This is a genomic window from Micromonospora mangrovicola (genome assembly GCF_047200535.1).
Lineage (GTDB): Bacteria > Actinomycetota > Actinomycetes > Mycobacteriales > Micromonosporaceae > Micromonospora.
The window spans coordinates 1-57,167 of sequence record NZ_JBJZOG010000016.1 but is presented as its reverse complement, the minus strand read 5'-3'; the positions used below and the strand labels follow the sequence as shown (position 1 = coordinate 57,167).

At 73.6% G+C, this 57,167-nt stretch carries 49 protein-coding genes, 1 tRNA gene and 2 pseudogenes (1 of these 52 running past the window's edge); 31 read left to right on the top strand and 21 right to left on the bottom strand.

Annotated elements, in window-relative coordinates; all coding sequences use genetic code 11:
- Nucleotides 1-1,210 carry the start of a S8 family serine peptidase gene (locus ACL02O_RS09565; RefSeq protein ID WP_412817635.1) on the bottom strand. The gene continues 2,021 nt to the left of window position 1, outside the view, so only the first 1,210 of its 3,231 coding nucleotides appear in the window; it begins with the start codon at nt 1,208-1,210; the stop codon falls past the left edge of the window.
- A gap of 280 nt (nt 1,211-1,490) precedes the next feature.
- Nucleotides 1,491-2,690 (bottom strand): DNA recombination protein RmuC, encoded by a 1,200-nt coding sequence (locus tag ACL02O_RS09560; RefSeq protein ID WP_412817634.1) that lies wholly within the window; start codon nt 2,688-2,690, stop codon nt 1,491-1,493.
- A gap of 54 nt (nt 2,691-2,744) precedes the next feature.
- Here ACL02O_RS09560 and ACL02O_RS09555 point away from each other — a divergent pair, with 54 nt between their 5' ends.
- A complete protein-coding gene (locus ACL02O_RS09555) occupies nt 2,745-3,593 on the top strand; it encodes a hypothetical protein (RefSeq protein WP_412817633.1) in 849 nt (282 codons plus the stop codon).
- Between the two features lie 273 nt (nt 3,594-3,866).
- On the opposite strand, the gene ppc is transcribed toward ACL02O_RS09555, so the two are convergent.
- Entirely contained in the window at nt 3,867-6,653 is a 2,787-nt protein-coding gene (gene ppc, locus ACL02O_RS09550; RefSeq protein ID WP_412817632.1) for a phosphoenolpyruvate carboxylase, read from the bottom strand.
- Between the two features lie 124 nt (nt 6,654-6,777).
- Complete coding sequence (locus ACL02O_RS09545) at nt 6,778-7,830, bottom strand: hypothetical protein (RefSeq protein WP_412817631.1); 1,053 nt, start codon at nt 7,828-7,830, stop codon at nt 6,778-6,780.
- A gap of 84 nt (nt 7,831-7,914) precedes the next feature.
- Between ACL02O_RS09545 and ACL02O_RS09540 the strand changes: the two genes are divergently transcribed.
- Nucleotides 7,915-8,955 (top strand): S66 family peptidase, encoded by a 1,041-nt coding sequence (locus ACL02O_RS09540; protein WP_412817630.1) that lies wholly within the window; start codon nt 7,915-7,917, stop codon nt 8,953-8,955.
- Here the strand turns inward: ACL02O_RS09540 and ACL02O_RS09535 are convergent.
- Both ACL02O_RS09535 and ACL02O_RS09530 read right to left on the bottom strand, forming a co-directional pair.
- On the bottom strand, nt 8,939-9,445 hold the full coding sequence (locus tag ACL02O_RS09535) for a cyclase family protein (RefSeq protein ID WP_412817629.1): 507 nt from the start codon (nt 9,443-9,445) through the stop codon (nt 8,939-8,941). The genes ACL02O_RS09540 and ACL02O_RS09535 overlap by 17 nt on opposite strands.
- Nucleotides 9,446-9,716: 271 nt before the next feature.
- Nucleotides 9,717-10,631, bottom strand: a complete 915-nt coding sequence (locus ACL02O_RS09530) for a helix-turn-helix domain-containing protein (protein WP_412817628.1) — start codon at nt 10,629-10,631, stop codon at nt 9,717-9,719.
- A 135-nt stretch (nt 10,632-10,766) separates the two neighbouring features.
- Between ACL02O_RS09530 and mfd the strand changes: the two genes are divergently transcribed.
- From mfd to ACL02O_RS09505, 5 genes are all read left to right on the top strand, one after another.
- Complete coding sequence (gene mfd, locus ACL02O_RS09525) at nt 10,767-14,411, top strand: transcription-repair coupling factor (protein ID WP_412817627.1); 3,645 nt, start codon at nt 10,767-10,769, stop codon at nt 14,409-14,411.
- A gap of 56 nt (nt 14,412-14,467) precedes the next feature.
- Nucleotides 14,468-15,241 carry a SurA N-terminal domain-containing protein gene (locus tag ACL02O_RS09520; RefSeq protein WP_412817626.1) on the top strand — a complete coding sequence of 258 codons (774 nt, stop codon included), beginning with the start codon at nt 14,468-14,470 and terminating at the stop codon, nt 15,239-15,241.
- 5 nt (nt 15,242-15,246) lie between these two features.
- Nucleotides 15,247-16,260 carry a nucleoside triphosphate pyrophosphohydrolase gene (locus ACL02O_RS09515; RefSeq protein ID WP_412817625.1) on the top strand — a complete coding sequence of 338 codons (1,014 nt, stop codon included), beginning with the start codon at nt 15,247-15,249 and terminating at the stop codon, nt 16,258-16,260.
- Nucleotides 16,261-16,350: 90 nt separating this feature from the next.
- Nucleotides 16,351-17,115 carry a GNAT family N-acetyltransferase gene (locus tag ACL02O_RS09510; protein ID WP_412817624.1) on the top strand — a complete coding sequence of 255 codons (765 nt, stop codon included), beginning with the start codon at nt 16,351-16,353 and terminating at the stop codon, nt 17,113-17,115.
- Between the two features lie 41 nt (nt 17,116-17,156).
- Nucleotides 17,157-18,776, top strand: coding sequence for a DUF885 domain-containing protein (locus ACL02O_RS09505; RefSeq protein WP_412817623.1), 1,620 nt, complete (start codon nt 17,157-17,159; stop codon nt 18,774-18,776).
- Nucleotides 18,777-18,791: 15 nt separating this feature from the next.
- On the opposite strand, the gene ACL02O_RS09500 is transcribed toward ACL02O_RS09505, so the two are convergent.
- Both ACL02O_RS09500 and ACL02O_RS09495 read right to left on the bottom strand, forming a co-directional pair.
- Nucleotides 18,792-19,661: an NAD(+) diphosphatase gene (locus tag ACL02O_RS09500; RefSeq protein ID WP_412817622.1), complete on the bottom strand. Its 870-nt coding sequence runs from the start codon at nt 19,659-19,661 to the stop codon at nt 18,792-18,794.
- The gene (locus tag ACL02O_RS09495; protein ID WP_412817621.1) at nt 19,658-20,350 is read right to left on the bottom strand and encodes a hypothetical protein; all 693 of its coding nucleotides are present in this window, start codon (nt 20,348-20,350) and stop codon (nt 19,658-19,660) included. Before ACL02O_RS09495 ends, ACL02O_RS09500 begins: the two co-directional genes overlap by 4 nt.
- A gap of 211 nt (nt 20,351-20,561) precedes the next feature.
- On the opposite strand from ACL02O_RS09495, the gene eno reads away from it, so the two are divergent.
- From eno to ACL02O_RS09465, 6 genes are read left to right on the top strand one after another with little or no spacing between them, the layout of a single operon-like run.
- A complete protein-coding gene (gene eno / locus ACL02O_RS09490) occupies nt 20,562-21,845 on the top strand; it encodes a phosphopyruvate hydratase (protein WP_412817620.1) in 1,284 nt (427 codons plus the stop codon).
- A 29-nt stretch (nt 21,846-21,874) separates the two neighbouring features.
- The gene (locus ACL02O_RS09485; RefSeq protein ID WP_412817619.1) at nt 21,875-22,510 is read left to right on the top strand and encodes an FtsB family cell division protein; all 636 of its coding nucleotides are present in this window, start codon (nt 21,875-21,877) and stop codon (nt 22,508-22,510) included.
- 29 nt (nt 22,511-22,539) lie between these two features.
- Complete coding sequence (locus ACL02O_RS09480) at nt 22,540-23,097, top strand: DUF501 domain-containing protein (RefSeq protein WP_412817618.1); 558 nt, start codon at nt 22,540-22,542, stop codon at nt 23,095-23,097.
- 1 nt (nt 23,098) lies between these two features.
- Complete coding sequence (locus ACL02O_RS09475; protein ID WP_412817617.1) at nt 23,099-23,611, top strand: amino-acid N-acetyltransferase; 513 nt, start codon at nt 23,099-23,101, stop codon at nt 23,609-23,611.
- 32 nt (nt 23,612-23,643) lie between these two features.
- Nucleotides 23,644-24,945 carry a hypothetical protein gene (locus ACL02O_RS09470; RefSeq protein ID WP_459560883.1) on the top strand — a complete coding sequence of 434 codons (1,302 nt, stop codon included), beginning with the start codon at nt 23,644-23,646 and terminating at the stop codon, nt 24,943-24,945.
- 22 nt (nt 24,946-24,967) lie between these two features.
- Complete coding sequence (locus ACL02O_RS09465) at nt 24,968-25,897, top strand: Ppx/GppA phosphatase family protein (protein ID WP_412817671.1); 930 nt, start codon at nt 24,968-24,970, stop codon at nt 25,895-25,897.
- A 42-nt stretch (nt 25,898-25,939) separates the two neighbouring features.
- Here the strand turns inward: ACL02O_RS09465 and ACL02O_RS09460 are convergent, their stop codons facing one another.
- Together ACL02O_RS09460 and ACL02O_RS09455 are read right to left on the bottom strand one after the other, a co-directional pair.
- Nucleotides 25,940-26,572 carry a hypothetical protein gene (locus ACL02O_RS09460; protein ID WP_412817616.1) on the bottom strand — a complete coding sequence of 211 codons (633 nt, stop codon included), beginning with the start codon at nt 26,570-26,572 and terminating at the stop codon, nt 25,940-25,942.
- A gap of 75 nt (nt 26,573-26,647) precedes the next feature.
- On the bottom strand, nt 26,648-27,277 hold the full coding sequence (locus tag ACL02O_RS09455) for a LysE family translocator (RefSeq protein ID WP_412817615.1): 630 nt from the start codon (nt 27,275-27,277) through the stop codon (nt 26,648-26,650).
- Between the two features lie 83 nt (nt 27,278-27,360).
- Between ACL02O_RS09455 and ACL02O_RS09450 the strand changes: the two genes are divergently transcribed.
- The 11 genes from ACL02O_RS09450 (at nt 27,361) to ACL02O_RS09400 (ending at nt 36,659) form a co-directional block, all read left to right on the top strand.
- Complete coding sequence (locus tag ACL02O_RS09450; protein ID WP_412817614.1) at nt 27,361-27,693, top strand: PadR family transcriptional regulator; 333 nt, start codon at nt 27,361-27,363, stop codon at nt 27,691-27,693.
- Nucleotides 27,690-28,679, top strand: coding sequence for an HAAS signaling domain-containing protein (locus ACL02O_RS09445; RefSeq protein ID WP_412817613.1), 990 nt, complete (start codon nt 27,690-27,692; stop codon nt 28,677-28,679). The genes ACL02O_RS09450 and ACL02O_RS09445 overlap by 4 nt, the downstream gene beginning before the upstream one ends.
- A 128-nt stretch (nt 28,680-28,807) precedes the next feature.
- On the top strand, nt 28,808-29,275 hold the full coding sequence (locus ACL02O_RS09440; protein WP_412817612.1) for an LppU/SCO3897 family protein: 468 nt from the start codon (nt 28,808-28,810) through the stop codon (nt 29,273-29,275).
- 189 nt (nt 29,276-29,464) lie between these two features.
- Nucleotides 29,465-30,151 carry a dienelactone hydrolase family protein gene (locus tag ACL02O_RS09435; protein ID WP_412817611.1) on the top strand — a complete coding sequence of 229 codons (687 nt, stop codon included), beginning with the start codon at nt 29,465-29,467 and terminating at the stop codon, nt 30,149-30,151.
- A 19-nt stretch (nt 30,152-30,170) separates the two neighbouring features.
- A complete protein-coding gene (locus tag ACL02O_RS09430; RefSeq protein WP_412817670.1) occupies nt 30,171-30,884 on the top strand; it encodes a uracil-DNA glycosylase in 714 nt (237 codons plus the stop codon).
- A 20-nt stretch (nt 30,885-30,904) separates the two neighbouring features.
- Nucleotides 30,905-31,651: a DUF4129 domain-containing protein gene (locus ACL02O_RS09425; protein WP_412817610.1), complete on the top strand. Its 747-nt coding sequence runs from the start codon at nt 30,905-30,907 to the stop codon at nt 31,649-31,651.
- A complete protein-coding gene (locus ACL02O_RS09420; RefSeq protein WP_412817609.1) occupies nt 31,648-32,229 on the top strand; it encodes a hypothetical protein in 582 nt (193 codons plus the stop codon). The genes ACL02O_RS09425 and ACL02O_RS09420 overlap by 4 nt, the downstream gene beginning before the upstream one ends.
- Entirely contained in the window at nt 32,229-33,236 is a 1,008-nt protein-coding gene (locus ACL02O_RS09415) for an AAA family ATPase (RefSeq protein ID WP_412817608.1), read from the top strand. The genes ACL02O_RS09420 and ACL02O_RS09415 overlap by 1 nt, the downstream gene beginning before the upstream one ends.
- A complete protein-coding gene (locus ACL02O_RS09410) occupies nt 33,236-34,600 on the top strand; it encodes a DUF58 domain-containing protein (RefSeq protein WP_412817607.1) in 1,365 nt (454 codons plus the stop codon). The genes ACL02O_RS09415 and ACL02O_RS09410 overlap by 1 nt, the downstream gene beginning before the upstream one ends.
- Before the next feature lie 55 nt (nt 34,601-34,655).
- Nucleotides 34,656-35,228, top strand: coding sequence for a VIT1/CCC1 transporter family protein (locus tag ACL02O_RS09405; protein ID WP_412817606.1), 573 nt, complete (start codon nt 34,656-34,658; stop codon nt 35,226-35,228).
- 102 nt (nt 35,229-35,330) lie between these two features.
- Complete coding sequence (locus ACL02O_RS09400; RefSeq protein ID WP_412817605.1) at nt 35,331-36,659, top strand: NAD(P)/FAD-dependent oxidoreductase; 1,329 nt, start codon at nt 35,331-35,333, stop codon at nt 36,657-36,659.
- A 235-nt stretch (nt 36,660-36,894) separates the two neighbouring features.
- Here ACL02O_RS09400 and ACL02O_RS09395 read toward each other — a convergent pair whose 3' ends face one another.
- A complete protein-coding gene (locus ACL02O_RS09395; RefSeq protein ID WP_412817604.1) occupies nt 36,895-38,727 on the bottom strand; it encodes a hypothetical protein in 1,833 nt (610 codons plus the stop codon).
- A gap of 103 nt (nt 38,728-38,830) precedes the next feature.
- Between ACL02O_RS09395 and ACL02O_RS09390 the strand changes: the two genes are divergently transcribed.
- The 4 genes from ACL02O_RS09390 (at nt 38,831) to ACL02O_RS09375 (ending at nt 41,077) form a co-directional block, all read left to right on the top strand.
- Nucleotides 38,831-38,914: transfer RNA gene (locus ACL02O_RS09390), tRNA-Leu, on the top strand.
- 107 nt (nt 38,915-39,021) lie between these two features.
- Nucleotides 39,022-39,858 (top strand): Bax inhibitor-1/YccA family protein, encoded by an 837-nt coding sequence (locus ACL02O_RS09385; RefSeq protein WP_412817603.1) that lies wholly within the window; start codon nt 39,022-39,024, stop codon nt 39,856-39,858.
- Nucleotides 39,859-39,980: 122 nt separating this feature from the next.
- Nucleotides 39,981-40,739 (top strand): Bax inhibitor-1/YccA family protein, encoded by a 759-nt coding sequence (locus ACL02O_RS09380; protein WP_412817602.1) that lies wholly within the window; start codon nt 39,981-39,983, stop codon nt 40,737-40,739.
- A gap of 17 nt (nt 40,740-40,756) precedes the next feature.
- The gene (locus ACL02O_RS09375; protein ID WP_412817601.1) at nt 40,757-41,077 is read left to right on the top strand and encodes a hypothetical protein; all 321 of its coding nucleotides are present in this window, start codon (nt 40,757-40,759) and stop codon (nt 41,075-41,077) included.
- Nucleotides 41,078-41,081: 4 nt separating this feature from the next.
- On the opposite strand, the gene ACL02O_RS09370 is transcribed toward ACL02O_RS09375, so the two are convergent.
- From ACL02O_RS09370 to ACL02O_RS09355, 4 genes and pseudogenes are all read right to left on the bottom strand, one after another.
- Nucleotides 41,082-42,563 (bottom strand): CYTH and CHAD domain-containing protein, encoded by a 1,482-nt coding sequence (locus tag ACL02O_RS09370; RefSeq protein WP_412817600.1) that lies wholly within the window; start codon nt 42,561-42,563, stop codon nt 41,082-41,084.
- Between the two features lie 40 nt (nt 42,564-42,603).
- Nucleotides 42,604-43,866, bottom strand: coding sequence for an acetyl-CoA C-acetyltransferase (locus ACL02O_RS09365; protein WP_412817599.1), 1,263 nt, complete (start codon nt 43,864-43,866; stop codon nt 42,604-42,606).
- A gap of 74 nt (nt 43,867-43,940) precedes the next feature.
- The gene (locus ACL02O_RS09360; RefSeq protein WP_412817598.1) at nt 43,941-44,738 is read right to left on the bottom strand and encodes an SGNH/GDSL hydrolase family protein; all 798 of its coding nucleotides are present in this window, start codon (nt 44,736-44,738) and stop codon (nt 43,941-43,943) included.
- Nucleotides 44,735-45,816, bottom strand: a pseudogene (locus ACL02O_RS09355) (SGNH/GDSL hydrolase family protein). The gene ACL02O_RS09360 and the pseudogene ACL02O_RS09355 overlap by 4 nt, the downstream one beginning before the upstream one ends.
- 144 nt (nt 45,817-45,960) lie before the next feature.
- Between ACL02O_RS09355 and ACL02O_RS09350 the strand changes: the two are divergent.
- Both ACL02O_RS09350 and ACL02O_RS09345 read left to right on the top strand, forming a co-directional pair.
- Nucleotides 45,961-46,317 (top strand): YkvA family protein, encoded by a 357-nt coding sequence (locus tag ACL02O_RS09350; RefSeq protein WP_412817597.1) that lies wholly within the window; start codon nt 45,961-45,963, stop codon nt 46,315-46,317.
- A 72-nt stretch (nt 46,318-46,389) separates the two neighbouring features.
- Nucleotides 46,390-47,760, top strand: a complete 1,371-nt coding sequence (locus ACL02O_RS09345) for a cystathionine beta-synthase (protein WP_412817596.1) — start codon at nt 46,390-46,392, stop codon at nt 47,758-47,760.
- 51 nt (nt 47,761-47,811) lie between these two features.
- Here ACL02O_RS09345 and ACL02O_RS09340 read toward each other — a convergent pair whose 3' ends face one another.
- From ACL02O_RS09340 to ACL02O_RS09315, 6 genes are all read right to left on the bottom strand, one after another.
- Entirely contained in the window at nt 47,812-48,762 is a 951-nt protein-coding gene (locus tag ACL02O_RS09340) for a S1C family serine protease (RefSeq protein WP_412817595.1), read from the bottom strand.
- Nucleotides 48,763-48,832: 70 nt separating this feature from the next.
- Complete coding sequence (locus ACL02O_RS09335) at nt 48,833-49,342, bottom strand: GNAT family N-acetyltransferase (protein ID WP_412817594.1); 510 nt, start codon at nt 49,340-49,342, stop codon at nt 48,833-48,835.
- Nucleotides 49,339-50,268 carry a ribonuclease Z gene (locus tag ACL02O_RS09330; RefSeq protein ID WP_412817593.1) on the bottom strand — a complete coding sequence of 310 codons (930 nt, stop codon included), beginning with the start codon at nt 50,266-50,268 and terminating at the stop codon, nt 49,339-49,341. The genes ACL02O_RS09335 and ACL02O_RS09330 overlap by 4 nt, the downstream gene beginning before the upstream one ends.
- 522 nt (nt 50,269-50,790) lie before the next feature.
- A complete protein-coding gene (locus ACL02O_RS09325; protein WP_412817592.1) occupies nt 50,791-51,975 on the bottom strand; it encodes an osmoprotectant NAGGN system M42 family peptidase in 1,185 nt (394 codons plus the stop codon).
- Nucleotides 51,972-53,813, bottom strand: a complete 1,842-nt coding sequence (gene ngg, locus ACL02O_RS09320; protein ID WP_412817591.1) for an N-acetylglutaminylglutamine synthetase — start codon at nt 53,811-53,813, stop codon at nt 51,972-51,974. Before ngg ends, ACL02O_RS09325 begins: the two co-directional genes overlap by 4 nt.
- A gap of 2 nt (nt 53,814-53,815) precedes the next feature.
- Complete coding sequence (locus tag ACL02O_RS09315) at nt 53,816-55,606, bottom strand: N-acetylglutaminylglutamine amidotransferase (protein ID WP_412817590.1); 1,791 nt, start codon at nt 55,604-55,606, stop codon at nt 53,816-53,818.
- A 681-nt stretch (nt 55,607-56,287) separates the two neighbouring features.
- On the opposite strand from ACL02O_RS09315, the pseudogene ACL02O_RS09310 reads away from it, so the two are divergent.
- Nucleotides 56,288-57,167, top strand: a pseudogene (locus tag ACL02O_RS09310) (RHS repeat-associated core domain-containing protein); the annotation flags it as partial.

The window sequence follows — 57,167 nt, the reverse complement described above, 5'->3', positions numbered from 1 at the left end:
GCGCGCTGGAGGTGCAGCCGCCGACGAAGAGGCAGACCCGGACGGAGACGATCTTCGCGCCGGGGGCGACGCCGGTCATCGCGCCGCCGAACAGCTTGTTGCCGGCGGTGATGCCGGCGACGTGCGAGCCGTGGGCGCCGGAGACGATGCCGATGTTGACGAACTTGTTCTTGCCGTCGACCTGCACCACGAAGGGCATCGACTCGTTGATCGCGGTCGCCGGGTTGTCCGTACCGAAGGCGCCGACATCGTTGCGGGCCTTGTAGTCGGTCATCGCGGTCTGGTCGGCGAAGGAGCCGTCCTGGTCGGTGTCCACCCAGACGTTGCTGCCGCCGTCCCAGAGCACGCCGAACAGGCCGCTGCTACCGGCCGGGTTGCCGTCCCGGTTGACGTCGTTGCCGACCTCGCCACCGAGGTTCGGGTCGCGCTCGTCGAAGACGCCGAAGCGGTAGGAGGATGCCGCCGGGGCGGTCCACGTCCGGCCGTCCACGGTGAACGTCGGGCCGGAGACGTTCCGGCTCATGCTGACCCAGGTGGGGTCTCCGTCGCTGGTCGGGTGGGTGAAGGTCACCCAGTCGACGACCTTGCGCTCGCCGGTGGTGGTCTGCTGAAGCGCCGGGTGCGACAGGTCGACGCCGGTGTCCAGGATGCCGATGGTCACGCCGCGGCCGTCCAGCGTGGGGTGGTCGGCCATGAACCGGGTCGCGCCCAGGTCCCGGATCGGCAGGTACGGGTTGTCCTGCGGTGTCCCGGCGCCCGGGGCGGGCTGCGGGGTCACCGCCTGGGTGCCCTCCGGCGTCGGGTCCGGCACCGGCACCGCCGCGTCGATCTCGGCGGTCTGCACGCCGGCCAGGGCGTTGACCCGCTCGGCGCGGTCGGTGGGCACGTCCGCGCGCAGGTAGCCCAGGTCGTCGTCCCGGTAGAGGATGGTGGCGCCGAGGGCGGTGAGGCCGGCGGCGGCCGTGGCGGACTGGCCGGGCACGGCGCCCACCAGCAGCGTGACGCTCTTCTGGCCCTTCTCCCGGGCGTCGGCCAGCCGCTCCTGGTCGGTGGGGGTCCAGCCGACGCTGCTGCTCTTCAGCACGTCGGTGGGCTTCGGCTCGGCGTTTGCGGGGTTGCCGGCGAACGCCAGGGTCAGCGCGCCGGCGGTGACCGCCGACGCCACGAGCGCGACCGGTTTCCGGGCGCGCTCGATGCGGGGTCTGCTCACGTCTCTTCCTTCCGAGGGAGCAAGTGCCCTGAGGGCAGGGCGGGGGAGATGACGGCCACGCATGTCACGTCACATTGACCATCGTCGCCAAATCAGCGACAGAAGTGTGGCCCACGTTACGTGGGATGGCTGCCAGGAAACCGTGCCGCGAATCCTTGCCCCGTGACAACTGATAACGGTCAGCACTGCCCGTCGAACGTCCAATCCCGACCGGCCGGGTGGCCGAGGTCCGGATCCCGGGGACGGCGGAAGCTGGCTCTCAGCAGCCCGGATACCGCCGCTACGACCCGGTCACACCGGCGGTCGGGTCGGACGGTCGGTCGTCCCTGGCTGCCGGTGTGGCGGATCCGAGCAGCTCCGGGGCCTGCGGCTGCCGCGGCGCCACCTCGACCTGTGCCGGGGCGACCAGGTCCTGGTCGGAGACGCCCAGCTCGGCCAGCTTGCGCGCGCTCACCAGCACCCGCGCCTCCAGCGAACCGACCGCCCGGTTGTACGCCGTCACCGCCCCGCCCAGCGACGCGCCCAGCTTGCCGACGTGGTCGCCCAGGGTGGACAGCCGGCCGTACAGCTCACGGGCGAGCGAGTGCACGGTGGCGGCGTTGCGGGCCAGCGCCTCCTGCCGCCACGAGTAGGCCACCGTGCGCAGCAGCGCCACCAGGGTGGCCGGGGTCGCCAGCACCACGTCGCGGGCGAAGGCGTGCTCCAGCAGCGTCGGGTCGCGCTGCAACGCCACGTCGAGGAACGGGTCCGCCGGCACGAAGAGCACCACGAACTCCGGGGTCTGGTCGAACGCCGCCCAGTAGGACTTGGCGGCGAGCGAGTCCACATGGGCGCGCAGGTGCCGCGCGTGCGCGTCGAGCTGGGTGTCCCGCCCCCGCTCGTCGCGGGCCTCCATGGCGGTCAGGTAGGCGTCGAAGGGCGCCTTGGCGTCGACCACCACCGTCCGGCCGCCGTGCAGCCGGACCACCAGGTCGGGGCGTACCCCCTGGTGGTCGGTGGCGGCGGTGACCTGCTCGTTGAAGTCGCAGTGTTCCAGCATCCCGGCGGCCTCGACGATCCGGCGAAGCTGGTGCTCGCCCCACCGGCCGCGCACCTGCGGGGCGCGCAGCGCCGCGACCAGTTGCTTGGTCTCGGTGCGCAGTTCCCCGGAGACCGTGCTCATCGTCCGGACCTGCTCGCGCAGTTCGGCGTACGCGTCGACCCGGTCCCGCTCCAGTTCGGCCACCCGTTGCTCGTACCGCCGGAGGGTGTCGTGCAGCGGGGCGACCGCCCGGGCGACCGCCTCCTGGGACTGGGCGGTCGCCTCGTAACTGAGCGCCCGCATGGACTGCTCCAGCCGCCCCTCGCCCTCCCGGGTGGCGGCCAGGGTGGCCGCCAGCCGGGCGACCTCGGCGGCCGACCGGGACCGGGCGGCCAACCAGCCGATCGCGCCGCCCGCGGCGAGGCAGAGCACCACCACGGCCAGCGTCGAGAAGCTCATGGCAGAGAGCTTGCCAAACGGGTACGACGTGCGCCCGCTGGGTACGTTCGAGTCATGGAACTCGCCCTGTGGCTGGTCCTGATCCTGATGCTCGGAGGTGCGTTCGTGTTCTGGCGGTGGGGGAGCAGGTCCCGGCGGGCCACCGAGCTGGCCGACGCCCGCGCCGAGGCGCAGCGGTGGTACGAGCGGCTCGGTGGCCAGTTGATGAACCTGCACGGTGACGCCCCGGCGGTTCGCCAGGCCCTCGCGGACGCGGGCGAGCGGTACAACGCGGCCGGCTCCCAGCTGGAGCAGGCCCGTACCCCGCACCAGTTCGCGCTGGCCAGGGAGACCGCACTGGAAGGGCTGGCGTACATCCGGGCCGCGCGGACCGCGATGGGCATCGACCCGGGACCCGAGCTGCCACCGCTGGCCGCCGCCCGGGGCGCCGGGGCGCTGACCAAGGAGCGCGAGGTCAACGTGCAGGGGCAGACCTACCGGGCCGGGCCGCAGCCGGGCAACCGGACGCCCTACTACTACCCGGGCGGCACCTGGCAGGGGCGGCGGGTGCCCGCGGGCTGGTACTCCACGCCCTGGTGGAAGACGGCGCTCGGCGCCGGCGCCGGGGTGCTCGGCGGCATGCTGATCGCCGACGCGCTCTTCTCGCCGGCCTTCGCCGATCCCGGCTACGGCTACGAGGCCGGCTACCAGGAGGGCTTCCAGGACGGGTTCGGTGACGGCCAGGACTACGGCGACCAGGGCAACGACTTCGGCGGCGACCAGTTCGCCGGCGACCAGGGCGACTACGGCGGCGGCGACTTCGGCGGCGGCGACTTCGGCGGCGGCGACTTCGGCGGGGACTTCGGTGCCGATTTCGGCGGCGGGGACTTCGGTGGCGGGGACTTCGGTGGCGGCGACTGGTGAGCCGTCGCCGGGGGTGGCCCGCGGGTCGGTGCCGGTGGTCCCGACCGGCGGTCCGGTCGTTTTCCTGAACCCGTGAGGTGACCCGGCTGACCCGGCCGGCATGTTCCCCGAAAGCGATATGCCTCAGCGGCGTGTTTATGCCGCTGAGGCATATCGCTCGCGAGCAGTGCCCGGATCCCTGAACGCGGCGACGCCCACGCGAGCGGGAGCCCCCGGCCGGTGCCGCCCCGGGCGGACGGGCCCTTGCCCCGGAAAGCGGGCGGGGGGTCGGGTTCAGCCGGTGTTGCGCATGCCGGCGGCGATGCCGTTGACCGTGGTCAGCAGCGCCCGCTCCAGCGCCGTACCGTCGTTGGGCGCACGCCGGCCCCCCGGCGCGGTCGCCACCGCGCGGCCGGCGGCGCCGGAGTCCCGGTACTGGCGCAGCAGCGCCACCTGAAGGTGGTGCAGCGGCTCCAGGTAGGTGTCCCGCACCGCCAGGGTGCGCTGGAGCACCGGCGAGTTCTCCAGCAGCGCCGGCGACGAGGTGACCGCCAGCACCTCCTGCTTGGTCAGCTCGTACTCCTGCTCGATCTTCTCGAAGATCGGGTGCAGCTTCTTCGGGACCAGCGTCTCCACGTACCGGCGGGCGATGGTGAGATCGGTCTTCGTCAGCATCATCTCGACGTTCGACAGGAACGTGCGGAAGAAGTGCCAGTTCCGGTGCATCTCGGCCAGCACGTCCTCCAGCCCGGCCGCCCGCGCGGCGGCCAGCCCCGACCCGACGCCGAACCAGCCGGGCACGATCTGTCGGGTCTGCGTCCAGCCGAACACCCACGGGATGGCGCGCAGGCCGGCCAGGCCGGCGCCGGTGTTCGGCCGCTTCGCGGGCCGGGAGCCGATGTTCAGCGCGCCGAGCAGCTCGGTCGGGGTGGACGCCCAGAAGTACGCCGGCAGGTCCGGTTCCTCCACCAGCGACCGGTACGACCGGAACGCCGCCTCCGAGACCACGTCCATCGTGGCGTCCCAGCGTTCCAGCATCTCGGCCGGCTGCCGGGGCGCGGTGTGCAGCAGGGTGGCCTGGAGCGCCGCGGCGACGGTGAGTTCCAGGTTCTCCCGGGCCAGCGCGGGCAGGGTGTACTTGTCGGAGATGACCTCGCCCTGCTCGGTCACCTTGATCGCGCCGTCCAGCGTGCCGTACGGCTGGGCCAGGATGGCGTCGTGGGTGGGGCCGCCGCCCCGGCCGACGGTGCCGCCGCGGCCGTGGAAGAGCCGCAGGTGCACGCCGTGCCGGGCGGCCACGTCCCGCAGCGCGCGCTGGGCCCGGTGGATCGACCACTGGCTGGTGGTGATGCCGGCCTCCTTGTTCGAGTCGGAGTAACCCAGCATCACCTCCTGCACGTCGCCCCGGGCCGCGACCAGCGCCCGGTACGCCGGCAGCGACAGCAGCTCGTCCAGCAGCTCACCGCCCGCGTTCAGCTCGGCCGGGGTCTCCAGCAGCGGCACGATGCCGATCCGGGCCCGGCCGCTGTGCACGTCGATCAGGCCGGCCTCGCGGGCCAGCACCACCGCGGCGAGCACGTCGTCCACGCCGAGAGTCATCGAGATGATGTACGACTCGATCACCTCGGTTCCGAACCGGTCCTGCGCCTCCCGGATCGCCCCGAACACGTCGAAGGTCTTCTGCGCCGATTCGGTGAGCGGGGTGTCCAGGGTGGAGAGCGGCCGGCGGCCGGTCAGCTCGTCGGCGAGCAGCTTGGTGCGCTCCAGCCGGGTCAGCGACGGGTAGTCGGACACCTCGCCGACCGCCGCGTAGAGCTGGGTGAGCACCTCGTGGTGCTTCTCGGCATGCTCGCGGACGTCCATGGTCGCCAGGTGCAGCCCGAACGCGGATACCGTACGGATCGTCGAGGCGAGCCGGCCCACGGCGGTGAGCTGCCCGGAGTTGCGGGCCAGCGAGGCGCGCAGCAGCTCCAGGTCGGCGATCAGCTCCGCGGAGCCCCGGTAGTCCCGCCCCGGTTCGTGCGCAGTGCCGTTGCGCAGCCGGTCCCGGGTGTTGGCCAGCTTCGCCTTCACGCAGCGCGCCTTGAGCCGGTACGGCTCCTCGGCGTTGACCCGGCGGAACCGGGGCGCCACCTCGGGCAGCACGTCCAGATCCTTGGCCAGGCTGGCGGAGAGGTCCAGCGAGACGGCGCGCAGCCGACGGGAGACCGAGACCTCGTTGATCAGGGCGTCCATCGCCTTCTCGGTGGCCTCGATGCCGTGCTCGTGCTGGATCCGCAGCACCTCACGGGTGACCATGGGCGTGACGAAGGGGTTGCCGTCCCGGTCGCCGCCGATCCAGGTGCCGAAGGTCAGCGGGCGGGCCGTCGGCGAGGTCTCCACGCCCAGTGTGCGCAGCGTGTCGGCGAGGTCGTCGAGAACCTGCGGGGCGGCCTCGGCGTACAGGTCGCGCAGGTAGTAGATGGCGTTGCGCGCCTCGTCGGTCGGGTCGGGCCGGTCCAGCCGCAGCTCGTCGGTCTGCCACATCAGGTCCAGCAGTTCGGCCAGGCGCCGGTTGGCCGGCGCCTCGTCGCTGGCCCCGTAGAGGATGGCGTTGGCCGTCTCGGCGTCCAGTTCGTCGGCGACCGCGCGCAGCTTGGACAGGATGGAGCGGCGGGCCGCCTCGGTGGGGTGGGCGGTGAAGACCGGGCGGATCGCCAGCCGGCGGGCCACGGCCGCGATCTCCTCGGCCGGCACCCCCCGTTCGGCGATCATCTTGGCCGCCTGGTCCAGCCAGCCGCCGTGCGTGGCCCGGCGTCGGCGCAGGTCGCGGGCCCGGTGCACCTGCTCGGTGATGTTGGCCAGGTGGAAGTAGGTGGAGAAGGCCCGGGCCAGCTTGGTGCCGGTGGTGACGTCGAGGCCGGCGAGGCGCTGGGCGGCGGCCGGGGCGTCGGAGCGGACCTGGGCGCGGATCTCCTCGACCAGGTCGAGCAGGGGGCGGCCCTCCTGACGGGCGAGGGTCTGCCCCAGCAGGGTGCCCAGGCGGCGGATGTCGGCCCGCAGCGCGGCGTCCGGGCCGTCGTGGTCGTGCTGGTCGGTCACGGGTGCGCTCCTTACGCGAGTACGAAGGACAGCGCTGTCCGACTCCCTGGATGGTATCCGCGTCGGGCCCGGTGGCAGGAGGGGGACCGAGTGATGATCTGCACTCTGGGACGGGCCGGGCCGCTCAGCCATCGGCGGTCGCCCCACCGACGGGGGCGGAGTGGGCCCGGGCGCGGGCGGCCCGGCGATGCGCCCGGAAGATCGTCGCGGTGATCAGCCCGAGGATCCCGGCGAGGACCCACACGGCGAGCCCGGTCAGCGCCCAGCCCGTCGACCGGCGGTCGAAGTAGGCCGCCGACTTGATCAGGTCGGTGGTCAGTCCCGGCACGTTCCACCGGTGCATTCCGCGCAGCCAGCCGGGCAGGAACTCCGGGGCGTAGATGCCGCCGGAGCCGGGGTTGCCGAGCACCACCAGCAGCAGGATCACGAGACCGGTGCCGAGCAGGCCGAGCCAGGCCTGGACGGCGGCGGCCGCCATCGCGGCGGCGAAGACCGCCAGCGCGCCGACCGCGGCGACCGCCGGCAGGTCGTGGTGCCAGATGTCGAGCACCGGCCCGACGACGGTCGCCCCGGCGATGCCCAGGAGCACCGCGTACCCGGCGAGCGCGGCGACCCGGATCCCGGCCCGGCGCAGGTTCGTCGGAGCGGTGCCGGTCTTCAGCCCGAGCGCGGTGGAGGCCAGGTAGCCGCCCAGCACGTACCCCACGGCCAGGTAGAACGGCACGAGCCCACGCGGGTCGGTCGGTTCCACGGGGACCTCGTCGCTGACCTGGATGGGCAGGTTGGCCTGCCGGGCGGCCTGGGTGAACACCTGGATGACCACGTCGGCGGCGGCAGGGGCGGAGGCGCTGGCGGTGGTGAGGCGCAACCCGTTGTCCGGTCCGGAGCTGAGCACCCCGTACACCTCGCGGGCGGTGAGCCCGTCGGCGGCGGCGGCGGGATCGTCGTACTCGACGGGCTTGATCTTGTTGGTGCGGCCCCGTACGGCGGCCATCGCCGCCTGCGCGCGCTGATCCCCGAGGACCACCCCGACGGGTACGTCGCGCGGGGTGGGCTGGTGCAGCGCCCCCACGTATGCGGCGATGAACGCGGTGGCCAGGGCGAGCGTGCCGACGAGCAGTGCCGCCGTGCGCGGCAGCCAGCCGCGTACCGGAAGGTCCCGCTCCGCCTCGCCCACCGGCTCAGCCTATTGCCCGCATACGCCCGACTCAGGGGCTTTTCCCGGGCGAAATTCGCTGACCCGAACGGATAGCGTCGAATCATGACGCTGCCGAGCTATCCCGCCAAGCCGAAGCCGGGCGACCGGGTCGCGGTCGTCTCGCCCTCCGCCGGCCTGCCGGGCCTCTTCCCGCACGTGCACGAGCTGGGCCTGCGGCGGCTGCGGGAGGAGTTCGGGCTGGAGCCGGTCGAGTACCCGACCACCCGGCGGATGGGGGCCGACCCGCGGGACCGGGCGCGGGACCTGACCGCGGCCTTCGCCGACCCGACGATCACCGCGGTGCTCGCCACGGTCGGCGGCGACGACCTGATCACGGTCACGCCGTACCTGGACGACGCGGTGCTGCGGGCCAATCCGAAGCCCTACTACGGGTACTCGGACAACACCAACATCCTCAACCACCTCTACCGCCTGGGGATGGTGGCCTACCACGGCGGCTCGGTGCTGGTCCATCTCGGCCGGTCCGGCAAGCCGAACCCGGTCACCTTCGACTCCCTGCGCGCCGCCCTGTTCACCTCCGGCTGGTACGAGCTGACCCCGGCGACCGAGTGGGGCGACGAGCCCCGTGACTGGCGGGACCCGGCGACGCTGGTCGAGGAGCCGGTGATGTTCCCCGGCGAAGGCTGGCGCTGGCAGGGGCCCGCGCGGGTGGTCCAGGGGCCGACCTGGGGCGGCTGCCTGGAGATCATCCACTGGCTGATGGCGACCGACCGGGTTCCGTCGGTCGAGCAGTTGGCCGGCTCGGTGCTGTTCTTCGAAACCTCCAACGAGCTGCCGACGGCGCAGGAGGTCTTCCGGATCGTGCGGAACATGGGCGAGCGCGGGCTGCTCGCCGCCTTCCCGGCGATCGTGGTCGGCCGCCCCAAGGCGTGGGACTTCGACAAGCCGCACACCCTGGCGGAACGGCGGGCGTGGGGCGAGGCGCAGCGGGAGGCGATCACGCGGGCGCTGGCGCCGTACCACCCCGACGCGGTGGTGGTCCTCGACGTGGACCTGGGTCACACCGACCCGCAGCTGATCATCCCGTACGGCGGGGAGATCCGGGTCGACGCGGTCGAGCGCCGGATCAGCGTGCGTTATTGATGAGCAACTCGTGGGCGCCGACCAGGGTCGCCCCCGCCGCCACCAGCCAGTCCGCGCCCTCCCCGGTGAGGTGAGGCGCGTCCGGGGCGGCGTACCGGGCGGTGCCGAAGTGGGCGTCCCAGCCCGTGTGCAGCAGGACCGCGCGCCCGGCCACCTCGTACGGCTCCAGCATCGCCCGGTCCACGGCACGGGTGCCGGCGGGCACCCGGACCAGCAGCCCGGGCAGGTCGGCGAGACGGTCCAGCGGCACGCCGGTGAGGTCGACCCCGTCGGCCCACCGGTGCGACGGGGCGTCCAGGTAGGTGCCGGTGTTGGCGATCATGTCGATCCGGCCGACGTGGAACTCGACCCCCGGCGCGTACCTCGCCCGGGAGTCCTCCCGCGTGAGGTAGTCGGTGATCCGCGGGGGCTGCCAGTCGGGGAGGGTGACCATCCCGTCGGTGATCACATGGCTCAGCTCGACGAACCGCGTACGGCGCTGCCCCGTCATGGCTTCACCGCACCACGCCGGCCGACGGCTGGTCAAGATCCGTCCCCGGGAGGTGCCGCACCGGGGGAGTACGGCACCTCGTGGGCGGTCCGCGCCGCGGCCGCCGGCCGACCCCGGCGACGGGATGTCGGGCCTCCCCGAACAGGCCCGCGTACCCGCTGCTCGGGTCGCCGCCCCCCGGCGACCCGAGCCGGTCCGACGGGTTCCATCCTCGGGGCTGGCCGGGGTCCGCTCTTGAAGAATCTTGCGCGGTTGGGGTGACCTGCGTCGCTCAGCGGCCGGCGGAGTCGGCGTCCCGGGCGGAGAACAGCCGGCGCAGCCGGGCCGGTGGGTGCCCGACCTGCTCCCGAACCACCCGGGTCAGATGCGCCTGGTCGGCGAAGCCGTACGCGGCGGCGACCTCGCCCAGCGGCGGCCCGTCACCGTCGGCCAGCACGTCCAGCACCGACCGCACCCGCAGCCGGTTCCGGTACGCGGTGAGGCTCTGCCCGGTCACCCGCTGGAACACCCGGCTGAGGTGGTGCGGCGAGCAGCCGACCTGCTCGGCCACCTCGGTCAGCCCCAGCCGGAAGTCGGAGCCGGCCAGCACCTCGCGGGCCCGGTCGGCCAGCCGCCGGTGCGCGGCCAGCGTGGCCGGCCGCCGGCCGACGGCCCGTTCGATCTCCGCACCCGGCTCGCCCGCGCCCAGCGGCGTCCGGCTCAGCAACCGGCCCAGGAACCGGTGCAGCCGCTCGGCCACCTCGAACTGGTCGATACCGCGCCGGCAGTACGCGGCCAGTAACCGGTGTTCAAGGTCCAGCTGCCCGTCCGCGCTGCCCCACCAGCCGCGCCGGTACAGCCACTGCTCGGTGTCCGGACGGTCGGCCAGCACCTCGGCGTCGAGCTCCAGGCAGGTGTAGACGTCCCCGTCGCCGTGCGGGTGGCTGGTGGACATCTCGTCGTCCGGCCGGGTGAGCCACATCGCGGTGGCGTCGACCAGGCGGAGCCGGTCGTTGAGCCGCATCTGCGCGGTGCCGGCGCGGCCGAGGAACAGCCGGTGGTTCGTCTCCAGCGACGGTCCGTGCCAGCCGGGATCCTCGACAACGCATTGGACCTGGTAGAACAGCATTCCAGGGGGAGCACCCAGCACCCGCCAGCGGGCGGTGCTGGTCTGCCGCCTCGGGTCGCTGCCGACCTGCTCCGGCATTGGTCCTCCCCCTGCGCCGCGTACGCGGCGCCACCCGGATTGTCCCCGGCGCGGGATAGTCTCGAAAGGTGCAACCCCCGTCCAGTCGGACGCGGGGTCGTCGCCGTGCGTCGATCTCACTGGAAGTGATCACTGATGCTCACCGGACTCTTCTCCGCCGCCCTGGCCGACCCCGGGCTGGCCCGGGCGCGTGACCTGGCGCGTTCCGGTGCCGCGCAGGTCGACGGCCTCGACCTCACCGCCCCCGCCGCGCTGCGCCCGTTCGCCGTCGCGGCGGTGGCCGCCGACGAGCCGGCCGGGGGCGCCGGGCGACCCGTCCTGGCCGTGACCGCCACCACCCGCGAGGCCGACGACCTCGCCTCCGCGCTGGGCAGCCTGCTGCCGCCGGAGCAGGTGGCCGTCTTCCCGTCCTGGGAGACGCTGCCGCACGAGCGGCTCTCGCCCCGCTCCGACACGGTCGGGCGGCGGCTGGCCGTGCTCCGCCGGCTGGCCCACCCGGAGTCGGCTGACGCGCACGGGCGGACCGGGCCGCTGCGGGTGGTCGTCGCCCCCGTCCGGTCGCTGCTCCAACCTCAGCTCAAGGGCCTCGGCGACCTGGAGCCGGTGCAGCTCGCCGCTGGCGACGAGGCGGACCTGGAGGAGGTCGCGCGGCGGCTCACCGACATGGCGTACGCCCGGGTCGACCTGGTCACCAAGCGGGGCGAGTACGCGGTGCGCGGCGGCATTCTCGACGTCTTCCCGCCCACCGACGAGCACCCGTCCCGGGTCGAGTTCTGGGGCGACGAGGTGGAGGAGATCCGCACCTTCGCCGTCGCCGACCAGCGCACCATCGAGGGGGTCCCGCAGCTCTGGGCGCCGCCCTGCCGGGAGCTGCTGCTCACCCCGTCGGTGCGGCAGCGGGCAGCGGCGCTCGCCGAGGAGCACCCGGAGCTGGCCGAGATTCTCGACAAGCTCGCCGAGGGCATCCCGGTCGAGGGCATGGAGTCGCTGGCCCCGGCGCTGATCGGCGCCGACTCGATGGAGCTGCTGGTGAACTGCATGCCGGCCGGCACCCACGTACTGCTCTGCGACCCGGAGCGGATCCGTACCCGGGCACACGACCTGGTCCGTACCTCGGAGGAGTTCCTCCAGGCCAGCTGGGCGGCGGCCGCCGTCGGCGGTCAGGCCCCGGTCGACCTCGGCGCCGCCGCCTTCCGCACCCTGGCCGACGTGCGCACGGCGGCCCGCCGCCTGGGCCAGCCCTGGTGGACCCTGGCCCCGTTCGGCCTGGTCGAGGCGGAGGTGGCCGCGGCCCGCGACCCCTGGGAGGACGAGCCGGTCGAGGTCGACGTGACCCCGGACGACGCGATCGCGGTGACCCTGGCCGCCCAGCCCGCCCCGCTCTACCACGGTGAGACCGCCCGGGTGGTCGACGACCTCAAGCGCTGGGCCGGCGAGGGCTGGTCGATCGCGCTGGTCTTCGAGGGGCACGGCCCCGCCCAGCGGGCCGTCGAGGTGCTCCGCGACGCGGGTCTCGGGGCCCGGCTCACCGAGGAGGTACCGGCCGCCCCCGCCCCGGGCGAGCTGCTGGTCGCCTGCGGTTGCCTGACCGCCGGCTTCGTCGACGAGGCGTCCCGGTTCGTGCTGCTCACCGGCAACGACGTCACCGGCGGCCGGGGCACCTCCACCCGGGACATGCGGAAGATGCCGAGCCGGCGGCGCAACACCATCGACCCGCTGGAGCTGCGGGCCGGCGACCACGTCGTGCACGAGCAGCACGGCATCGGCCGGTACGTCGAGCTGGTGCAGCGCACCGTCAACGGCGCCTCCCGGGAGTACCTGGTCATCGAGTACGCGCCGAGCAAGCGCGGCCAGCCCGGCGACCGGCTCTTCGTCCCCACCGACCAGCTCGACCAGCTCTCCCGCTACGTCGGCGGCGAGCAGCCCACACTGCACAAGATGGGCGGCTCGGACTGGCAGAAGTCCAAGGCCCGGGCCCGCAAGGCGGTCCGGGAGATCGCCGCGCAGCTCATCCAGCTCTACGCCGCGCGCAAGGCGTCCAAGGGACACAACTTCGGCCCGGACACCCCCTGGCAGCGGGAGCTGGAGGACGCCTTCCCCTGGCAGGAGACCCCCGACCAGCTGGCCGCCATCGAGGAGGTCAAGCGGGACATGGAACAGACCGTGCCGATGGACCGGCTGATCTGCGGCGACGTCGGCTACGGCAAGACCGAGATCGCGGTCCGGGCCGCGTTCAAGGCGGTGCAGGACGGCAAGCAGGTGGCCGTGCTGGTGCCCACCACCCTGCTGGTGCAGCAGCACTACAACACCTTCGCCGAGCGGATGAGCCAGTTCCCGGTGGCGATCCGGCAGCTCTCCCGGTTCCAGACGCCGAAGGAGACCGAGCAGACCCTGGCGATGGTCGCCGACGGCACCGTGGACGTCGTCATCGGCACCCACCGGCTGCTCCAGGCGTCGACCCGGTTCAAGCAGCTCGGGCTGGTCGTCATCGACGAGGAGCAGCGCTTCGGCGTCGAGCACAAGGAGCACCTGAAGACGCTTCGCGCCTCGGTCGACGTGCTGGCCATGTCGGCCACCCCGATCCCGCGCACCCTGGAGATGGCGATCACCGGCATCCGGGAGATGTCCACCATCGCCACCCCGCCGGAGGAGCGGCACCCGGTGCTCACCTTCGTCGGGGCGTTCGACGACCGGCAGGTGGCCGCCTCCATCCACCGCGAGCTGCTCCGCGACGGGCAGGTCTTCTACCTGCACAACCGGGTCGAGTCGATCGAGAAGGCGGCCCGGCGGATCCGCGAGCTGGTGCCCGAGGCCCGGGTCGCGGTGGCGCACGGCCAGATGGGCGAGGAGGCGCTCGAGAAGGTGATGGTCGGCTTCTGGGAGAAGGAGTTCGACGTCCTGGTCTGCACCACGATCGTGGAGTCCGGCATCGACATCCCGAACGCCAACACCCTGATCGTGGAGCGGGCCGACCTGCTCGGCCTGGCCCAGCTGCACCAGATCCGCGGCCGGGTCGGCCGGGGCCGGGAGCGGGCGTACGCGTACTTCCTCTATCCGCCGGACAAGCCGCTCACCGAGAACGCGCACGAGCGGCTGGCCACCATCGCCCAGCACACCGAGCTGGGTGCCGGCATGTACGTGGCGATGAAGGACCTGGAGATCCGGGGCGCCGGCAACCTGCTCGGCGGCGAGCAGTCCGGCCACATCGAGGGTGTCGGCTTCGACCTGTACGTGCGGATGGTCGGCGAGGCGGTCTCCGCGTTCAAGGGCGAGCACCCGGAGGAGGAGACCGAGGTCAAGGTCGACCTGCCGGTCGACGCGCACCTGCCGCACGACTACGTCGGCGTGGAGCGGCTGCGCCTGGAGATGTACCGCAAGCTGGCCGAGGCCCGCGACGAGGAGCGGCTGCGCGAGGTGGTCGCCGAGATGACCGACCGCTACGGCGAGCCGCCCGCCCCGGTGCAGAACCTGGTCGCGGTGGCCCGGTTCCGGCTGCTCGCCCGCCGGTACGGCCTCAGCGACGTGTCGATGCAGGGCAAGCACATCCGGTTCGGCCCGCTGCCGCTGCCCGACTCGAAGCAGCTGCGGCTCAAGCGCTACCACCCGGACTCGGTCTACAAGCAGGCGCTCGACCAGGTCAGCGTGCCCCGGCCGAGCACCCGGCGGGTCGGCGGTGAGCCGCTGCGCGACCAGGCGCTGCTGGAGTGGTGCGCCCAGCTCCTCTCCGACGTGCTGGGCCAGCCCACTGAGGTCCAGCCGGCCGGGGTGGGGGCCCGGTGAGGGCGGCGGGGTGGGCGGCGTCACAGCCACCCGGCGGCCGTGAGAGAGTGACCGCCATGCGTGCTCGCCGTATCTTCGCCGCCGCCAGCGTCGCGGCCCTCGCTGTGCTCTCGCTCGCCGCCTGCGGCCGGTCCGCGCCGGACGTCGCCGCGTACGTCGGGGACACCCGGTACTCGGTCGACCGGGTGGACGCGATCTTCGATGACGCGCAGGCGCGGTACGCCGACGCGATCCGCAGTCAGCGGGCGCAGACCGGCGCCACGCCGGCGCCGGAGGAGCTGCGTTCCTCGGTGACCCGGCAGGACGTGCTGAACCTGCTGATCGCCGTCGACCTGGGCAAGCGGGTGGCGGACGAGAAGGGGATCCAGGTCTCCGACGAGGTCTCCCCGGAGCAGCTCCAGTCGCAGCTGCAGATGCCAGCGACGGCCGAGTACGCCAAGCTCTGGGGCGAGTGGGTGGACATCTCCGCCGCGCTGCAGCAGGAGCTGCCCCCGGCCGACCTGAGCGACGACGCCGTGATGGCCGTCTACCAGGCCATCGCGAAGACCGGCGCGATCCGGTCCGGGCTGTCGGTCGCCCAGGTCCGGGAGGCGTTCGGCGAGGGCGGGTTCGTGCGCAACGCCACCGCGCTCAGCCTGGCGCTGCGGGAGGAGGCGGAGAAGGTCGACGCGTCGGTCAACCCGAAGTACGGCCCGATCGGTGTGCCGTCGGTCGTCAGCACCGGTCAGTCGCTGGTCTTCTACGCGCTGCCCTACATCAACCACGACGGTCCGGTCACCGATATCTCGACGCCTGAGGCACCGGGGACCGCCGGCCAGGTCGCGCCCTGAGCCGCATGACCGCACGGATCGTCCTGCTGGTCACCTCGCCCCGGCTGCCGGCCGGTCTGCTGACCGCGGCCGCCTGGGACGTGGTACGCGCCGCGCCGGTGCTGGCCGGCGCGGAGAGCGAGCTGACCCGGGTGGTCCGCACGGCGGGCGCCGAGGTGACCGTGCTGGCCGACGGCGCGACGCAGGCGTTGCTCGACGCGGCGGCGGCGCGGGGCACGGCGGTCTGGCTGGCCGGACCGGCCGGCGACGAGGCGCTCGCCCGGGAGCTGGGGTTGCGGCTGGCCCGCGAGCCGGGCCTGGCCGAGCTGGAGCTGATGTACGGCTCCTGGGACCCGCCGGGCGCCCGGCTGCTGGACGCGGTCGAGGTGATGGACCGGCTCGCCTCGCCCGGTGGTGACCCGTGGAAGCGGGCGCAGACCCACCGCAGCCTCGCCGGCTTCCTGCTCGAGGAGTGTTACGAGGCGTACGACGCGATCAGCGCCGACGACACCGACGCGCTCCGCGAGGAGCTGGGTGACGTGCTGCTCCAGGTGCTGCTGCACGCCCGGCTCGCCGAGGAGCTGCCGGAGGGCAAGCGCTGGACCGTCGACGACGTGGCCGGCGGTCTGGTCGACAAGATGGTCCGCCGCAACCCGCACGTCTTCTCCGGTGAGCGGGCCGGTTCGCTGGAGGAGATCGAGGCGAACTGGGAGCGGATCAAGCGGGCGGAGAAGACCCGCGAGTCGGTGCTCGACGGCATCGCGCTGAGCCAGCCGGCGCTGTCCCTGGCGGCGAAGATCCTGGACCGGGCCGGCCGGATCGGCCTCGCCGTGCCGCCGCCGCTCGCCGCCTCCCAGGTGGACCCGGAGGCCAGGCTCGGTGCCGGCCTCCTCGCCACGGTCGCCGCCGCCCGGGAGGCTGGCATCGACCCCGAGGCCGCCCTCCGCCGGGCGACCCTGGCCTACGCCGAGGCCGTCCGCACCGCCGAACGCGCCGCGGCCTCGCCGGCCGGCGAAGCTGGCGCGGCGGACTCCGGCTGAGCGGTCGACGAGGGCCGCGCGGGTCAGCGAGACGACTGCGGCGGGTCGCGTCTCGGACCATGCTCCGAGTACCGCGACAAGGAGGCTGACATGCTGCGGTACGACGACGCACCCGCGTTGGCCGACGAGGCGACGCGGGCCCTGTGCACCTCGATGGTGCAGCTCTGTGCGGCCCAGGGGGAGCGAGGCCGCAGCCGGCAACTCGACGGCGCGGCGATCTTCGTCTCCGGGGGTCGGATCCCGACACTCAACACGCTGGTGGTGAGCGCCCCGAACGTCGTGGCGGTGGCTGAGCTGTTGGACGAGCTCGCCGCAACCGGTCTGCCGCACTCGGTGCTGGTCCGGCCGGCTGCCCTCGCCCCTGTCGAGGACCTGCTGGTCGCGCGCGGTCGATCCGTGCGGGAACAGCTGCCGTTGATGGTGCGGATCGGGGCGGCGCCTCCGGTGGCGGCAACCGACGGACTGACGGTGGAGCGGCTGGCGCCGGGACGGGCCGGCGACCACGTTGCCGTCATGGCGGCCGGTTTCGAGATGCCTGCCGACGTCGTCGCCGAGGTCATGCCCGAGGAGGTGTTGGCGATACCGGATCTCGGGTGCTATCTGGGCAGCGCCGGGGGTGAGGCGGTGACCACGGGCATCGGCATGCTGGCTTGCGGCTGGGTCGGTGTGTTTAACATCGCCACCCCGGCGGCGCACCGTCGGCGCGGCCACGCCACGGCGATCACCGCGCGCATCGTCGCCGACGGGCTGGCTGCCGGTGCCGAGGCTGCCTATCTGCAGTCGTCCAGCATGGGGCAGGCCGTGTACGAGCGGCTCGGCTTCCGCACCGTTGAACGCTGGTCGATCTGGCTCTGACAGGGCTTTGCCTTTCGGCGCTCCCGGTTAGGGTCGTCGGCATGGAACCCTTCTCCCCTCTCGCAGAGCGGATCGTGGAGGCGTTGCTGGAGAGCCGGCCGGGGCTGGCCACGTCCGCCGGGGACCACCGGTACGACGACCGCCTGCCCGACCTCTCCGCCGACGCTCTCGACGCCGACCGGTCGATGCTCAAGGACGCGGCCGACGCGCTCTCCGAGATCGACCCCGATTCGCTCGAAGTCGACGAGCGGGTCGACCACGCGCTGCTGAGCAGCCTGGTCGACCGGGGCCTGTTCGAGGCGACCGAGATCCGGGCACACGAGTGGGACCCGCTGCGGCACAACCCCGGCCCGCTGCTGCACGCCCTGCTGGCCCGCCCGTTCGCCCCCGCCGAGGTGCGGCTGGAGAGCCTCGCCGGACGGCTCTCCGCCGTACCGGACGCCCTGGCCACCGCCCGCGCCACTTTGCGCGACATGCCCCGGATCCACGCCGAGACGGCGGTCGGCCAGTTCACCGGCACGGCCGCGCTGATCCGGGACGAGATGCCGGCGCTGCTGGCCCAGGCGCCCGGGCTGTACGGCCGGGTCGAGCCGGCGGCCACCGCGGCGATCGCCGCGCTGGAGGAGTTCGTGGCGTGGCTGCGGATCGGGCTGTCCGCCGAGGCCGGCCCGGGGCGCGACCCCCGGCTGGGCCGGCGGCGCTGGGAGGCGCGGCTGTGGCACACCCTCGACACCGAGCTGGGCGCCGCCGAGGTGCAGCGCCGGGCCTGGGAGAACCTGGAGCGGGTCACCGCCGAGATCCGCGAGGCGGCCGTCGAGCTGGTCGGCGGCCCGGTCGACGACGAGACGGTATGCCGGGCGCTGGACCTGCTCGCCGCCGAGCACCCGGACGACGCGACCATCGTGGACCTCGCCTCGGTCACCCTCGACGAGGCGACCGACTTCGTCCGGGCGCACGACCTGATCAGCCTGGTCGACGACCCGTGCGTGATCCAGGAGATGCCGGAGTTCGCCCGGGGCGTGGCGGTCGCCTACTGCGACTCGCCCGGCCCGCTGGAGACCGCGGCCGTGCCGACCTTCTACTGCATCGCGCCCACCCCGGCGGACTGGCCGGCGCACCGGGTCGAGTCGTTCTACCGCGAGTACAACGACCACATGATCCGGAACCTGACCGTGCACGAGGCGATGCCCGGCCACTTCCTCCAGCTCGCCCACGCCCGCCGGTACGCCGGCCCGACCCGGGTCCGGCCGCTCACCGAGTCGGGCGTGTTCATCGAGGGCTGGGCCGTCTACACCGAGGAGCTGATGGTCCGGCACGGGTTCGGCGGGTTGCCGGTCCGGCTCCAGCAGCTCAAGATGCAGCTCCGGATGACCATCAACGCGCTGCTCGACCAGCTCGTGCACTGCGAGGACCTGCCCGAGGCGGAGGCGATGGCGCTGATGACCGGGCGCGGCTTCCAGGAGGAGGGCGAGGCGGCCGGCAAGTGGCGGCGGGCGCTGCTCACCTCCACCCAGCTCTCCACCTACTTCGTGGGGTACAGCGAGATGGCCGACATCGCCCGCGCCCGCCCCGACGGGGTGTCGGTGCGCGACTGGCACGACGCGATGCTGGCGCACGACTGCCCGCCGCCGCGGCACCTGCGGACCCTGTTGGGGATCTGACCGCCGCCCGCGGATTCAGCGCGGCGCGCGGGCGGCGGCCGCGTCGATCAGCCAGCGCGAGAGGGAGTACGCCGGGGGCAGCTCCGCGGGCAGCGCGTCCACCGGGAACCAGCGGGCCTCGGTCAGCTCCTTCGGGTCGACCACCGGCTCGGCGTCCGGGTCGGTGACGGTGGCGGTGAAACCGGCCAGCAGGGTCCCCGGGCCGGACATCGCCCAGGGCTGGCTGTCGACGTACCCGGGCCGCCCGATGGCCAGCCCCACCTCCTCGCCCACCTCCCGGTGGGCGGCCGCCTCCAGCGACTCGCCGGCCTCGACGAACCCGGCCACCAGCGCCCACAGCTCGGTCGGCCCGTACGCGTGCCGGACCAGCAGCAGCTCGTCGGGGCCGCCGGACCGGCCGCGGCGGGTGATCGCCACCAGCACCGCGACGGAGAGTGGCACGAACACGGTCAGCCCGCAGCCGGGGCAGCGTCGCGCGGTCTCGCCCGGCACGTCCGCCAGCTCCGTCCGGCAGGCCCCGCACCACCGGTGGGTACGCCGCCAGGTGACCACGGCGAGCGCCCGTCCGGCCAGGTCGGCCAGCGGCCCGGGCAGTTCGGTGGCGAGGCTGCGCCAGCCGCGCCAGCGGCCGGTCACGGACTCGGGGTCGGCCACCTCGGCCGCCCAGGCCGGGGTCCCGTCCAGCGTGCCGAGCGGCACCCAGTCGAGCCCGGCCGGCAGCCCACCGATCCGAGGCAGGCCGCCGTCTGGGCCGGTCAGCAGCTTGCGCCCGGCCACCGGCAGGGCCAGGTCGTCGGGGGCGGGCGGGCGGCTCCGGTCTGCGCCCGGCAGGAACCCGCCCCGGCCCGACGGGGTGTCGCCCGACCCGGCGGGGCCGGTCGTCACGAGGTGGCCGGGCGGCGGTCTATCACGCCCGCGCCGGGCGGCACGTCGAACGCCGTCGCCTCGACCGTGTCGGTGTACCGGCTCAGCGTGAGCTCCGCCGGCTTGCCGTCCAGCGTGCCGGTGAAGCTGCCCAGCACGCCCTCGGTGGTGACGCAGGCGTTGAAACGGTCCCCGGAGCGGGTGACGTCGACGCAGGTGGCGTGGTGCCCGGCCAGGGTGGTGTCGCTCTGGTCGATCACCGCCGCGGGGTCCAGGGCGGCGGCGGTGAGCAGTCGGATCACCGCCGGCGGGGTGACCAGCCCCTGCTTGCGGGCCTCGGTGTAGACGATCACGGACGGCTTGCCGGCGGTCAGCACCGGCGGTGACACCGTGCACGTGGTGCGCCCGGCGGCGTTCGCGCACCGGGTCACCGCCTGCTGGGTGACCGTGATCTTGCCGTCGGGCCAGGTGTACGACGACTGCAGCGGCTTCGTGGTCTGCGCGATGGAGACGCTGCGCCCGCCGGCGAGCTGGTAGTCGGCGGACCAGGTCTGCTCCAGCGACCGGTCGATCCGGGCGGCGAGGTCGTTGACCAGGTCGGCCCGCCCGAGCGCGGACCCGGCGTCGTCGATGGCCTGACAGCCGGTGACCGAGAGCGACGCGATGACCGAGGCGGTGAGCACGCGGAGAGTCGTCGAGGCGGCTGGCATGCTGCCCAGCCTTGTCGATTCACGCAACCTCTTGCAAACCCGTTGCCGGTTGAGGCCCGAGAATCCGGGAATGTCCGTGTCACCGGGCGGGCCCGGTGCGCCCCGAACGAGGTGCGCTCCAGCGCCGACCGATACGCTGCGTTCAACACCTGCCTCAGCCGCACCGTCGCGGCCCATACCGGACCGGAACACACAAACGAGGAGCGACTCAGTGGCAACCATCGAGGGAATCGTCGCCCGGGAGATCCTGGACTCGCGGGGCAACCCGACGGTCGAGGTCGAGGTCGGGCTCGACGACGGCACGATCGCCCGCGCCGCGGTGCCGTCCGGCGCCTCCACCGGCGCCTTCGAGGCGATCGAGCTGCGCGACGGTGACAAGGACCGCTACCTGGGCAAGGGCGTCGAGAAGGCGGTCGCCAACATCGAGGACAAGATCGTCGACCAGCTGATCGGGTACGAGGCCAGCGAGCAGCGGCTGATCGACCAGAAGATGATCGACATCGACGGCACGGACAACAAGGCGGAGCTCGGCGCCAACGCCATCCTCGGGGTCTCGCTGGCCGTGGCGAAGGCCGCCGCGGGCAGCGCCGAGCTGAGCCTCTTCCGCTACCTCGGTGGCCCGAACGCGCACCTGCTGCCGGTCCCGATGATGAACATCCTCAACGGTGGCGCGCACGCCGACTCGAACGTCGACATCCAGGAGTTCATGATCGCGCCGATCGGCGCGCCCACCTTCCGGGACGCGCTGCGCTCCGGCGCCGAGGTCTACCACGCGCTGAAGTCGGTGCTGAAGAAGAAGGACCTGTCGACCGGTCTCGGCGACGAGGGCGGCTTCGCGCCGAACCTGCCCACCAACGCCGCCGCCCTGGACCTGATCGCCGAGGCGGTGGAGAAGGCCGGGTACCGGCTCGGCACCGACATCGTCTTCGCCCTCGACGTCGCGGCCACCGAGTTCTTCGACAACGGCAGCTACACCTTCGAGGGCAGCGCGAAAACCGCCGAGGAGATGAGCAACTACTACACCAAGCTCGTCGGCGACTACCCCATCGTCTCCATCGAGGACCCCCTGTCCGAGGACGACTGGAGCGGCTGGGCCACCCTGACCGCGGCGCTCGGCGACCGGATCCAGATCGTCGGTGACGACCTGTTCGTCACCAACCCGCAGCGCATCGCCCGGGGCATCACCGAGAAGGCCGCCAACGCGGTGCTGGTTAAGGTCAACCAGATCGGCTCGCTCACCGAGACCCTGGACGCCGTGGACCTGGCCCACCGGGCCGGTTTCAAGTGCATGATGAGCCACCGCTCCGGCGAGACCGAGGACACCACCATCGCCGACCTGGCGGTCGCCACCGGCTGCGGCCAGATCAAGACCGGCGCCCCGGCCCGGTCCGACCGGGTCGCCAAGTACAACCAGCTCCTGCGGATCGAGGAGGAGCTGGCCGACGCGGCGCGGTACGCCGGCGCGGGCGCTTTCCCGCGCTACCGTTCGGCCTGAGCCGTGAGCTCCGGGGGAGGGGTGTGACGATGCAGCAGCGCCGCACACCGGGTGGTCAGCGGCCCGCCCGTCGGCCCGGTCAGGCCGGCCGGCCGGCCGGGGCCCGGTCCCGGTCGTCGGGCCGGGACGGCGGCGTCCGCGCCGAGCCGCGGGCCGCCGGCCGATCGCCGGGCGCGGCGCGGGCCGCCGACGGCGTACGCTCCGCGAGCCGTCCGGCCGCGGCCCGGCGTACGGCGGCCGGCGGCACGGTCAAGCGGCTCACCGCACCCCAACCCCGGCGCTTCACCGGGCGCGCCACCGTGCTCTTCGCGGTGCTGATCGCGCTCGCCCTGGCGTACACCTATCCGGTACGGGTCTACCTGGACCAGCAGACGGACATCGCGCGGATGGAGGCCGCCCAGGCCGACCAGCGCGCGGAGATCGAGCGGCTGACCGCCGAGGCGGCCAAGTGGCAGGATCCGGCGTACATCAGGACGCAGGCCCGGGAACGCTTCTTCATGGGCAAGCCCGGCGAGACGCTGCTGGTCGTCCTCTCCGACCCGGACGGCGCCGCGAAGGACGCCGGCAAGGGCGCGAAGGCGGGGCCGCCGAAGCCGCCCGATCCCTGGTACGACACCCTGTGGTCGAGCGTGCAGGCGGCCAACGCCGAGCGCCCCGACAAGTGAGCACAGAACGAGAGACAGGCACCGACACCGTGAGCGTCGTACCACCGCAGGACCCGGCGGCGGAGTCCGTACCCCGGCCCGAACGGCAACCGGCCACCGAGGCCGACCTGGCCGCGGTGGCCGCACAGCTCGGACGCCCGCCGCGCGGCACCCGGGCGGTGGCCCACCGTTGCCCGTGCGGCCTGCCGGACGTGGTCGAGACGACGCCCCGGCTGGCCGACGGCACGCCCTTCCCGACGCTGTTCTACCTGACCTGCCCCCGGGCCACGGCGGCGTGCAGCCGGCTGGAGTCGGCCGGGCTGATGAAGGAGATGGCCGAGCGGCTCGCCGAGGACCCGGAACTGGCCGCCCGCTACCGGGCCGCGCACGAGGACTACCTGGCCCGCCGGGAGGCGATCGGCCAGGTGCCGGAGATCGCCGGCATCTCGGCCGGCGGCATGCCCGGGCGGGTGAAGTGCCTGCACGTCCACCTCGGGCACGCGCTCGCCGCCGGGCCGGGGGTCAACCCGTTCGGCGACGAGACCCTCGCGCTGGTGGAGAAGTGGTGGGCCGCCGGCCCGTGCGTGGACATCCCGGCGGCGGAGTGAGATGACCGCCGCCGACGAGATCAGCGTGCGCCGGGCCCGCACCGGGGACGTACGTGGCATCCGGCGGCTGGTCGACACCTACACCGACGACCGGCGGCTGCTCAGCAAGGCCACCGTCACCCTCTACGAGGACGTGCAGGAGTTCCGGGTGGCGAGCACCCCGGACGGCACCGTGGTCGGCTGCGGCGCGCTGCACGTGATGTGGGAGGACCTGGCCGAGATCCGCACGGTGGCGGTCGACCCGGCCTGCCGGGGGCGCAAGATCGGGCACCGGATCGTCGGGGAGCTGATCGACGCGGCCCGGGAGGTGGGGGTGGCCCGGATCTTCGTGCTGACCTTCGAGACCCGCTTCTTCGGCTCGTTCGGCTTCCGGGAGATCGACGGCGCGCCGGTGCCGCAGCCGGTCTACGAGCAGTTGCTGCGCTCGTACGACGAGGGTGTGGCCGAGTTCCTCGACCTGGAACGGGTCAAGCCGAACACCCTCGGCAACACCCGGATGCTGCTGCGCCTCTGAACACCCTTGACCGGGCACGGCACCCTGTCCGCGTGCGGATCATGCGGTTGGCCGGCCGGGGCGTCGCCGTGCTCGTCGGTCTCGTCGCCCTGCTCGGGGTGGTACGTCTCGTCGTGCCGGCCACCGCGTCCGGCCCGACCGGCCGGCCGGCCGGGGTGGACCGGCAGCTCACCTTCCTGCGCGCCGCGCTGGACGGCGGCGCGGGGGAGGATGCCCAGGCCCTGTTCCCCGAAGGGTGGTTCTTCGCCCACGCGCTCTACGGGCTGGCCCGGGTGGAGAGCGGCATGCGGGTGCCGGTGACCGAGCGGGGCGAGTCGCTGCGGGAGGCCCGCTGGGCGCTGGCGCGGTTGGAGTCGCCGGCCGGCCGGGCCCCGTTCAGCCCCGACCTGACCCCCGCGTACGGGGTCTTCCACCAGGGCTGGTCGAACTGGTTGCGCGGCGGCGTCCTCGCCCTTCAGGACGCGGGGCGGCGGGACCCGGCGGAGGTCCGCCGCTTCGCCGATGCGTCGGCCGCCCTCGCCGCCGCGTTCGATGCGTCGGCCTCGCCGTATTTGCCGGCATACCCGGGGCAGGCCTGGCCGGTGGACTCCACCGTGGCGATCGCCTCGTTGCGGCTGCACGACACGCTGCTGCCGCCCCGCTTCGCGCCCACGGTGCGGCGCTGGCTGGACGGCGTACGGCAGCGGCTGGACCCCCGGACCGGGTTGCTGCCGCACCGGGTGGAGCTGTCCTCCGGGGCACCGGCGGAGGTGGCCCGGGCGACCTCGCAGAGCGTCATCCACCGCTTTCTCGGCGAGATCGACCCGGCCTTCGCCCGTGCCCAGTACCTGCGGTTCCGGGAGCTGTACGTGGTGACGCCGCTGGGCCTCGGGCCGGCCGTCCGGGAGTACCCGCGCGGTCTCGACGGCCCGGCCGACGTGGACTCCGGGCCGCTGCCGCTCGGGGTGAGCTTCTCGGCCACCGTGGTCACCCTCGGCGCGGCCCAGGTGCAGCGGGACACGGCGCTGGCCGGGGCGCTGGCGAACTACGGTGAGCTGGTCGGACTGCCGCTGGACACCCCGCACACCAAGCGGTACGCCCTGGGCCTGCTCCCGGTCGGCGACGCGTTCCTGGCCTGGTCGAAGTCCGCCCGCCCGTGGGTGTCGCCGCCGCCCGCCCCGCCGCCGCCGAACGTCTCGTGGTGGTGGCGGTTCCCGCTGCTGTCCCTGCTGGTGCTGGTCGGCGCGCTGCCCTGGCTGCCGTGGGCACTGACCCGCCTCCGCCGCCGGTCCTCCGCCGAATCACCGGCTACGCCGGCCGGCGACCGCCGCGTCCCGGGGACGGGCCTGCCGTAGGGTGGCAGCCGTGACGACGCGCGTGGCCGCCATCGACTGCGGGACCAACTCGATCCGACTGCTGGTCGCCGACCTGCCCGACCCGTCCGCCGGGCCGCAGGCGCCGCTGGTCGACCTGAGCCGCCGGATGGAGATCGTCCGGCTCGGCCAGGGCGTCGACAAGACCGGCCGGCTCGCGCCCGAGGCGATCGAGCGCACGCGCGTCGCGCTCGCCGACTACGCGGTGGAGATCGAGAAGCTCGGCGCGGAGCGGGTGCGGATGTGCGCCACGTCGGCGTCCCGGGACGCCTCGAACGCCGCCGACTTCCGCGCCATGGTCGAGCAGACCCTCGGCGTGGCACCGGAGGTGGTCACCGGCGACGAGGAGGCGCGGCTGTCCTTCACCGGCGCGGTCCGCGGCCTGCCCGCCGACGCCGAGCCGCCGTACCTGGTGGTGGACATCGGCGGCGGGTCGACCGAGTTTGTGGTGGGCACCCGGGAGGGCGGCGTCGGGGCGGCCGTCTCGATGGACATCGGCTGCGTCCGGATGACCGAGCGGCACCTGCACGGCGATCCGCCCGGCCTCGACGAGGTCGCCGCCGCGCAGGCCGACATCGGCGTCGCGGTGGACCGCGCGCTGACGGCGGTGCCGGGCCGCGAGGCCGCCACCCTGGTCGGGCTGGCCGGTTCGGTCACCACCGTGGTCGCCATCGCCCGGGGCCTGCGGGAGTACGACCCCGCCCGCATCCACCACGCCCGGGTGTCGTACCAGCAGGTCGCCGAGGTCACCGCCGACCTGCTGGCGAAGACCCGCGAGGAGCGGCTGGCCATCCCGGTGATGCACCCCGGCCGGGCCGACGTGATCGGTGCGGGCGCGCTGGTGCTCCGGGTGATCATGGAGCGCGCCGGGATGCCCTCGGTGGTCGCCTCCGAGCACGACATCCTCGACGGCATCGCCTGGTCCCTGGCTTGACGCCAACCGCACCGGCCGGATCCTCCCCGTGGCGGAGGAGGCTCACCGTGGCGTCTGGCGCGGCCAGTTCGACAACCGCCCGAACCTGTCCGTGGTGCTGTCCGACAGCGAGCCGGTCCATTCCGAACCACCGGCCTGAACGAGTTCCGGCTCGGACTGGCCCAGGCCGAGGCCGTCCACGCCCAGCGGACGGTTCCCGGACGAGGGGATGATCTCGTCCGGCGGCAGCGCCGCGGGTGCGTCGGATGCGGGCTGCGGCCACCGCTGCCACCGGCGGACGCTCGCCACCCCGACGAGCATCAGCGAGCCGACCAGCAGTGTCGTTCCGGTTCGCAGCGGGGTCGCCAGGTCGACCTGGTGGCCGGCCAGGGTCAGTTTGCGGTCGAGCAGCCCCATCATCGAGGCCGGGCTGATCAGCAGGCCCAGGTAGGTGGCCGAGTAACCCAGGCCGGTCAGCGCCGCGCCCAGCGGGGAGAACCGTAGCGTGGCGATGACCCCGAGGAGGAGCCCGGCGGCCGCCAGCACCAGCGCGGGGCGGACGAGGTCACCGCTGTCCGGCGTGGCCTGTTGCGCGTCTGCGAACGCCTGCGCCGACCGGTCCTGGCCAAGGGCGAAGAGGATCCAGGCCAGCGGGCCCACGACGGCCGCGGCGATCACCGTTCCGATGTGTCGCATCCGGGCAAGGTACCGATCTTCCGTCCGGACCAGCAGGCCCATAAGGGAAAATTAAGCAGCGGCGGCGGGGGCGAGCTAGGCGCGTTCGGCGGCGAGCCGGGCGCCGAAGCCGAGCAGGGCCACCCCGGTGAGCCCGTCCAGCCAGCGTCGGACCCGCCGCCGGGACAGCAGTTCGCGCGCCCGGTTCAGTGCCGCGACCAGCACCAGCAGGTACGCCAGACTGAGCACCGCGTGGCTGAGCGCGTACGCGAGCAGCACCCCCAGCGGTGCGGGGCCGCCGACGAATTGCGGCAGGACAGCCAGGTAGAAGGCCAGCACCTTGGGGTTGGTGATGTTGGAGAGGAAGCCCTGCCGGAACCCGGCCAACGCCTGGCCGGGCGCGGCGGTGGCGGCACCGGCCAGGGGCGGGTACTTCCCGCGCCAGGCGGACCGCCACGCCTGCATGCACAGGTAGCCGAGGTACGCGACGCCGGCCCAGCGGATCGTCTCGAAGAGCGGCTGGGAGCGGACGACGAGCGCGCCGAGGCCGGCTGCGGCGGCCACACCCTGCACGGCGTTCGACGCGGTCACGCCGACCGCGCTCCACCAGCCACGGCGTTGACCGGCGGCCAGCGTGTTGCGGGTGACCACGGCGAAGTCCGGCCCGGGGATCAGGATCAGCACCGTGGCGAAGACCAGGAACGACGCGTAGCTGCTCCACGACATGCCTCGACCCTACGACCGGTGGGCGGGGGGAGAAGCTACTGTTTCGTTGACGGTACTTCGCAATACACACTACTGTGCTGAGCGTGGACACCACTCAGCTCCTCAAGGGCGTGCTCGATCTGGCCGTGCTTGCCGTGCTCAAGGACGAGGACGGCTACGGCTACGACATCCTCCGCCGGCTGCGCGAGGCCGGCCTGGAGGAGGTCGGCGACGCCTCGGTCTACGGCACCCTGCGCCGGCTCTTCGCCGCCGGCCTGCTGACCACGTACGTGGTGCCGAGCGAATCCGGCCCGCACCGCAAGTACTACGCGCTCAACGCCGCCGGCCGGGACCAGCTAGCCCGCTCCGGAAAGACCTGGCGCTCCTTCGCCACCACCATGGACGCACTGCTCGACGATCGGGGGACGGCGGCATGACCGTCACTGGGCAGGAGATCGCGGACTACGTCGACCGGGTGCGGGCCGCCCTGGCCGACCTGCCACCCGCCGTCCGGGACGAGTTGACCGACGACCTCCCGGAGCACCTCGCCGAGGTGGCCGCCGAGACCGACGGCGCGCTGGTCGGCCGGCTCGGCGAGCCGGAGGCGTACGCGGCCGAGCTGCGCGCCGCGGCCGGCGCGGATGGTGCCGGCCGGACGGCCGCAGGCCAGAGGCTCGCCGCCGCCCGGGCCCGGGCCGCCGCCCGACTACGCGGCCTCGACACCCAGCTCGGCCCGCTGCTCGGGCACGCCTCGGTGAGCGAGTTCCTCCGCCCGTTGCGCCCTGCCTGGTGGCTGCTGCGCGGCTGGCTGGCCGCCCTGCTGGTCTCCGCCGTGCTCGGCGAGCCGTCCGGGCTGCTGCCTCGACTCGACGGCAGCGCGTTGGCCGGGCTGTTCCTCCTCGCCGGGGCGGTTCTCGCCTCGGTCTGGCTGGGCCACCGCTCCGCCGGCCTGCGGGGCTGGCCGCGGCGGCTGCTGCGCCTCGGCACGGCTGTCCTGCTGCTCTTCTCCTTTGCCGCGCTGGTCAACGTGGACCAGCACGCCAGCTCGGACGAGTTCCGCAGCTACCACGACGTCTCGATCGGCGACCGGTACGACTCGGTCCAGGACGTCTTCGTCTACGACGAGCAGGGCCGGCTGGTCCGCAACGCCCGCCTCTTCGACCAGAACGGCGTGCCGATCCGGCTCGGCTGGCCCACCTGCGTCGACGGGAGCGGGATCGTGCCGCCGCCCCGCAACGTCTACCCGTACTGCCCGGAGCAGGCACCATTCGCGCCGCCGACGCCGTCCACGCCGCCGCCCGCGCCGACCGTGAGCGCGTCACCCACGACGGCGGCCCCGACCGGCAGCGCGACACCGCTCCCCGGCGGCCCGCCGGCCGGTACCCCCGAGCCTGCGGCACCCGCCCCGGCGCCGACCCGCTGAGCCGTCCGGGCAACCGAGCAGACCGCTGCTGGTGGCGGAAGCTGGGAATTGGCTGAACGGATGAGGGGGTGGCGCGGACAAGATCGCTACGGTGTCGTCTGCTTCGTCACCCCTCGGAAGGAACACCCGTGTCAGAGCAGGTCGCACCGCCCCCCACCCCGCAGCCCGAGCCGGCCGAGCCGGCCGCACCGGGGCAGCCGCCGGCGGAGGCTGGAAAGTCCAAGGGCCGGAAGGTCCTCGGCGTCGTCGGCGTCATCCTCGCCGTCGTGGCCGTCGGCGCGGCGAAGGGCGCGTTGCGCTTCTGGGAGCACCGCGACGACACCGAGCAGGCCAAGGTCGGCCAGTGCATCGCGCAGCTGCCCGAGGTGGCCGAGGGGCAGGAGAAGGACGTCGACGGCGCGAAGGTGGTGGAGTGCACCTCCACCGAGGCGGCGTACACCGTGGTCGGTCGGCTCGACCACCAGACCGAGGCGCAGGCGCAGTCCGGCGACGGCTGCGACCAGTACTTCAAGGAGGGTGACGACGGCTACGTCTTCTACGGCGGCGAGCGGAGCGGGGACAAGTACTACCTGCTCTGCCTGACCAAGAAGGCCTGACCTTCCGCACGGTCCACGACGGCGCGGGCCGCGGCCCGCGCCGTCGCCGTGTCCCCGAACACGGCGATCGGGAGGTGAATGCCACTCGTCGCGCGTCTTCCCCGGGCCGTGACGGCGTGGCAGGCTACCCGCACGTAACACCCACTGTGCGACCAGCCAACGATGACTGACCGCTAGGAGGACGCGCCCATGGGCGAGATGGTGAGCTTCACCGGCAACGGAGGGACGAGCGAGGGGTATCTCGCGATACCCTCCGGCGGTGCGGCCAGCCCGGCGGTCATCGTCATCCAGGACTGGTGGGGTCTGGTGCCCCACGTACGCGCGGTGGTCGACCGCTTCGCGGAGGCCGGCTTCGTCGCCCTCGCGCCGGACTTCCGGCACGGCGGCCCGGCCAGCAAGCCCAGTGAGCCCCGGCAGATGCTGAACAGCACGCAGATGGACGAGGCGGCGACGGACATCGCCGCCGCCGCGGAGTTCCTGGCCGGACGCCCCGAGGTCACCGGCAAAATCGGCTGCGCCGGGTTCTGTGCCGGCGCCAGCCTGGCCCTGTGGTCCGGGACGTTCTCGAAGCGGATCGCCGCCACCGCCGGCTTCTATCCGCGGCTGCCCTGGGAGGGCATGCGCACCGACTGGGCCGACTATGCCGGCAAGTCCGCTCTCATCCACTGCTCCGAGGCGGACGGCACCTCCGCCGCCGACGGGGTGCAGAGCGTGCGCCGGGCCATCGAGGCCGCCGGTGGCAGCTGCCAGACGTACGACTACCCGGGCACGGCGCACGCGTTCTTCAACGAGGACCGGCCCGAGCACTTCGACCAGCGGGCCGCCGCCACCGCCTGGGCCCGCACGCTGGAACTCTTCCGGGCCAGGCTTGGCTGAGCCGCGTACCCCCGCCGAGGTGGTCGCCCGCGCCGCGCGGGCGACCGACCTGACCGACCTCGACGGCGCGGTGACCGACTGCTTCGCCTGCCCGCGACTGGTCGCCTGGCGGGAGGAGGTCGCCCGGACGAAGCGGGCCGCATTCCGCGACCAGGCGTACTGGGGACGTCCCGTGCCCGGCTTCGGTCCGCCCGACGCCCGGATCGGCATCATCGGCCTGGCGCCCGCCGCCCACGGCGGCAACCGCACCGGTCGGATCTTCACCGGCGACCGCTCCGGCGACGTGCTCTTCGCCGCGCTGCACCGCGCGGGCCTGGCCAACCAGCCGACCAGCGTCGCCGCCGACGACGGCCTCACCCTGCGGGACACCCGGATCTTCGCCGCCGTGCGCTGCGCGCCGCCGGACAACAAGCCCACCCCGGTGGAGCGGGACACCTGCGCGCCGTGGCTGCACCGCGAGGTCGCGCTGATCCGGCCTACCCTGCGCGTCGTGGTCGCGCTGGGTGCGTTCGCCTGGGCCGCGTGGTGGCCGGTCCTGCGCGACGTGTACGCCTGCCGCCTGCCCACGCCGCGACCGGCGTTCGGCCATGGGGCACACTGGTCCGGCGGGTCAGCACCGGAATTGCTCGGCTGTTACCACGTCAGCCAGCAGAACACCTTCACCGGGCGGTTGACACCGGCGATGTTGGACGAGGTGTTCGCCCGGGCGAAGCGGTTGGCCGGGGTGGACTGAGGAACGCGTAGGGCGGTGGGATGGACCTCGGCGTGCTGCGCAGGTGGTGGCCGGTCGCTGCGGTGACCCTGTTGTTGGCCGTGGCCGCGCTCGCCGCCGGGCACTCCTCGATCGGGGCCAGCCGGATCCCGCCCGCCGCCGACACCATCCCGTACGTGCCGGACTACCCCACCGCGGAGCCGTCCCCGTCGTTCCCCGTGGACCTGCGGGACGCCGGGCCGACCACCTCCGTCGAGCTGCCCGGGTGGGTCCTCTGGGCGGCGGCCGTCCTGCTCGCACTGGGGGTGCTGGCCGTCGTCGGGTACGTGCTGTGGACGGTGCTCGTCGGGGCGCTGCGGCGGACCACCCGGGCGGTGCCGACGCAGCGGACCCGGCGCACCGCCGAGGGCACCGCCCGTGAGGTGGTCGCCGTGCTGGACGCCGGCCTGGTGGAGTTGGACGACCGGGACACCGACCCACGGACCGCGGTGATCGCCTGCTGGGTCCGGCTGGAGGAGGCCGCCGAAGAGGCCGGAGTGCCCCGGCTCGCCGGGGACACCCCCACCGACCTGGTCGGCCGGCTGCTGCGCGGGGACCCGGCGGCCGGTGTCCCGGCGATCGCCAGCGCGGACGTGCTGGACGGCTTCGCGCACGTCTACCGGGAGGCCCGGTACGCCACCCACACCGTTGACGGGCGGATGCGTGACCAGGCCCGGGCCGCGCTGCGCCGGCTGCGCGGCGAACTGACCAGCCTGGCCGCCGCCGGCTCCGCGGAGGTGCCGGCATGAGCACCAGCATCGACGACCTGCTGTCGTTCGCCGAGGAGCCGGTCGGGGAGCCGGGCGACGAACGGCCCGCGCGACTGCGGCCGGTGCTGCGTACGCTCGCCGTCACCGCGGCGATCGTGGTGGTCCTGCTGGTCGGGCTGCGCGCGGTCGGCCTCCAGGTCTCGCTCTGGATCATCGTGGCGGGCGTGCTCGCCGTGCTCGCCGTCCGCCGCGTCACCGCCGCGCTGTCGCCTCCGCCGCCGCCCCGGGCCGGGGCGAGGGCGCCCGCCGGTGAGGAGCCGGGCACCTGGAACTGGGCCGCGCGGGACGCGTTGCGCGCCGCGATCAACGGCTGGGAGCGGCCGCTGGACTGGTGCGCCGGCAACCGGGAGCGGTTCGCCGAGCGGGTCCTGCCGCGCCTCGGCGAGCTGGCCGACGAACGGCTGCGCCAGAAGCACGGCATCACCCGCGAGTCCGACCCCGCCCGTGCCCGCACCCTGCTGGGAGAGCCCCTGTGGACGTTCCTCGGCACCCCCTCCCGCCGCCCCCCGTCGCCGCGCGATCTCGCGGTGATCGTCGCCGAACTGGAGAAGCTGTGATGAACGACGTGGACCGGAGCATTCCCCCCGCCGAGGTGGGCCGGCTGGCCCGGGCGGTGCTGGAGGCGGTCGGCACGGTCGTGGTCGGCAAGCGGGAGGCTCTGGAGCTGGTCCTCGCCGGCATCCTGGCCGGCGGCCACGTGCTGCTGGAGGACCTGCCCGGCCTGGGCAAGACGCTGACCGCCCGGTCGTTCGCGCAGGCCCTGGGGCTGGACTTCCGCCGCCTCCAGTTCACCCCGGACCTGCTCCCCGCCGACGTCACCGGCTCCTTCCTGTACGACCAGCGCAGCGGGGACTTCTCGTTCCGCGCCGGTCCGGTCTTCACCAACCTGCTCCTCGCCGACGAGATCAACCGCACCCCGCCGAAGACCCAGTCGGCGCTGCTGGAGGCGATGCAGGAGAAGCAGGTGTCGGTCGAGGGCGTCACCTACCGGCTGGACGAGCCGTTCCACGTGCTGGCCACCGCGAACCCGATCGAGTACGAGGGGACGTACCCGCTGCCGGAGGCGCAGCTCGACCGGTTCCTGCTCCGGGTGTCGTTCGGCTACCCGGATCACGAGGAGGAGTGGGACGTGCTGCGCCGGCGGATCGCCCGCCGCCGCGAGGAGGCCGAGATCAAGCCGGTGGTGGACGCCGGCACGCTGCGCGGCATGCAGGCCGCGCTGGAGGACGTCGTCGTCGAGGACTCCATCGGCCGGTACATCGTGGCGCTGACGGCGGCCACCCGGGAGCATCCGTCGGTGCTGGTCGGCGCCTCACCGCGCGGTTCACTGGCGCTGCTGCTGCTGTCGCGGGTCCGGGCGGTGTTCGCCAACCGTGACTACGTGGTGCCGGAGGACGTCAAGTCGGTGGCGGTGCCCGCCCTGGCGCACCGGATCACGCTCCGCCCGGAGATGTGGCTGCGCCGGGTCGACCCGTCCTTCGTCGTCGGCGAGGTGCTGGAGTCCACGCCCGCCCCGGCCAGCGGCGCCCTGCCCAGTTACGCGGCCGGGCCCGTCGGGCGCTGATGGCCGACCGTAACGATCCGGCCGGCGGCTGGGCGCCCACCTGGGCGCTCGGCCGGGCCGTGCTGCTCACCGGGCTGCTGCTCGTCGCGGCCGTGCTGCTCGGGCGGATCGACCTGGTGGTGCTGGCCACGCCGTTCGCCCTGGGCACCGTGTACGGGCTGCGCCGGCGGCCCGTCACGCTGCCCGGGTTGGAGGTCGGCACCGGCGACACGCACCTGGTCGAAGGCTCGCCGATGGCCGCCACGGTCACCGTCGCGAACCCGGACGCCGTGTCGTACGACGTGGCGGTGGTGCGGACCCGGATGTCCCGCTGGCTGCGGGTGGAGAAGGTCGGCTTCGGCGGTACCGGGGTGGATGTGAGCCGCTCCGGCGGCGCGGACCGGCCCTTCGTCACCTCGGTGCCCCGCGGCACCGCCGTGGACCTGTCGCTGACCGGGACGGCCCTGCGCTGGGGCCGGCACCCGATCGGCCCGGCCGGCACCCGGGTGGCGGTCGCCGACGGGCTGCTGGTCTCCCGGTCGGTGATCACCGACCCGGTCCGGATGCGCGTCTACCCGATGACCGAGCCGTTCGAGGCGGTCGAGGCGATGCCGCGGGCGGCGGGCCTGGTCGGGGCGCACCATTCCCGGCGGCCGGGGGAGGGCGGCGAGCTGGCCGGGGTACGCGTCTTCGCCCCCGGGGACCGGCTGCGCCGGATCGACTGGCGGGTCTCCCTGCGGGCCCGGCAGCTGCACGTCGCGGCCACCCTCTCCGACCGGGACGCCGAGGTGGTGGTCCTGCTCGACGTGCTGGCCGAGGCGGGCCGCTCCGGTGGGGTCCGGGGACCGGCGACGGTGCTGGACACCACCGTGCGGGCGGCCGCCGCCATCGCCGAGCACTACCTGCACCGGGGCGACCGGGTGGCGTTGCTGGAGTACGGGCCGGCCGCCCGCCGGCTCCGCCCGGCCACCGGCCGCCGGCAGTATCTGACCGTGCTGGAGTGGCTGCTCGACGTCAAGGCCGAGTCCTCCCCGCACGAGCCGTACGACCTGATCTTCGGCCCGCAGCTGCTGTCGTCGGACGCCCTGGTGGTGGTGCTCACCCCGCTGCTCGACGAGCGCTCGGCCCAGATGCTGGCCCGGATGGCCCGGGGCGGGCGGTTCGTGGTGGCGGTGGACACCCTCCCGGCCGACCTGCCGTCGCCGAAGGACCGGGGCTGGGCGGAGGTGGCGTACCGGCTGTGGCGGCTGGACCGGGAGACGATGATCGGTCAGCTGCGGGAGCACGGCGTGCCGGTGGTGCGCTGGGCCGGTGCCGGCAGCCTCGACCAGGTGCTGCGCGATGTGGCCCGCCTGGCCACCGCCCCGCGGGTGGGCGGCCGGTGAGCGCGAGGAACGCAGCGGAGCGGAGTCCCGCAGTCGCGACCGAAGGTTGGCCGTCTTGAACGATCTCGTCGAAGGGCTGCACGAGCGGGGCCGTGCGGTGCGGTACGCGATCAACCGGATCAGTCCCACCCCGCTGCTGGTCCGCGCCGGCATCTTCCTCACCGTGCTGGTCGGGTTCCTGGTCGCGTACCCGGTGCAGGCGTTCGTCCCGCGCTCGCTGCTCGCCCTGGCGGTGGTGGCGGTGCTGCCGGCGGTCGGGCCGCGCCGGGTCTGGCCGACCTTCGCGGCGCTGGTCACGGTCGGTGGCTGGCTGCTCGCCACGGTCGGCTTCGACCGGCCGCCGGCGCTCTGGCGGCTGGTGGCCGTGGCGACCCTGCTCTACCTGGCGCACACCCTCTGCGCCCTCGCGGCGCTGCTGCCGTTCGACGCGGTGGTCGATCCCGACCTGGTGCTGCGCTGGCTGGCCCGGGCCGGTGGGGTGGTGCTGGCGAGCGCCGTGCTCGGCATCGTGCTGGCCTGGCTGGGCGGGGTCGGCGGGGATCGCGGTTCCCAGGTGGCCACCGTCGCCGGACTGCTGGTCGCGGTAGGGCTCAGCGCTCTCCTCGGCTGGCTCCTGCGTCGCAGATAGCGGGACATCCGGGGACGTTGCGCAGGTCACAGGGGTTGTGATCCGTCACAGAAGCGGGTCTCGAACGGGATTAGCCGAGCCGCCCGGGGAAAGATGGATGACGTGAATCCGAAGCGGATCCTTGTCGTTGGTGCCGGGCACGTGGGCCTGTACGCCGCTCTGCGCCTGTCCAAGAAGCTGAGCTCCCGTGAGGCCGAGGTCATCGTCGTCGACCCGCAGCCGCACATGACGTACCAGCCGTTCCTCCCCGAGGCTTCGGCGGGCAACATCTCGCCCCGGCACGCGGTGGTGCCGCTGCGGCGGGAGTTGCGCAAGTGCACGGTGCTGGCCGGTACGGTCACCCGGATCGACCACGACCGCAAGACCGCGATCGTGCAGCCGATCAGCGGCCCGACCCGCGAGGTGGAGTACGACCACGTGGTGGTCGCCCCCGGTTCGGTCTCGCGCACGCTGCCGATCCCCGGCCTGCACGAGCACGGCGTCGGGTTCAAGACCATCGGCGAGGCCATCTTCCTGCGCAACTACGTGCTGGACCGGCTCGACGTGGCCGCCGCCACGACCGACCCGGAGGTCCGCCAGCGCGCGCTGACCTTCGTCTTCGTCGGCGGCGGCTACGCCGGCATCGAGGCGCTCGCCGAGATGGAGGACATGGCCCGCGACGCGCTGCGCTACTACCCCGAGCTCAAGCCGGAGGAGATGCGCTGGGTTCTGGTCGAGGCCACCCAGCGGGTGCTGCCCGAGGTCGATCGGGACATGGGCGCCTACACGGTGCAGCAGCTGCTCAAGCGGAACATGGACATCCGCCTGGACACCCGGCTGGAGTCCTGCGAAGGCGGCATCGTCAAGCTCTCCGACGGGGACAGCTTCGCGGCGGACACCATCGTCTGGACGGCCGGCGTCAAGCCGTCGCCGATGCTCGACGCCACCGACTTCCCGCGGGACGAGCGCCGCCGCGTCACGTGCCTGCCCACCCTGCAGATCGTGGACGGTGACCGGGTGGTCGAGGGCGCCTGGAGCGCCGGTGACTGCGCCGCCGTGCCGGACCTGACCAAGGAGCCGGGCAACTTCTGCTCGCCGAGCGCGCAGCACGCGGTCCGGCAGGCCGCCCGGATGGCCGACAACATCGTGAACGTGATCCGCGGGCGCGAACCGGTCGACTACAAGCACAAGCACGCGGGCAGCGTGGCCAGCCTCGGCCTGCACAAGGGCGTGGCCCAGGTCTACGGCGTGAAGATGACCGGTTGGCCGGCGTGGTTCATGCACCGCACGTACCACATGTCGCGGATCCCGTCCTTCAACCGGAAGGTCCGGGTCGTGGTCGACTGGAGCCTGGCGTTCTTCCTCAAGCGTGAGGTGGTCGCGCTGGGTCAGCTGCACGACCCGCGCGAGGAGTTCGCCGAGGCGTCCGCGCCGGTCGGCGCCGCGCGCTGAATCGGCCGGGAAAGGGGTCCTTCCAGCGGGAAGGACCCCTTTCCCGTGCTCCGCGCGTCTCGCGAGCCCGGACGGCGTGACTCCGCGTGACGTCGTCGGGGCGGATGTTCACTGCCGAGCGGTATGCCGCTGAGGCATATTCATGCCGCCGCGGCATACCGCTCCGGAGTCTTCCGCCAACCGCGTGCGGGCGCCGGGGGACGAGCGGGCCCGTGCGGCCCGCCGCGAGGTGTGATCAGAACCGCCAGGTCCAGGCGTCGGCGACCCGGGCGCCGGGTCCGAAGAGCTGCTCCAGGGTCCGCCGCAGCGTCTCCGCGTGCGGGGCGTCGTCGGTCAACGCCACGCAGGAGGCGCCCCAGAACTCGATGTCCCGTGCGGCCTGCCGCCGCTGCTGGTCCCCGATCGCCGGCGGCACCCCGCGCTTGGCCACGTCGGCCAGCAGGGCCGAGGTCGGCCGCTTGTAGGTGCCCATCACCGCCGAGCCGTCCTTGCCGTACGGGCCGATGAAGAAGCCCTCCGGCATGCCGAACGCGGCGTCGGCGGCGGTGCCCCAGCGCATCGGCCACGGGTCCGCCGGGGTGGCTGCGGGCACCGGCACCAGCACCCCGCCGGGTCGTACGCACTGCCGCCAGTGACCGGCGGTGATGAACTCGGGCAGCGCCGGGCGGTCGGCGGTGGGCAGCGGTGCCGGGAAGGCGCTGAGCAGGGCCGCGCCGACGGCCAGGGGCACCAGCCGCCGGGCCCGGCCACGCTCCGCGAGGGCCCGGTCCATGGCGAGTGCCAGCACCGTGCCGGCCAGCGGCAGCACCGCCAGGGCGAACCGCATCGGCAGTGCGCCGTCCACCACCGGCAGCCCCGCCAGCAGGGCGTACGGTCCGGGCACCCCGGTCCGCTCACCGCCGACCACCACCTCGGGGCCGAGCGACAGGACGGCCATCACCAGCCCGCCGGCGAAGCAGGCGGCCACCAGCGGGCGGCGACCGAGCCAGACCGCGCAGCCGATGCCGACCAGCAGCAGCGGCCAGCCGAGGAAGGCGTTGTACTCGGCCGGCCCGGTGGTCAGCCGGGACGAGGCGTCGCTGCCCAGCACCGACAGCGGGGAGAGGGTCGACCAGCTCGTCAGGTCGGCGGAGAAGTAGTACGGACTGAACATGCCGTCGACGACGCCCTGCGGCCCGGCGAACTGGTGCCACAGCGGGTAGCCCAGCACCAGCACGGCCAGGCCGGCGGCCACCAGCAACCCGCCGGCGAAGCCCGGCAGCGCCCGGCGCAGCAGCTCCCGGTCGGCCAGGCCGTAGGCGACCGCCATCACCAGCAGGGTGAGCGCGGTGAGGAAGAGCACCTCCTCGCCGATGAAGACCTGGACGGTGACTGCGGCGGCCAGCCCGGCTGCCGAACTTGCCATCCGCCGGCGGTCCGGCCCGTCCGGGCGTCCGGCCGGGTCGGCGGCCCGGAGCAGCCGGAGCACCAGCCAGACGATCACCGGCACCAGCCACTGGGCGGTCATGTGCAGGTGGGCGTTGCTCTGCGAGAGCATCCCGGGGCCGAAGCCGCAGAGCGCCGCGCCCAGCGCGGCGGCGACCCGGCGGGTCCGCAGCGTGCGGGTGAGGAACAGGTACCAGGCGACCGCAGTGCCGGCCAGGTTCCCGGCGACGAGCAGGGCGAAGCTGACCGGTGCCCCGAACGCGAGGGTGACGGGGGCGAGCAGCACGCCGAGCGCGATCACCGTGGTGTTGGCCATCAGGTTGACCCCGTCCGGCGCGTTGAGCCGGTCGGTGAGCAGGCCGAAGTCTCCCAGCACGGCTCGTGAGTCGACGGCCAGGAACCACTCGTAGAGGGTCTGGTCCGCCGGGTTGAGCGCGAGCACCCGCTGCCCCGGGGCGGGCCACAGCCCGTGGCTGAGCCACCCGGCGAGCAGGGCGAAGAGCAGCGCGACCAGCAGGTCGGCGCGGTGCCGGACGGCGGCGGCCAGCAGGCGGCCGGCACGACTCGGGCGGGCGACCGCCCGATCGGGGCGGACGGCCTGGCCGGGCCCGGGCCCGGGGGCCGTGGGGACGGCGCTGGTCACGGCCTCGACCCTAACGGCGCGGACCGCACGGGGTACGCCGGGTCACCGGGCAACAGCTACGGTGAGACCTGCACCGCCGCGTGTCGGCGCGCCGGTGTCACCCGCCCGGGTGGTGGAACGGCAGACACGGCCGCCTTAAAAGCGGCTGCCGCAAGGCGTGCGGGTTCGACCCCCGCCCCGGGCACCAGACTCTCAGCTTTCCCACAGCTTGGGGTCCGGCGCGGGGGTGCGGATCCCGTTTACCCTGGAGGTCGCACGTTCACGTGCATCGACCCCCTGAGGGAGGCCTGAGAAGTGAAGACCTCGAACCCGGTGCTCGCCCGGCTCGGCCAGGCGGCCGACCGCGAGCGGGCGGCCGGGTACGCCCAGCCCGGGCCGTACGGTCAGCCCGGATACCCGCAGCAGTACCAGCCGTACCCGCAGCAGTACCCGGCCGGCCCCGGTTACCCGGCCGCCCCGCCCACCGTGACCCCGATGACCCTGGACGACGTGGTCGTCAAGACGGTCACCCTGCTCGGGATCCTCGGCGTCGCGGCGGCCGCCACCTGGGCACTGCTGCCGGACCAGCTGCTCGGTCTGGCCTGGATCGGCGGCGCCGTCGTCGGTCTGGTGCTCGGCCTGATCATCTCGTTCTCCCGGATGGCCAATCCGGCGCTGGTGATCGCGTACTCGGTCGTCGAGGGCGTCTTCCTCGGCGCGGTGAGCAAGACCTTCAACACGTTCTACGACGGCATCGTGCTCCAGGCCGTGGTGGCGACCTTCGGCGTCTTCTTCCTGATGGCGATGCTCTACAAGTCGCGGGTCATCCGGGCCACCCCGAAGTTCGCGAAGATCATGATCGCGGTGATGGGCGGCCTCTTCGCGGCCATGATGATCAACCTGGTGCTCGCGCTCTTCGGCTTCAACACCCACCTGCGCGACGGCAGCCCGCTGGCCATCGGCTTCAGCCTGGTCTGCATCGTGGTGGCGTCGCTGAGCTTCGTGCTCGACTTCGCCAACATCGAGAACGGCGTCCGGATGGGGCTCCCGCAGCGCTACTCCTGGGTCGCCGCCTTCGGCATCCTGGTCAGCCTGGTCTGGCTTTACCTGGAGGTGCTGCGCCTGCTCAGCTACCTGCAGGGCGACGACTGACCGACACACTCCCGGAGACGCCCGCCAGCCGCGACCGCGGCGGCGGGCGTCGTCGTTTTCCCGCCGCCGCCCGGCCGCCCGGGGGAGAGTGGAGACCGGGACGCGTCGCCGAGGAGGTCGCGGTGCGGAGTGCCAATCCGGTGCTGGACCGACTGGACGACGTCGGCCGGACCGAACGCCAGGTGCTGGGAGTCGGCGCCGTCGAGTCGATGACCGTGGCCGACGTGGTCAGCCGGACGGTGGGGCTGCTGCTGCTCACCGGCGTAACGGCGGCGGTCGCCTGGGTGGTCGTGCCGCAGGCGGCGTGGATCTCGGCGGCGCTGGCCGGCAGCGCCCTGGCGAGCCTGGCGCTGGTGCTGTTCATCTCGCTGAAGCAGGTCACCAACCCGCCGCTGATCGCCGGATACGCCGTGCTCCAGGGGCTGCTGCTCGGGGTGGCGAGCCGGGCCTTCGAGCTGGTCTACCCGGGCATCGTGGCGCAGGCGGTGATCGGCACCTTCGGTGTCTTCCTCGGCATGGCCCTGCTCTACCGGGCCCGGATCGTCCGAGCCTCCCCGCGGCTGGCCCGGCTGGTCCTCGGCACCCTGCTCGGGATCGTGGCGATCAGCCTGGTCAACCTGGTCACCTACCTGTTCACCGGGCGGCAGGGAGTGGCGGTCTACAGCCTGACCGCCCAGGTCGGCTGGCTCCCGTACCTCTTCTCGGTGGTGGCGATCATCGCCGGGGCGCTCAGCTTCGTCCTCGACTTCGACCTGGTCGAACGCTCGGCCCGCGCCGGCCTCCCCCGCCGGTACGCCTGGTACTGCGCGTTCGGGCTGCTGGTCGGGTTGATCTTCCTGTACTGGCAGATCCTGCGCCTGCTCAGCTACGTCCGCCGCTGACCGTAGACTCGGCCGCGATGAGCGCAGCGGAACTGGACCGGGCGGTCGAACTGCTGGTCCGTCAGGTCGGGCACTGGGAGCAGCCGCGCTGGTCGGCGCAGGCCGAGGGCGGCAACGTGTCCCGGGCCGACCTGGTGCACAAGCTGGTGCAGGAGATTGCCAACCTGGCCGCGGACGTGGCGGGCGAGCCGCGTCGGGACGTACCCCGGCTCGGCACCGACCTGGTCCTGCCCGATCAGCTCCGGGTGGTCGCCGCCGACCTGGTGACGGCCGGTGCGCCCGAGACAGTGCTGTCCCGGGCCGCTGCCACGATCTCGGCGACCCGCTCGGCGCTCTGAGCGCTCAACCCTTAAGCCAGCGCCGCACCTTCCGCTTTCGCGCCCGCTCCGCGGCCCGGACCAGGGCCGGGACGTCCCGGTCCGCCCCGGCGGCCTGCCGGGCGTGCAGGATTCCGTACGTGAAGGTGTTCTCCCCGTCGGCGTACGCGCGCAGCGCCTGCCGGCGCAGCACCTCGCGGGTCACCACCGAGTCCTGATGCGCGCCGAGCTGGTCCTGAAGCTCCTTGAGCCGGCCCACCAGCCTGCCCACGGGCCCACCGACGGCCGGCTCGCGCACCTCCACCGCGTACCGGGCCCGCTTGTACGCCTTCCGTGCCTCGTGCAGCGCCGCGTCGTCGGCGCCGGCGGCCAGTGCCCGGTCCAGGCGTCGGTCCGCCCGGGTCACCGCCCGGCGGACCCGGCGGCCCACCCAGCGGGCGTCCACCGGCCTCGCGGTCGGCCCCTCCACCAGCGCGTCGAGCCGGCGCAGCAGGTCGGTGCAGCGGTCGGAGTCGAGCGCCGCGCGCAGGTCGCCGAGGGCGGTGGCCAAGTCGGCGGCGAACCGCTCGGCGAGCCGCGCGGCGACCGGGCCGAGTACCAACTCGTCCGGCTCCGCCCGGACCGCCTCGGCCAGCCGGACGGCCATCACCTGGGTGTCCCGCACCGGGCCGAGCTGACCGCCCAGCCAGCTCAGCTCCGCCCGCAGTGCCTCACTCTCCGAGCGGTCCCACAGCCCCCGGAAGGTACGCAGGGTGGACCGCAGCCGGCGCCCGGCGACCCGCATGTCGTGCACGGCGTCCTCGTCGCCGCCCCACGCTCCGGGATAGTTGGCGATCAGCGCGTCCCGCTGGTCGGCCAGGTAGTCCAGCACCGGGGCCGCCCGCGGGTCGGCGGGCGCGGGGCGGGCGGCGGCGAGCCGCCGACCGAGGGCGCGCTGCGACTTGGAGACCGGCACCGCGCGGGCACCGGCCTCCCGCAACCGGGCGTCCACCGCGTCGAGCAACGCCTCGCCGCCGTCGACCAGCTCGACCTCCAGTTCGTGCCAGCCCTGCCGCTCGCCGCTGACCAGGTCGCGGGCCTCGACGCTGTCCTCGGCGACCTCGGCGAGGACCCGGCCGGCCGCGTCGAGGAGGCGACGTTCCCGCCGGCGGGTGACGATCCGCGCGGCCGGGGCGACCGGCCCGCCCCGGGCGGCGGCCCGGAAGAGCACGGCCAGGCCGGCCGGCGGATCGGTGTCCTCCGGCCCGGCCGGGAACTGGTACTCGGTCCGGGCGCCACCGGCGGCCCCGACCTTGAGGTGCCAGCCCGCGTCGTGCCCCCCGGTACGCCGGCGCAGCGCGAAGCCGCTGCGGGCCAGCCGGAGGTCGGGGGTGTCCAGGTAGACCGCGTCCAGGTCGTGGGTGGTGGCGTCGGACGTCGTCACGACGCCACCGCACCCCGTCAGATCGGGCAGCCGGAACTCCTCGTCACCGGAGTACTTCCGTTCGCGTTCCACGACCCTCGCCATGGCGCCTCCCGTACCCGGCTGCCGTCCCGGTGAATCGACCTCAGTTGAGCCGTTCGAGCACCATGGCCATGCCCTGGCCGCCGCCGACGCACATGGTCTCCAGACCGATGGTCTTGTCGTGCCATTCCAGGGCGTTGAGCAGGGTGCCGGTGATCCGGGCGCCGGTCATGCCGAACGGGTGACCGACGGCGATCGCGCCGCCCATCACGTTCAGCTTCTCCTCCGGGATGCCCAGCTGCCGGTACGACGGGATCACCTGGGCGGCGAACGCCTCGTTGATCTCGACCAGGTCGACGTCGTCGATGGTCATGCCGGCCCGCTTGAGCGCCTGCCGGGACGCCTCGACCGGGCCCAGGCCCATGATCTCCGGGGAGAGCGCGGTGACACCGGTGGAGACGATCCGGGCCAGCGGGGTGAGGCCGAGCTCCTGGGCGCGCTGGGCACTCATGATCACTACGGCGGCCGCGCCGTCGTTGAGCGGGCAGCAGTTGCCGGCGGTGATCCGGCCGTCCGGGCGGAACACCGGCTTCAGGCCGGCGACACCCTCCAGGTTCACCCCCGCGCGCGGGCCGTCGTCGCTGCTCACCACGGTGCCGTCCGGGGTGGTGACCGGGGTGATCTCGCGGGCCCAGAAGCCGTCCGCGATCGCCTTCTCGGCCAGGTTCTGGCTGCGGACGCCGAAGGCGTCCATGTCCTCACGGGTGATGTCGTAGACCTGGGCGAGGTTCTCCGCGGTCTGCCCCATGGCCAGGTAGATGTCGGGGAGTTGGCCGGCCTCGCGCGGGTCGGTCCACACCCCGGCGCCGCCCTGGGCGCGGGCCCGCGAGCGCTCCCGGGCCTCGGTGAAGCGCGGGTTCTCCCAGCCGCCGCCGACCAGCGCCTGCGCCTCCGGCGGCAGGGCGTCCGAGTTGCCCCGCGCGTATCGGGAGACGGTCTCGACGCCGGCGGAGATGAAGACGTCGCCCTCGTCGGCCCTGATCGCGTGCATCGCCATCCGGGTGGTCTGCAGCGAGGAGGCGCAGTAGCGGGTCAGCGTGGCGCCGGGCAGGCCGTCCAGCCCGAGCAGGGTGGCGACCACCCGGCCCATGTTGAAGCCCTGCTCGCCGCCGGGCAGGCCGCAGCCCAGGTAGAGGTCGTCGATCGTGGTGGGGTCCAGCGCGGGGACCTTGTCGAGGGCGGCCTGGACGATGGTGGCGGCGAGGTCGTCCGGGCGGACGTCCTTCAGGGAACCCTTGACGGCGCGGCCGATGGGGGAACGGGTGGTGGCGACGATGACGGCGTCGCGGGGCGACTCAATCGGCATGAACCAACGTTAACCCGCGGGTAACTTGACGCGGAAGTTCGCCGCCCGGCGGGAAATGTCACCCGCCGGGCCGCTCAGTGGTGGCGGGAGGCGACCGTCGCCGCCGCCTCGACCGCCGGCAGCAGGGCGTGCGCCCAGACCCGGTAGCCGTCGGCGGAGGGGTGGTAGCCGTCGTGGCAGAGCGTCCCGGCGTCCGCCCGGAACACCGGGCCGGTCTCGACGCCCAGCTCCACCACGGTGCCCCCGGCCTCCAGCACCGCCGCCGTCTGGGCGCGAGCGACCCGCCGGCCCGACCAGGCGAGCACCTGCCGCAGCGGGGCGGCGACCGCGCGGACCGCGCCGAGATCGGGACAGGTGCCCACGACCACCTCGACGTGCGCCTCGCGCAGCCGGCGCACCGCCGACCCGAGGTAGGCCGCCGCGTCCGCCGGCCGGGCCATCGCGGTGGCGTCGTTCGCCCCGATCAGGATCACCGCCACGTCGGGCCGCTCGCCGAGCAACGCCCGGGCCACCTGGGTGGCCAGGTCGGTGGAGCGGGATCCGGAGACCCCGACGCTGGACAGGTGCACCCGCCGGCCGGTCGGCCCCTCGGCGAGCAGATGGGCCAGTTGGCCGCCGATCGTGTCCTCGAAGCGTTCCACCCCGACGCCGAGCGCCGAGGAGTCGCCGAGCAGCACCAGCCGCAGCGGCGCGGCGCCCGTCCGGCCGACCGTGGCCCGCAGCGCGAGGCTCAACTCGGGCTGGGCGTACGGGCGGTTGCGGGCGGCGATGGCCTGGCCGGCGAGCACGGCCGCCCCGCCCACCGTGCCAGCGACCAGGGACAGGGCCGCGGCCCGGCCCAACCGTGCCGCGAACTCGCTGCGCTCGCTCATGCCGTCACCTCCCGGTGCCCGTACCGCTCGCTCATGCCAGTCCCTCCAACTGGGGTGAGTCGGCGACAGTACCGGACTGCGGCACCGCGCCGACGCCGAAGAAGGCACGCCGCCGCAGCTGCGCCCAGCGGCCGGCGGGACCCCGGTCGCGGCCCCGGACCTGGGCGCCGCTGACCTCGGTGCCGGCGTGCCGGGCCGCCTCGTGGGCGGCCTTCGGGAGCGACCGTACGCCTTCCCGGCCGCCGAGCGTAGCCCGGCGGTCCGGACCGGCGCCCAGCGCGGAGAGCACCGTGGGCAGCAACGCGGCCGCGGCGACCGCGTACCCCTCGGCGGACGGGTGGAACCGGTCCCAGGCGAACATCCGGGCCGGCTCGGCGGCGAACCGGGGACCGAGCAGGTCACCGAGGGAGACCGTCCAGCCACCCGCCTCCACCACCGCGACCGTCTGGGCGGCGGCGAGCTGTCGGCTCCAGCGACGGGCCAGCCAGCGCAGCGGCGGCTGGATCGGTCGGATCGCGCCCAGGTCGGGGCAGGTGCCGACCACCACCTCGCAGCCCGCTCCGCGGAGCGTACGGACCGCGTCGACCAGGTAACGCACAGCCACCGGCGGTGAGGTGCGGTTGGTGACATCGTTACCGCCGATCAGGATGACGGCGATGTCGGGGGTGACCTCGAGGGCCGACTCGACCTGCGGCTTGAGCCCGGCCGACAGGGCGCCGACCACCGCGAACCGGTGCAGCCGGACCGGCCGGAGCAGCCGGCGGGACAGCCCGGTGGCCAGCAGCGCGCCCGGGGTCTCGCGGCGGCGGTGCACGCCGTAACCGGCGGCGGAGGAGTCGCCGAGGACGGCCATGGTGATCGGCGGGCCGGGGAGCTTCGCGCCGTACACCCCGTCGCAGCGCGGCGGGGGCGCCTCGGCCGTCGGGATGATGCGCCGGGCCTGCCGGGCCTGACCGAGCAGCACCCCGCCGGTCGCGGCGGTGGCCGCCACGGTGGCGCCCGTGCCGATCGCCGCCACCCGGGCGATCAGCCGGGCGCGCTGCCAACCCGTCGGGCCGACGGAACCAGCGTCCCCCATGAGGTCGACATTATCGCGCCACCGCGACACCCGCTCTCCGCGTGATCGGGAGGCTGGGAACGGACCGTTCGGGGTACCTGTCCGGGCAGGAGGACCGGGCTTGCGCCGGCATCGCACCCTGGTCGAGCGGAAAGGGGCGAACAGATGGGCAAGACGTTGAAGCGGAGCGCGGCCTTCGCCGCGCTGGCCCGGGCATTGGCGACCGGCGCCCGGGGCGGGCCGTCACTCGGTGCCCGGCTGGCCGCGCTGCCCCGGATGATCCGGGCCACCGCGAAGGGGCAGTACGACGGGGGCCTGCGGCTGGCCATGATGACGGCGGCGACGGCGTACATCGTCTCGCCGATCGACCTGCTGCCGGAGATCCCGCTGGCGATCTTCGGCTTGGCCGACGACGCGGTGATGGTGACCTGGCTGGCGGGCAGCGTGCTCGCCGAGACCGAGCGGTTCCTGGAGTGGGAGGCCCGTCGCAGCTCCGTCATCCCCGGCCATGTGGTGCCCTGACGACCCGTACCCTGGGCGACGAACAGAAGTCTTCCCGGCCGCCGTCGGCGGCGCAACGAAGGGCACAACGAGGTGCAGTACTACGACAACGTCGTCGAGCTGATCGGCAACACCCCGCTGGTACGCCTGCGCAACGTGACCGAGGGCATCCAGACGACCGTGCTGGCGAAGGTGGAGTACGTCAACCCGGGCGGCTCGGTCAAGGACCGGATCGCGCTGCGGATGGTGGAGGACGCCGAGAAGGCCGGGATCCTCAAGCCGGGCGGCACGATCGTCGAGCCGACCAGCGGCAACACCGGCGTCGGCCTGGCCCTGGTGGCCCAGCTCAAGGGTTACAAGTGCGTCTTCGTCTGCCCGGACAAGGTCAGCCAGGACAAGCAGGACGTGCTGCGCGCGTACGGCGCCGAGGTGGTGGTCTGCCCGACCGCGGTCGCGCCGGAGGACCCGCGCTCCTACTACAACGTCTCCGACCGGCTGGCCCGGGAGATCCCCGGCGCCTGGAAGCCCAACCAGTACAGCAACCCGGCCAACCCGCGCTCGCACTACGAGACCACCGGCCCGGAGCTGTGGAAGCAGACCGAGGGGCGGATCACCCACTTCGTCGCGGGCGTCGGCACCGGCGGCACCATCTCCGGCATCGGCCGCTACCTCAAGGAGGCGTCGGAGGGGCGGGTCAAGGTCGTCGGCGCGGACCCGGAGGGTTCGGTCTACTCGGGCGGCACCGGCCGGCCGTACCTGGTCGAGGGCGTCGGTGAGGACTTCTGGCCGGAGACGTACGACCGGTCCGTCGCCGACGAGATCGTCGAGGTGTCGGACAAGCAGTCCTTCGAGATGACCCGGCGGCTGGCCCGCGAGGAGGGGCTGCTGGTCGGCGGCTCCTGCGGCATGGCCGTGGTGGCCGCTCTGGAGGTGGCCCGCAAGGCCGGCCCCGACGACGTGATCGTGGTGCTGCTGCCGGACAGCGGCAAGGGCTACCTGTCCAAGATCTTCAACGACAGGTGGATGGCCAGGTACGGCTTCCTCGATCACTCGGGCACCGAGCCGACGGTGGCCGACGCGCTCGCCGGCAAGCCGGGTGGCCTGCCCGAGCTGGTGCACGTGCACCCGACCGAGACGGTCCGCGACGCCATCGACTACATGCGCGAGTACGGCGTCTCGCAGCTCCCGGTGCTCAAGGCCGAGCCGCCGGTGGTCACCGGCGAGGTGGCCGGCTCGATCGCCGAGAAGGACCTGCTCGACGCGCTCTTCACCGGGCAGGCCCACCTGCACGACACCATCGAGCGGCACATGGCCGAGCCGCTGCCGATGATCGGTGGCGGGCAGCCGGTCAGCGAGGCGGTCGCGCTGCTGGAGAAGGCCGACGCCGCGCTGGTGCTGGTCGACGGGAAGCCCAAGGGCGTGCTCACCCGGCAGGACCTGCTCGCCCACCTCGGCGCGCGCTGAGCCGGACGGACCCGCCGAGGGTCGCCCCCTGCCGGGGCGGCCCTCGGCACGTCAGCGGGCCAGTTCGGTCGGCACCGCCACCACGTCGACGTAGGCCCCCTTGCGCAGCACGGTGACCGGCAGGCGGGTCCCGATCGCCGGGCCGAGCATCAGCCGTTGCAGGCCCTGGCCGTCCTGCACCGGCCGGCCGCCGGCCGCCACGATCACGTCGCCGAGGTAGATCCCGGCCACCCCGGCCGGGCTGCCCGGCACCACCTCCACCACCCGCAGCCCCCGCCGTTGCCCGGTCCGGGCGGTGATCTCCGGCGGCAGCGGCACGGGCACCCCGGCGACGCCCAGCCAGGCCCGCCGGACCCGGCCGTCGGCGGTCAGGTCGGCGATGATCTGCCGGGTGGTCGAGTTGACCGGCACGGCCAGCCCGAGTCCGTACCCGGCGACCGCCGTGTTGACTCCGACCACCCGTCCGGCCGAGTCGGCCAGCGCCCCGCCGGAGTTGCCGGGGTTCAGCGCCGCATCGGTCTGGATGACGTCCTCGATCAGCCGGGTGACCCGCCCGTCCCGGGCCGGCAGCGACCGGCCGAGGCCGGAGACCACCCCGGCGGTGACCGAGCCGGCCAGCCCCATCGGGTTGCCGACCGCCACCACGAGCTGGCCGATCCGCAGCCGGTCCGCGTCGCCCAGCTCCACCGGCGCGACGCTCGCCTGTTCCGCGCGCAGCACCGCCAGGTCCGACAGCGGGTCGGCGCCGACCACCCGGAACCGGGTCTCGGTGCCGTCGCCGAAGGCGGCCGTGCCGCCCCCGGCCCCCTGCACCACGTGGGCGCTGGTGAGCAGCAGGCCGTCCGGGCTGATGACCACCGCCGAGCCGGCCCCCGCTCCGCGCGCGGTCCGGACCCCCAGGGCGGCCACGCTGGGCAGCACCTGGGCGGCCACACCGCTCACCACCCGGGAGTACGCGTCGAGCGCGGCGTCCTCCGCCCGCTCGCTGTGCTCGATGTCCATGCCGGTGCCAACGCGAGCCCCGGCCGGCCCATGCCCCGATCCGCTCAGAGCGAACGGCGCGGCTCGTCCCTCACAGCTCCCGGGCGTAGCGGAGCTGGGGGACCAGCGCGGGACCGATCAGGTCGTCACGTTCCTCCCCGGTGGCCGCCCAGCCACCGCGCTCGTAGAACCGTCGGGCGGGGGCGTTCTGCCGGAGCACCCACAGCGCCGCCCGGGTCCAGCCGCGCGCCTGCATCGCGGCCAGGGCGTCGACCATCAGCGCCCGGCCGGTGCCCCGCCCCCGCTCGTCCGGCTCCAGATGGATGGCGTTGAGCAGGCCGGTGGCCGGGTCGCCCGCGTCGTCCGGGCCGAGGTAGCTGAAGCCGACCAGCCGGCCGTCGCGCTCGGCGACGGTCATCCGGTGGTCCGTCCCCTCCCAGGCCAGCCGCTCCACCCAGTACCGGCCCATCGCCTCCGGTGTCGGCCCGGCCAGCGCCTCCGCGGGCAGGAACGACGAGTACGCCGCCACCCGGGAGCGCTGGTGCAGCGCGCCGACCGCCATCAGATCGGCCTCGGTGGCGGGACGGAGGGAAACGGTCATCCGGCCGAGGCTACCCGCCGAGGCGGCACCGGGACGGTCATCAGGTCCTCGGCGATCACCAGGTCCCCGGTGAAGTGCGCGCGGGCCTCGTCGGCGAACCGGCGCGGGTCGGCGTACCGCTGGGAGAAGTGGGTGAGCAGCAGCGTGCGTACCCCCGACTCGGCCGCCACCCGCGCGGCCTGCGCCGCGGTCAGGTGACCGACCTCGGCGGCGAGCGTCGCCTCCGACTCCAGGAAGGTCGACTCGATCACCAGCAGGTCGGCGTGCTCGGCCAGGGCCCACACCCCGTCGCAGAGCCCGGTGTCCATCACGAAGGCGAACCGCTGCCCCGGTCGGGTCACGCTCACCTCGTCCCGGGTGACGCGGCGGCCGTCCAGGTCCAGGTGGCCGTCGCGGAGCAGCTTGCCGACGGCCGGGCCGGCGATGCCGTACGCGGCCAGCTTCTCCGGCACCATCCGGCAACCGTCCGGCTCGATCAGCCGGTAGCCGTAGGTCTCGATCGGGTGCCGCAGCCGGCGCGCCTCCAGGGTGCCGATGGGCAGGCTGATCCGCTGCCCGTCGGTGTCGATCGGCTCGACGGCCAGCTCGGCGGTCTCGTAGAAGCTCGACGCGTGGCGCAGTCGGGCGAAGTAGTCAGCGCCGCCGGCCGGGAAGTGCACGGCCACCGGGTGGGGCACCCGGTCCAGGGAGAGGCGCTGGATCACGCCGGGCAGCCCCAGGCAGTGGTCGCCGTGGAAGTGGGTGACGCAGATCCGGGTGAGGTCCGTGGCGGAGATCCCGGTGTGCAGCATCTGCCGCTGGCTGCCCTCGCCCGGGTCGAAGAGGAGCACCTCGTCGTCCCAGCGCAGCAGGTAGCCGTTGTGGTTGCGCTGTCGGGTCGGGGCCTGGCTGGCCGTACCGAGCACCACCAGCTCGCGCATGGACACGGCGCCTCCTGCCGCTGGCATGAAGCGACCCCCGGGGCTTCCGCGCTCGCGCGCGGGCCGGCTGGACTTGGGCCGGCACCCCGGGGGTCGGGTGGCTGTCGTGGATTCGCCGCACCGCTGCCACACGGTCTCGACGATTGTGCCTGGTTGTCCGCCTCGCGGCGGACGGGATCACTGTCGAGGACAGCGGCTAGCGGACAGCCACCTCACGAGTCCGATTGCTATACAAGTCTGGACCACCTCCTTTCCCGTGTACCGCCACGCTATCCACTCCCGGTGACCCCGGCAACGGATTTGGATCACAGGTGGTACCGGAACCGGGCGGTCGCCGCTCGGGGGGTTGCCGCAGGGGTCGGCGCCGGCCGGCCGGAGGTCTTGTGCCGTTCGCTACGAACTTGATGACGTGGGTGAATCAGGGCGGGCCGGAGCGGTGATCCGCCAGTGTCATCAAGTTCGTAGTCATCCGCGGACCCTGCCGGCCTGGGGAGCCGGGAGCCTGCGCCCCAGGCTCTCCCGCGGCCCTCAGTCGAGGCCGATCGGGCCCTCGCGGGGGCCGTCCTCGGAGGCCGGCTGGACGGCCAGCGAGGGAAAGTCGGCGAGGTCGCCCTCGGGTTCGGCGTCCCATTCGGGGAAGACCAGCGGGCTCTGCAGGTAGAGGCAGAGCAGCTGGGTGAGGTGGACCAGGCCGTCGAGACGCGTCCGCTCGTGCCCGTGGGTGGCGTCCACGCCGAAGCCGAGCAGCGCCACCCGGGCGTGCGCGCCCGCCTCGACCGCGGCCGCCACGTCCGACCGGTAGTAGTCGAAGACGTCCCGGACCAGGTCGACGCCGTGCTCGCGGGCGATCGAGGCCAGGTTGCGGGTCAGGTGGTAGTCGAACGGGCCGACCCCGTCGCCCATGGCCAGGGTCGCCGCGTCCTCCCGGGACTGCTGGCCCGGGGCGACCACCGCCGCGTCCACCGAGACGATCTCCGCCACGTCCGGATCGAGCCCGTGACTGGCCCCGTGCCCGATCTCCTCGGTGACCGTGACCAGCAGGTGCGCGGTGACCGCGGGGGTGACCCCGGCATCGACCATCGCCTTGAACGCGGTCAGCACGGCGGCCACCCCGGCCTTGTCGTCCAGGTGCCGGGACTTCACGTACCCGTTCGGGGTGACCGTCGGGTTGGGCAGGAACGCCACGAAGTCTCCCGCGTCGATGCCCAGCGCCCGGAGGCCGGCGATGTCATGCACCGGCTCGTCCACCCGGACCTCGACCTGCTCCCAGCCGATGCCCTGCGAGTCGACGCCCTCGTTGTAGCGGTGCCCGCTGGCCTTGAGCGGCAGCACCTGGCCGGTGATCACCCGCTCCAGGTCGTCGGTGAAGATCCGCACGTGGGCGCCCTCAGCGAACCGGGCGCTGTGCGTGCCGATCGGCTTCAGCTCCAGGCGGCCGTTCTCCTTCAGCCGCTTCACCATGCCGCCGATGGTGTCGGTGTGCACCACGACCGCCCGGTCGGCCCCGGTCTCCCGCGGACCCGGCAGGGAGGCGCTGAGCGCCCCCCGCCGGGTCAGCGTCGAGGAGATGCCGAGCGCCGACAGCCGCTCGCCGACGTACTGCTGGATGTGGTCGGTACGCCCCGACGGGCTGGGGATCTCCAGCAGCTCCACCAGCACCTGGCGGAGGTAGTCGAGGTCGAGCTTGAGCGGTTCGGGCTTGCGTGCGGTCATGCCCCAGAGCTTGCCGCACCCGCCGGCGACCAGAGACGCTGCGGTGCCCGGGTGCCCGGGAAGAGCAGGTCGACGAAGCGTTCCGCGGTCGGCTGCGGCTCGTGGTTGGCCAGGCCGGGTCTCTCGTTCGCCTCGATGAAGACGTGCTCCGGCCGGTCGGGAGCGGGCACCAGCAGGTCCAGCCCGGTGACCGGGATGTCCAGCGCCCGGCTGGCCGCCACGCAGGCCTCGGCGATCGTCGGGTGCAGCTCGGCGGTCACGTCGTGGATGGTGCCGCCGGTGTGCAGGTTGGCGGTCCGGCGTACCGCGAGCACCTCGCCCTCGGGGAGCACGTCGTGCATCCGGTAGCCGGCCTCGGCGACGACCTCGCGCGTCATGGCGTCGATCGGGATGCGGGATTCGCCGCCGGTGGCGGCGGCCCGCCGCCGGCTCTGCCGATCGATCAGCTCGGTGATGTCGTGCACCCCGTCCCCGGTGACCTGCGCGGGGCGGCGCACGGCGGCGGCGACCACCTCGTGGTCGATGACGACCACCCGCAGGTCATCGCCGTCGCGCAGCTCCTCGATCAGCACGTCCGGGCAGAACCGGCGGGCCAGCTCGACCGCGGCGGCCAGCGCCTCGGGGGTGCGGACCCCGACGGTGATGCCGTTGCCCTGCTCGCCGCGGGCCGGCTTCACCACCACCGGTCCCACGTCCTCGAGGAATGCGAGGTCGTCCGGTTCGCCGGTGGCCGTCCGGCCCCGCGGCACGGAGAGCCCGGCCTGGGTGAGGATGCGCCGGGTCACCCGCTTGTCGTCGCAGCGGCTCATCGCCACCGCCGAGGTCAGCTCGGACAGCGACTCGCGGGTGTGGATGGCCCGGCCGCCGTTGGTCAGCTTCAGCTCACCCCAGTGCGGGTCGGTGACCTCCACCCGGATGCCGCGGCGCATGGCTTCGTCCGCGACGATCTTCGCGTACGGGTTGAGCTCGTCGTACCCCTCCGGCATGGCGGGCAGGAACAGCCGCTCGTTGATGGGGTTCTTCCGCTTCACACAGAGCGTCCCGGTGCGGTGGAAGCCGAGCCGCTCGTAGAGCCGGATCGCCCCGTCGTTCTCGGCGAGCACCGAGAGGTCGACGAAGGCCCGCCCGCGTTCGTCGAGCCGGTCGGCCAGTTCGGTGAGCAGGGCCTGGCCGGTGCCGGGCGGCGCGGTGTTGAAGTCCACCGTCAGGCACCACAGGCTGGCCCCGCTCTCGGGGTCGGCGAAGACCGCGACGTGGTCCACGCCGGTGATGGTGCCGACCACCTCGCCGGTGGCGTCCTCCGCCACGAGGTGCAGGAATCGGTCGGTCCCGGCGTTGTCCACCAGCACCTCGACCGGCGCGGTGACCATGCCGTTGCGGGCGTAGATCCGGTTCACCGCCTCCGCGTCGTCCGCGTCGCGCAGCGGGCGGATGCTCAGGCCGGGGATTTCGCTGCCCTCGGTGGCCGCCGGCCGGCGCTCGCCGAGCGGCAGCCGGTAGGTCAGCGACGGGTCGATGAACAGCTCGTCCGGGAGCCGGGAGACCAGCACGTGCGGGTCACGCAGATAGATGCAGATGTCCCGGGCGCCGGCCGCCTCGGAGCGCAGCACGTGGGCGACGTCGGCCTGTTCGGTGAAGGTCTGCCCGAAGACCAGCCGGCCCCAGCCGCAGTCGAGCACGACACCGGTGTCGCCGGACGGCTGTCGGCGGGGTTCACGGCGGGGCTCGGGGCCGCCGGGGGCGATCGGGTCGCCGCCCGGGCCGACGCGTTCCCGGCGCCGGCCCAGCACCCGTTCCCGGTCGGTACGGGCCGTGCCGGTGGCGAGGGTGTCGGTCACGGTCAGTCGATTCCGTGGCTCTGGAGCCACATTTCCAGGAGTCCGAGCTGCCACAGCTTGTTTCCGTTCAGCGGAGTGAGTTCGGCGTTCGGGTCGGCGAGCAGCGCGTCGACGTAGTCGGCGCGGAACAGGTCGCGGCGGCGGGCCTCCGGCGCGGTGAGGGCGTCGCGTACCCGGTCGAGGAGCTTGCCCTCCAGGTGGGTGAGGCCCGGCACCGGGAAGTAGCCCTTCGGCCGGTCGATGACCTCGTGCGGCAGCACCCGCCGGCCGATCTCCTTGAGCACGCCCTTGCCGCCCTGGGCCAGCTTCAGCTCCGGCGGGCAGCTCGCCGCCAGCTCCACGAACTCGTGGTCGAGGAACGGCACCCGGGCCTCCAGCCCGTGCGCCATGGTCATGTTGTCCACCCGCTTCACCGGGTCGTCGGTGAGCATGATCTGGGTGTCGATCCGCAGGCCGGCGTCGACCGCGGTCTGCGCGCCCGGTCGGGACAGGTGCGCGGCCGCGAACTCCCGGGCCGGGTCGCCGCCGGCCAGCCAGGCCGGGTTGAGCACCCGGGCCAGGCCGGCCGCGTCGCGGTCGAAGAACGCCTTGGCGTACGTCTCCAGCGCCTGCTCCCGGTCCATCCCGGCCAACGGCGGGTACCAGTGGTAGCCGCCCAGGATCTCGTCCGCGCCCTGGCCGGACTGGACCACCTTGACGTGCCGGGCGACCTCCTGGCTGAGCAGGTAGAACGCCACGCAGTCGTGGCTGACCATGGGCTCGCTCATCGCTTCGACGGCGGCCTCCAGCGGCGGCACGAGGTCGCCGGTGGGCACCTTGATCTGGTGGTGGTCGGTGCCGAACGTCTTCGCCACCAGGTCGGAGTAGACGAACTCGTCGCCCGCCCGGCCGCCGACGGCGTCGAAGCCGATGGAGAAGGTGGAGAGGCCGGAACGGGTCTGCCCCTCCCCGGCGAGCAGCGCCACCACCAGGCTGGAGTCCAGCCCGCCGGAGAGCAGCACGCCGACCGGCACGTCGGCGACCATCCGGCGGCGGACGGCGGTGGTCAGCGACTCCAGCAGGGCGTCCTGCCAGTCCCGCTCCGACCAGTCGGCCCGCTCGGCGGCCCGGGTGAACGCCGGGTCCCAGTACACCCGCTCGCGGGTGGAGCCGTCCGGCTCGTACACCCGGACGGTGGCCGGGGGAAGCTTGGTGACCCCGCGCAGGATGGTCCGCGGCGGCGGCACGATGCTGTGGAAGCTCAGGTAGTGGGCGAGCGCCACCGGGTCGATCGAGGTGTCGATCCCGCCGCCCGCGAGCAGCGCCGGCAGGGTGCTGGCGAAGCGGACCACGCCGGGACTCTCGGCCAGGTAGAGCGGCTTGATGCCGAGCCGGTCCCGGGCCAGCACCAGCCGGCCGGTGTCCCGCTCGCTGATCGCCACGGCGAACATGCCGATCAGGTGGTCGACGAAGTCCAGGCCCCACTCGGCGTACGCCTTGACCACGACCTCGCTGTCGCCCGAGGAGAAGAAGCGGTGGCCCTTGGCCTGCAGTTCCTCGCGCAGCTCACGGTAGTTGTAGATGCAACCGTTGAAGACCCCGGTGAGCCCGGCGGCGGCGTCCACGATCGGTTGGCCGCTCGCCGCGGAGAGGTCGATGATCTTCAGGCGCCGGTGTCCCAGCGCGGTCGGTCCCTGCGACCAGACCCCGCTGTCATCCGGGCCTCGGTCACTCATCGTGGCCGCCATCCGCTCCACCGCCGACACATCGGCGCGTGAACCGTCACGGCGGAACTCTCCGGCAAGTCCGCACATGCCAGCCAATGCTGCCAGAGGATATTGCGATTCGCCTGTTGAGATGATGACGGTTGTGTGACAGGTTCGCTATCATGCGCCGCTACCGTGCGTAGCCGCACTCGTCGCGCGTGACCGCTGTCCCGGGCGCGACCGATGCCCGAAATGTGTCCGGCTGGCGGCGTGAGTAAGGCCGCACTTTCCAGGCGCGGCGTCCGTCGCTCACTCGGACTCACCCTCGCCGGCGGCCGTCCGGCCACGGGACGGTGTCGTGTCGATGAACGCGTGGGGTGAGTCGGGCAGCCGAGAAGGCAGGGCATCCCTGTGATCCCGGTCACATCGCTTTGGTGGCTGCTGCCGCCGCTCCGTGGCCGGGTCGCCGGCCTGCGTCAAGGCTCCTCATTGATCGTTGTACATCCGCCGGCCAGGCAATTCTTTTCCTTCTATCGGCGGCTGAGGTGTCAACGCCGGCCGTAGTTCGCTGATCACCCCCTGCTTCATCTAGGAGAATCAGTGAATACAGGAAGACCTGTCCGGGGTCCGATGCCCCGGATCCCGTGGCCGTCCCGGGGCCGGAGCGGCCGCGCCCTCGCGGTCGGCTTGTCGGTACTGCTGGCGGCAACGATGGCCGACTGGGTTGCCGCACCGCCGGCTGCCGCGGCTTCGCAGCCGGCGACCAAGGCCACGCACGCCGGGCCACAGGTGCTCGAACGTCCGGACGAGGCGGCGGCACTGGCGACGGCCCGGTTGACCAACAAGAAGGTCCACATCACGGGGATGACTTCGGAGACGTCCGACTTCTGGGCACTCCCCGACGGCCGGGTGGAGGCGGAGGTCCACCTGGGCCCGGTGCGCATGCGGGACGGGAAGACCGGCGGCTGGCAGCCGGTGGACTTCTCGCTCGCGCCGCAGGCCGACGGGTCGGTCGCCGCCAAGGCCCACCCAGCCGGGCTGCGCCTGTCCGGCGCGGCCGGTGCGGGCGAGCACGACCTCGTGACGGTGTCGACCGACGGGGGCACGATCTCCCTAGGGTGGTCCGGCCGGCTGCCCGCTCCCGTGGTGGAGGGGACGAAGGCCACCTATCCGGAGGTGCGCCCCGGCGTCGACCTGGTGGTGGAGTCCACCCGGACCGGCTTCGAGCAGTTCCTGGTGGTGAAGAACCGTGCGGCGGCGGCCGAGGTGCGCGCCCTGTCCCTGCCCCTGCGGGGCAAGGGCGTGACGCTGACCGACGACAAGCGCGGCGGTTTCGAGATCCGGCGGAAGGACGGCGCCGTCGTCGGCGTCTCCCCGCAGCCGCAGATGTGGGACGCCCAGAGCGACCCGCAGTCGGGCGAGCGGGTGCGCCGGGCCACCGTGGCCAAGAAGGTCGGCGCGGCGAAGGCCGGTCGGCTGGCCGTGACCCTCACCCCGGACCAGCGGTGGCTGAACGACCCCAAGACCGTCTTCCCGGTGACCATCGACCCGGCGGTCACGTTGAAGCCGAACTACGACGCCTTCGTGCAGACCGACTACAGCTCCGACCAGTCCGGCGCGACGGAGCTCAAGCTCGGCACGTACGACGGGGGGACCACCAAGGCCCGTT

Coding starts and splice junctions, on each gene's coding strand:
- ACL02O_RS09560 (WP_412817634.1), bottom strand. CDS start 2,690: ATGAGCTTCTCGACGCTGGCCGTGGTGGTGCTCTGCCTCGCCGCGGGC.
- ACL02O_RS09555 (WP_412817633.1), top strand. CDS start 2,745: ATGGAACTCGCCCTGTGGCTGGTCCTGATCCTGATGCTCGGAGGTGCG.
- ACL02O_RS09540 (WP_412817630.1), top strand. CDS start 7,915: ATGACGCTGCCGAGCTATCCCGCCAAGCCGAAGCCGGGCGACCGGGTC.
- ACL02O_RS09535 (WP_412817629.1), bottom strand. CDS start 9,445: ATGACGGGGCAGCGCCGTACGCGGTTCGTCGAGCTGAGCCATGTGATC.
- ACL02O_RS09530 (WP_412817628.1), bottom strand. CDS start 10,631: ATGCCGGAGCAGGTCGGCAGCGACCCGAGGCGGCAGACCAGCACCGCC.
- mfd (WP_412817627.1), top strand. CDS start 10,767: ATGCTCACCGGACTCTTCTCCGCCGCCCTGGCCGACCCCGGGCTGGCC.
- ACL02O_RS09520 (WP_412817626.1), top strand. CDS start 14,468: ATGCGTGCTCGCCGTATCTTCGCCGCCGCCAGCGTCGCGGCCCTCGCT.
- ACL02O_RS09515 (WP_412817625.1), top strand. CDS start 15,247: ATGACCGCACGGATCGTCCTGCTGGTCACCTCGCCCCGGCTGCCGGCC.
- ACL02O_RS09510 (WP_412817624.1), top strand. CDS start 16,351: ATGCTGCGGTACGACGACGCACCCGCGTTGGCCGACGAGGCGACGCGG.
- ACL02O_RS09505 (WP_412817623.1), top strand. CDS start 17,157: ATGGAACCCTTCTCCCCTCTCGCAGAGCGGATCGTGGAGGCGTTGCTG.
- ACL02O_RS09495 (WP_412817621.1), bottom strand. CDS start 20,350: ATGCCAGCCGCCTCGACGACTCTCCGCGTGCTCACCGCCTCGGTCATC.
- ACL02O_RS09485 (WP_412817619.1), top strand. CDS start 21,875: ATGCAGCAGCGCCGCACACCGGGTGGTCAGCGGCCCGCCCGTCGGCCC.
- ACL02O_RS09475 (WP_412817617.1), top strand. CDS start 23,099: ATGACCGCCGCCGACGAGATCAGCGTGCGCCGGGCCCGCACCGGGGAC.
- ACL02O_RS09460 (WP_412817616.1), bottom strand. CDS start 26,572: ATGCGACACATCGGAACGGTGATCGCCGCGGCCGTCGTGGGCCCGCTG.
- ACL02O_RS09455 (WP_412817615.1), bottom strand. CDS start 27,277: ATGTCGTGGAGCAGCTACGCGTCGTTCCTGGTCTTCGCCACGGTGCTG.
- ACL02O_RS09445 (WP_412817613.1), top strand. CDS start 27,690: ATGACCGTCACTGGGCAGGAGATCGCGGACTACGTCGACCGGGTGCGG.
- ACL02O_RS09435 (WP_412817611.1), top strand. CDS start 29,465: ATGGGCGAGATGGTGAGCTTCACCGGCAACGGAGGGACGAGCGAGGGG.
- ACL02O_RS09425 (WP_412817610.1), top strand. CDS start 30,905: ATGGACCTCGGCGTGCTGCGCAGGTGGTGGCCGGTCGCTGCGGTGACC.
- ACL02O_RS09420 (WP_412817609.1), top strand. CDS start 31,648: ATGAGCACCAGCATCGACGACCTGCTGTCGTTCGCCGAGGAGCCGGTC.
- ACL02O_RS09415 (WP_412817608.1), top strand. CDS start 32,229: ATGAACGACGTGGACCGGAGCATTCCCCCCGCCGAGGTGGGCCGGCTG.
- ACL02O_RS09410 (WP_412817607.1), top strand. CDS start 33,236: ATGGCCGACCGTAACGATCCGGCCGGCGGCTGGGCGCCCACCTGGGCG.
- ACL02O_RS09375 (WP_412817601.1), top strand. CDS start 40,757: ATGAGCGCAGCGGAACTGGACCGGGCGGTCGAACTGCTGGTCCGTCAG.
- ACL02O_RS09370 (WP_412817600.1), bottom strand. CDS start 42,563: ATGGCGAGGGTCGTGGAACGCGAACGGAAGTACTCCGGTGACGAGGAG.
- ACL02O_RS09365 (WP_412817599.1), bottom strand. CDS start 43,866: ATGCCGATTGAGTCGCCCCGCGACGCCGTCATCGTCGCCACCACCCGT.
- ACL02O_RS09360 (WP_412817598.1), bottom strand. CDS start 44,738: ATGAGCGAGCGCAGCGAGTTCGCGGCACGGTTGGGCCGGGCCGCGGCC.
- ACL02O_RS09350 (WP_412817597.1), top strand. CDS start 45,961: ATGGGCAAGACGTTGAAGCGGAGCGCGGCCTTCGCCGCGCTGGCCCGG.
- ACL02O_RS09340 (WP_412817595.1), bottom strand. CDS start 48,762: ATGGACATCGAGCACAGCGAGCGGGCGGAGGACGCCGCGCTCGACGCG.
- ACL02O_RS09335 (WP_412817594.1), bottom strand. CDS start 49,342: ATGACCGTTTCCCTCCGTCCCGCCACCGAGGCCGATCTGATGGCGGTC.
- ACL02O_RS09325 (WP_412817592.1), bottom strand. CDS start 51,975: ATGACCGCACGCAAGCCCGAACCGCTCAAGCTCGACCTCGACTACCTC.
- ACL02O_RS09315 (WP_412817590.1), bottom strand. CDS start 55,606: ATGTGCGGACTTGCCGGAGAGTTCCGCCGTGACGGTTCACGCGCCGAT.